At 42.5% G+C, this 56,529-nt stretch carries 57 protein-coding genes, 1 tRNA gene, 1 pseudogene and 1 riboswitch; of the genes and pseudogenes, 38 read left to right on the forward strand and 21 right to left on the reverse strand.

The annotated features are described in order from the left end of the window. Positions 1–304: 304 nt before the first annotated feature. From tkt to ACGTNI_RS15795, 3 genes are all read left to right on the forward strand, one after another. Positions 305–2,308 (forward strand): transketolase, encoded by a 2,004-nt coding sequence (gene tkt, locus ACGTNI_RS15785; protein WP_394463692.1) that lies wholly within the window; start codon positions 305–307, stop codon positions 2,306–2,308. Positions 2,309–2,494: 186 nt separating this feature from the next. Then, the gene (sirA, locus tag ACGTNI_RS15790; protein WP_085508479.1) at positions 2,495–2,920 is read left to right on the forward strand and encodes a sporulation inhibitor of replication protein SirA; all 426 of its coding nucleotides are present in this window, start codon (positions 2,495–2,497) and stop codon (positions 2,918–2,920) included. Between the two features lie 130 nt (positions 2,921–3,050). Then, a complete protein-coding gene (locus ACGTNI_RS15795; protein ID WP_062446004.1) occupies positions 3,051–3,278 on the forward strand; it encodes a YneF family protein in 228 nt (75 codons plus the stop codon). Between the two features lie 47 nt (positions 3,279–3,325). Here ACGTNI_RS15795 and ACGTNI_RS15800 read toward each other — a convergent pair whose 3' ends face one another. Beyond that, positions 3,326–3,508 (reverse strand): hypothetical protein, encoded by a 183-nt coding sequence (locus tag ACGTNI_RS15800; RefSeq protein WP_394463693.1) that lies wholly within the window; start codon positions 3,506–3,508, stop codon positions 3,326–3,328. A gap of 328 nt (positions 3,509–3,836) precedes the next feature. Between ACGTNI_RS15800 and ACGTNI_RS15805 the strand changes: the two genes are divergently transcribed. Further along, positions 3,837–4,277, forward strand: a complete 441-nt coding sequence (locus tag ACGTNI_RS15805) for a Na(+)/H(+) antiporter subunit B (RefSeq protein WP_394463729.1) — start codon at positions 3,837–3,839, stop codon at positions 4,275–4,277. Between the two features lie 61 nt (positions 4,278–4,338). After that, entirely contained in the window at positions 4,339–4,821 is a 483-nt protein-coding gene (locus tag ACGTNI_RS15810) for a CcdC family protein (protein ID WP_394463730.1), read from the forward strand. Positions 4,822–4,933: 112 nt separating this feature from the next. Here ACGTNI_RS15810 and ACGTNI_RS15815 read toward each other — a convergent pair whose 3' ends face one another. Together ACGTNI_RS15815 and ACGTNI_RS15820 are read right to left on the reverse strand one after the other, a co-directional pair. Next, positions 4,934–5,362 carry a DUF2621 domain-containing protein gene (locus tag ACGTNI_RS15815; RefSeq protein WP_394463694.1) on the reverse strand — a complete coding sequence of 143 codons (429 nt, stop codon included), beginning with the start codon at positions 5,360–5,362 and terminating at the stop codon, positions 4,934–4,936. 119 nt (positions 5,363–5,481) lie between these two features. Next, positions 5,482–5,578, reverse strand: a tRNA-Sec gene (locus tag ACGTNI_RS15820). Positions 5,579–5,757: 179 nt separating this feature from the next. Between ACGTNI_RS15820 and ACGTNI_RS15825 the strand changes: the two genes are divergently transcribed. Continuing rightward, positions 5,758–6,855 (forward strand): ATP-binding protein, encoded by a 1,098-nt coding sequence (locus ACGTNI_RS15825; RefSeq protein WP_394463695.1) that lies wholly within the window; start codon positions 5,758–5,760, stop codon positions 6,853–6,855. 59 nt (positions 6,856–6,914) lie between these two features. Then, on the forward strand, positions 6,915–8,843 hold the full coding sequence (gene selB / locus ACGTNI_RS15830; protein WP_394463696.1) for a selenocysteine-specific translation elongation factor: 1,929 nt from the start codon (positions 6,915–6,917) through the stop codon (positions 8,841–8,843). Between the two features lie 32 nt (positions 8,844–8,875). Here selB and selD read toward each other — a convergent pair whose 3' ends face one another. After that, positions 8,876–9,931: a selenide, water dikinase SelD gene (gene selD, locus ACGTNI_RS15835; protein WP_394463697.1), complete on the reverse strand. Its 1,056-nt coding sequence runs from the start codon at positions 9,929–9,931 to the stop codon at positions 8,876–8,878. Between the two features lie 128 nt (positions 9,932–10,059). On the opposite strand from selD, the gene selA reads away from it, so the two are divergent. After that, a complete protein-coding gene (gene selA / locus ACGTNI_RS15840; RefSeq protein WP_394463698.1) occupies positions 10,060–11,457 on the forward strand; it encodes an L-seryl-tRNA(Sec) selenium transferase in 1,398 nt (465 codons plus the stop codon). Here the strand turns inward: selA and ACGTNI_RS15845 are convergent. Then, positions 11,445–11,555, reverse strand: coding sequence for a small acid-soluble spore protein P (locus tag ACGTNI_RS15845; RefSeq protein WP_062446012.1), 111 nt, complete (start codon positions 11,553–11,555; stop codon positions 11,445–11,447). The genes selA and ACGTNI_RS15845 overlap by 13 nt on opposite strands. Before the next feature lie 142 nt (positions 11,556–11,697). Here ACGTNI_RS15845 and ACGTNI_RS15850 point away from each other — a divergent pair, with 142 nt between their 5' ends. After that, positions 11,698–11,955 (forward strand): hypothetical protein, encoded by a 258-nt coding sequence (locus tag ACGTNI_RS15850; RefSeq protein WP_085508498.1) that lies wholly within the window; start codon positions 11,698–11,700, stop codon positions 11,953–11,955. Between the two features lie 40 nt (positions 11,956–11,995). Here the strand turns inward: ACGTNI_RS15850 and sspO are convergent, their stop codons facing one another. Beyond that, positions 11,996–12,145: a small acid-soluble spore protein SspO gene (gene sspO, locus ACGTNI_RS15855; RefSeq protein WP_062446014.1), complete on the reverse strand. Its 150-nt coding sequence runs from the start codon at positions 12,143–12,145 to the stop codon at positions 11,996–11,998. 197 nt (positions 12,146–12,342) lie between these two features. On the opposite strand from sspO, the gene acnA reads away from it, so the two are divergent. From acnA to ACGTNI_RS15895, 8 genes are all read left to right on the forward strand, one after another. Continuing rightward, positions 12,343–15,051 carry an aconitate hydratase AcnA gene (acnA, locus tag ACGTNI_RS15860; protein ID WP_394463699.1) on the forward strand — a complete coding sequence of 903 codons (2,709 nt, stop codon included), beginning with the start codon at positions 12,343–12,345 and terminating at the stop codon, positions 15,049–15,051. 201 nt (positions 15,052–15,252) lie between these two features. Further along, positions 15,253–15,849 (forward strand): redoxin domain-containing protein, encoded by a 597-nt coding sequence (locus ACGTNI_RS15865; protein ID WP_394463700.1) that lies wholly within the window; start codon positions 15,253–15,255, stop codon positions 15,847–15,849. 52 nt (positions 15,850–15,901) lie between these two features. Beyond that, the gene (locus ACGTNI_RS15870; RefSeq protein WP_139823835.1) at positions 15,902–16,039 is read left to right on the forward strand and encodes an FbpB family small basic protein; all 138 of its coding nucleotides are present in this window, start codon (positions 15,902–15,904) and stop codon (positions 16,037–16,039) included. 113 nt (positions 16,040–16,152) lie between these two features. Further along, positions 16,153–16,299, forward strand: a complete 147-nt coding sequence (locus ACGTNI_RS15875) for an acid-soluble spore protein N (RefSeq protein WP_062446020.1) — start codon at positions 16,153–16,155, stop codon at positions 16,297–16,299. A 13-nt stretch (positions 16,300–16,312) separates the two neighbouring features. Further along, positions 16,313–16,543, forward strand: a complete 231-nt coding sequence (gene tlp / locus ACGTNI_RS15880) for a small acid-soluble spore protein Tlp (protein ID WP_394463701.1) — start codon at positions 16,313–16,315, stop codon at positions 16,541–16,543. Positions 16,544–16,651: 108 nt separating this feature from the next. Beyond that, positions 16,652–18,928: an AAA family ATPase gene (locus ACGTNI_RS15885; RefSeq protein WP_394463702.1), complete on the forward strand. Its 2,277-nt coding sequence runs from the start codon at positions 16,652–16,654 to the stop codon at positions 18,926–18,928. 1 nt (position 18,929) lies between these two features. Beyond that, a complete protein-coding gene (locus ACGTNI_RS15890; protein ID WP_394463703.1) occupies positions 18,930–19,349 on the forward strand; it encodes an acyl-CoA thioesterase in 420 nt (139 codons plus the stop codon). A gap of 2 nt (positions 19,350–19,351) precedes the next feature. Beyond that, positions 19,352–19,654, forward strand: a complete 303-nt coding sequence (locus ACGTNI_RS15895) for a hypothetical protein (RefSeq protein WP_394463704.1) — start codon at positions 19,352–19,354, stop codon at positions 19,652–19,654. A 173-nt stretch (positions 19,655–19,827) separates the two neighbouring features. Here the strand turns inward: ACGTNI_RS15895 and ACGTNI_RS15900 are convergent, their stop codons facing one another. The 3 genes from ACGTNI_RS15900 to folE2 form a co-directional block, all read right to left on the reverse strand. After that, positions 19,828–20,115 carry a HesB/YadR/YfhF family protein gene (locus ACGTNI_RS15900; protein WP_394463705.1) on the reverse strand — a complete coding sequence of 96 codons (288 nt, stop codon included), beginning with the start codon at positions 20,113–20,115 and terminating at the stop codon, positions 19,828–19,830. 88 nt (positions 20,116–20,203) lie between these two features. Beyond that, positions 20,204–20,428 carry a membrane protein insertion efficiency factor YidD gene (gene yidD, locus ACGTNI_RS15905; RefSeq protein WP_394463706.1) on the reverse strand — a complete coding sequence of 75 codons (225 nt, stop codon included), beginning with the start codon at positions 20,426–20,428 and terminating at the stop codon, positions 20,204–20,206. Between the two features lie 11 nt (positions 20,429–20,439). Beyond that, positions 20,440–21,372, reverse strand: a complete 933-nt coding sequence (folE2, locus tag ACGTNI_RS15910; protein WP_394463707.1) for a GTP cyclohydrolase FolE2 — start codon at positions 21,370–21,372, stop codon at positions 20,440–20,442. 302 nt (positions 21,373–21,674) lie between these two features. Between folE2 and ACGTNI_RS15915 the strand changes: the two genes are divergently transcribed. Beyond that, positions 21,675–21,848, forward strand: a complete 174-nt coding sequence (locus ACGTNI_RS15915; RefSeq protein ID WP_394463708.1) for a hypothetical protein — start codon at positions 21,675–21,677, stop codon at positions 21,846–21,848. 42 nt (positions 21,849–21,890) lie between these two features. On the opposite strand, the gene plsY is transcribed toward ACGTNI_RS15915, so the two are convergent. Continuing rightward, a complete protein-coding gene (gene plsY / locus ACGTNI_RS15920; RefSeq protein ID WP_085508522.1) occupies positions 21,891–22,472 on the reverse strand; it encodes a glycerol-3-phosphate 1-O-acyltransferase PlsY in 582 nt (193 codons plus the stop codon). Between the two features lie 369 nt (positions 22,473–22,841). Here plsY and ACGTNI_RS15925 point away from each other — a divergent pair, with 369 nt between their 5' ends. From ACGTNI_RS15925 to ACGTNI_RS15985, 13 genes are all read left to right on the forward strand, one after another. Further along, a complete protein-coding gene (locus ACGTNI_RS15925) occupies positions 22,842–23,909 on the forward strand; it encodes an ABC transporter ATP-binding protein (protein WP_394463709.1) in 1,068 nt (355 codons plus the stop codon). Beyond that, the gene (locus tag ACGTNI_RS15930; RefSeq protein WP_394463710.1) at positions 23,906–25,426 is read left to right on the forward strand and encodes an ABC transporter permease/substrate-binding protein; all 1,521 of its coding nucleotides are present in this window, start codon (positions 23,906–23,908) and stop codon (positions 25,424–25,426) included. Before ACGTNI_RS15925 ends, ACGTNI_RS15930 begins: the two co-directional genes overlap by 4 nt. Before the next feature lie 13 nt (positions 25,427–25,439). Beyond that, positions 25,440–25,856: a CoA-binding protein gene (locus ACGTNI_RS15935; protein ID WP_394463711.1), complete on the forward strand. Its 417-nt coding sequence runs from the start codon at positions 25,440–25,442 to the stop codon at positions 25,854–25,856. 188 nt (positions 25,857–26,044) lie between these two features. Further along, on the forward strand, positions 26,045–27,997 hold the full coding sequence (parE, locus tag ACGTNI_RS15940; RefSeq protein ID WP_394463712.1) for a DNA topoisomerase IV subunit B: 1,953 nt from the start codon (positions 26,045–26,047) through the stop codon (positions 27,995–27,997). Between the two features lie 14 nt (positions 27,998–28,011). Next, on the forward strand, positions 28,012–30,468 hold the full coding sequence (gene parC / locus ACGTNI_RS15945; protein WP_394463713.1) for a DNA topoisomerase IV subunit A: 2,457 nt from the start codon (positions 28,012–28,014) through the stop codon (positions 30,466–30,468). Between the two features lie 117 nt (positions 30,469–30,585). After that, on the forward strand, positions 30,586–31,224 hold the full coding sequence (locus ACGTNI_RS15950; RefSeq protein ID WP_085508533.1) for a TetR/AcrR family transcriptional regulator: 639 nt from the start codon (positions 30,586–30,588) through the stop codon (positions 31,222–31,224). Positions 31,225–31,298: 74 nt separating this feature from the next. Beyond that, complete coding sequence (locus tag ACGTNI_RS15955; RefSeq protein WP_085508535.1) at positions 31,299–32,441, forward strand: acyl-CoA dehydrogenase; 1,143 nt, start codon at positions 31,299–31,301, stop codon at positions 32,439–32,441. A 21-nt stretch (positions 32,442–32,462) separates the two neighbouring features. Further along, entirely contained in the window at positions 32,463–34,103 is a 1,641-nt protein-coding gene (locus tag ACGTNI_RS15960) for an AMP-binding protein (RefSeq protein ID WP_394463714.1), read from the forward strand. Between the two features lie 17 nt (positions 34,104–34,120). Beyond that, positions 34,121–35,476: an acetyl-CoA carboxylase biotin carboxylase subunit gene (locus ACGTNI_RS15965; RefSeq protein WP_394463715.1), complete on the forward strand. Its 1,356-nt coding sequence runs from the start codon at positions 34,121–34,123 to the stop codon at positions 35,474–35,476. 13 nt (positions 35,477–35,489) lie between these two features. Then, entirely contained in the window at positions 35,490–35,702 is a 213-nt protein-coding gene (locus ACGTNI_RS15970; protein WP_062446054.1) for an acetyl-CoA carboxylase biotin carboxyl carrier protein subunit, read from the forward strand. A 15-nt stretch (positions 35,703–35,717) separates the two neighbouring features. After that, positions 35,718–36,623: a hydroxymethylglutaryl-CoA lyase gene (locus tag ACGTNI_RS15975; protein WP_394463716.1), complete on the forward strand. Its 906-nt coding sequence runs from the start codon at positions 35,718–35,720 to the stop codon at positions 36,621–36,623. A 12-nt stretch (positions 36,624–36,635) separates the two neighbouring features. After that, positions 36,636–37,418 (forward strand): enoyl-CoA hydratase, encoded by a 783-nt coding sequence (locus tag ACGTNI_RS15980; protein ID WP_394463717.1) that lies wholly within the window; start codon positions 36,636–36,638, stop codon positions 37,416–37,418. 18 nt (positions 37,419–37,436) lie between these two features. Next, positions 37,437–38,966, forward strand: coding sequence for an acyl-CoA carboxylase subunit beta (locus ACGTNI_RS15985; protein ID WP_394463718.1), 1,530 nt, complete (start codon positions 37,437–37,439; stop codon positions 38,964–38,966). A 55-nt stretch (positions 38,967–39,021) separates the two neighbouring features. Here ACGTNI_RS15985 and ACGTNI_RS15990 read toward each other — a convergent pair whose 3' ends face one another. From ACGTNI_RS15990 to ACGTNI_RS16000, 3 genes are read right to left on the reverse strand one after another with little or no spacing between them, the layout of a single operon-like run. Continuing rightward, on the reverse strand, positions 39,022–39,327 hold the full coding sequence (locus ACGTNI_RS15990; protein WP_394463719.1) for a hypothetical protein: 306 nt from the start codon (positions 39,325–39,327) through the stop codon (positions 39,022–39,024). Continuing rightward, complete coding sequence (locus tag ACGTNI_RS15995; protein WP_085508549.1) at positions 39,324–39,773, reverse strand: DUF948 domain-containing protein; 450 nt, start codon at positions 39,771–39,773, stop codon at positions 39,324–39,326. Before ACGTNI_RS15995 ends, ACGTNI_RS15990 begins: the two co-directional genes overlap by 4 nt. A gap of 17 nt (positions 39,774–39,790) precedes the next feature. Then, a complete protein-coding gene (locus ACGTNI_RS16000; RefSeq protein ID WP_085508551.1) occupies positions 39,791–40,225 on the reverse strand; it encodes a DUF948 domain-containing protein in 435 nt (144 codons plus the stop codon). A gap of 163 nt (positions 40,226–40,388) precedes the next feature. On the opposite strand from ACGTNI_RS16000, the gene ACGTNI_RS16005 reads away from it, so the two are divergent. After that, positions 40,389–41,231: a YihY/virulence factor BrkB family protein gene (locus ACGTNI_RS16005; RefSeq protein ID WP_394463720.1), complete on the forward strand. Its 843-nt coding sequence runs from the start codon at positions 40,389–40,391 to the stop codon at positions 41,229–41,231. A 48-nt stretch (positions 41,232–41,279) separates the two neighbouring features. On the opposite strand, the gene queE is transcribed toward ACGTNI_RS16005, so the two are convergent. From queE to queC, 3 genes are read right to left on the reverse strand one after another with little or no spacing between them, the layout of a single operon-like run. After that, positions 41,280–42,008, reverse strand: a complete 729-nt coding sequence (queE, locus tag ACGTNI_RS16010) for a 7-carboxy-7-deazaguanine synthase QueE (protein ID WP_394463721.1) — start codon at positions 42,006–42,008, stop codon at positions 41,280–41,282. Continuing rightward, entirely contained in the window at positions 42,001–42,480 is a 480-nt protein-coding gene (gene queD / locus ACGTNI_RS16015) for a 6-carboxytetrahydropterin synthase QueD (RefSeq protein WP_085508557.1), read from the reverse strand. Before queD ends, queE begins: the two co-directional genes overlap by 8 nt. Further along, complete coding sequence (queC, locus tag ACGTNI_RS16020) at positions 42,480–43,145, reverse strand: 7-cyano-7-deazaguanine synthase QueC (protein WP_394463722.1); 666 nt, start codon at positions 43,143–43,145, stop codon at positions 42,480–42,482. The genes queD and queC overlap by 1 nt, the downstream gene beginning before the upstream one ends. Positions 43,146–43,240: 95 nt before the next feature. Beyond that, a riboswitch (PreQ1 riboswitch) is annotated at positions 43,241–43,285 on the reverse strand. 174 nt (positions 43,286–43,459) lie between these two features. Here queC and ACGTNI_RS16025 point away from each other — a divergent pair. Further along, on the forward strand, positions 43,460–44,023 hold the full coding sequence (locus ACGTNI_RS16025; protein ID WP_085508561.1) for a hypothetical protein: 564 nt from the start codon (positions 43,460–43,462) through the stop codon (positions 44,021–44,023). 47 nt (positions 44,024–44,070) lie between these two features. Here ACGTNI_RS16025 and ACGTNI_RS16030 read toward each other — a convergent pair whose 3' ends face one another. Continuing rightward, on the reverse strand, positions 44,071–46,029 hold the full coding sequence (locus tag ACGTNI_RS16030; protein WP_394463723.1) for an AMP-binding protein: 1,959 nt from the start codon (positions 46,027–46,029) through the stop codon (positions 44,071–44,073). Between the two features lie 283 nt (positions 46,030–46,312). Between ACGTNI_RS16030 and ACGTNI_RS16035 the strand changes: the two genes are divergently transcribed. Both ACGTNI_RS16035 and ACGTNI_RS16040 read left to right on the forward strand, forming a co-directional pair. After that, positions 46,313–47,461 (forward strand): NAD-dependent epimerase/dehydratase family protein, encoded by a 1,149-nt coding sequence (locus ACGTNI_RS16035; protein WP_394463724.1) that lies wholly within the window; start codon positions 46,313–46,315, stop codon positions 47,459–47,461. Positions 47,462–47,473: 12 nt separating this feature from the next. Beyond that, positions 47,474–48,637: a glycosyltransferase family 4 protein gene (locus ACGTNI_RS16040; protein ID WP_394463725.1), complete on the forward strand. Its 1,164-nt coding sequence runs from the start codon at positions 47,474–47,476 to the stop codon at positions 48,635–48,637. Positions 48,638–49,524: 887 nt separating this feature from the next. On the opposite strand, the gene ACGTNI_RS16045 is transcribed toward ACGTNI_RS16040, so the two are convergent. Continuing rightward, positions 49,525–51,258, reverse strand: a complete 1,734-nt coding sequence (locus ACGTNI_RS16045; RefSeq protein ID WP_085508568.1) for a glycosyltransferase family 4 protein — start codon at positions 51,256–51,258, stop codon at positions 49,525–49,527. Further along, positions 51,255–51,614: a protein kinase family protein gene (locus tag ACGTNI_RS16050; protein WP_085508570.1), complete on the reverse strand. Its 360-nt coding sequence runs from the start codon at positions 51,612–51,614 to the stop codon at positions 51,255–51,257. The genes ACGTNI_RS16045 and ACGTNI_RS16050 overlap by 4 nt, the downstream gene beginning before the upstream one ends. 13 nt (positions 51,615–51,627) lie before the next feature. Between ACGTNI_RS16050 and ACGTNI_RS16055 the strand changes: the two are divergent. Further along, a pseudogene (locus ACGTNI_RS16055) lies at positions 51,628–52,639 on the forward strand (sugar phosphate nucleotidyltransferase). A 71-nt stretch (positions 52,640–52,710) separates the two neighbouring features. After that, positions 52,711–53,715 carry an NAD-dependent epimerase gene (locus ACGTNI_RS16060; RefSeq protein WP_394463726.1) on the forward strand — a complete coding sequence of 335 codons (1,005 nt, stop codon included), beginning with the start codon at positions 52,711–52,713 and terminating at the stop codon, positions 53,713–53,715. 77 nt (positions 53,716–53,792) lie between these two features. Here the strand turns inward: ACGTNI_RS16060 and cbpA are convergent, their stop codons facing one another. Next, positions 53,793–54,476, reverse strand: coding sequence for a cyclic di-AMP binding protein CbpA (cbpA, locus tag ACGTNI_RS16065; RefSeq protein ID WP_394463727.1), 684 nt, complete (start codon positions 54,474–54,476; stop codon positions 53,793–53,795). Between the two features lie 185 nt (positions 54,477–54,661). On the opposite strand from cbpA, the gene ACGTNI_RS16070 reads away from it, so the two are divergent. Beyond that, entirely contained in the window at positions 54,662–55,144 is a 483-nt protein-coding gene (locus tag ACGTNI_RS16070; protein ID WP_369668781.1) for a DUF421 domain-containing protein, read from the forward strand. 37 nt (positions 55,145–55,181) lie between these two features. Here ACGTNI_RS16070 and rlmN read toward each other — a convergent pair whose 3' ends face one another. After that, entirely contained in the window at positions 55,182–56,261 is a 1,080-nt protein-coding gene (rlmN, locus tag ACGTNI_RS16075) for a dual-specificity RNA methyltransferase RlmN (protein ID WP_394463728.1), read from the reverse strand. Positions 56,262–56,529: the final 268 nt, after the last annotated feature.

Here is a 56,529-nt window from a genome sequence, read left to right on the forward strand (position 1 = left end):
CCAGGAACGGAAGCCATCCAACCAGGCATGGGATAAATTCAACCAAAAAGGGTTCCGATCATCAAAATTCGATGATCGGAACCCTTTTTTACTATTTTCGACTAGTTATGTCCCAGCCTCTTTTTTATGGTTTACATCTATATAAAACCCTACTAAAACAAGCATTGTTTCTGTTTAATATTCCTTTCTCTGGGAAAACTTCAAAAGTAAATCTTAAAATCAGGTGACAACGCTTGTCTATATGCCATTTTCATTATAGGATTATAGATGGTACATAATGCAGAGTGAGAAAGGGGATTATTCCATGTCAAACACAATTGAACAGACATCTATCAACACGATACGGACATTGACCATTGATGCCGTAGAAAAAGCCAACTCCGGCCACCCTGGTATGCCTATGGGGGCAGCGCCAATGGCTTATACACTTTGGACTGAATATATGAACCATAATCCTAAAAATTCCAATTGGTTCAACCGCGACCGTTTCGTTTTATCCGCAGGTCACGGCTCCATGCTGCTTTACAGCTTGCTTCATCTCTCTGGTTACAATGTAACCATCGATGATTTGAAGAATTTCCGTCAATGGGACTCCAAAACACCAGGACATCCTGAATTTGGCCATACCGACGGTGTTGAAGCGACTACCGGGCCGTTAGGGCAGGGTATTTCTATGTCTACTGGAATGGCGATGGCTGAAGCGCATCTTGCCGCCAAGTATAATACGGACGACCATAAAGTTGTCGATCATTATACGTATTGTATCTGCAGTGATGGTGACTTGATGGAAGGAGTTTCCCAGGAATCTGCTTCACTTGCAGGCCACCTCGGACTTGGCAAGCTTGTCGTTTTATATGATTCCAACGACATCTCCCTTGACGGTGACTTGAACCGTGCTTTCTCTGAAAGCGTAGAAGAGCGCTATAAAGCATACGGATGGCAAGTGATCCGTGTCGAGGACGGTAATGATACGAAAGCAATCAGTGAAGCGATTAAAGAAGCAAAAGCTAATACGGATCAACCGACAATGATCGAAGTGAGGACTGTCATTGGCTATGGTTCTCCAAACAAGTCTGGTAAAGCGGATTCCCATGGTGCTCCATTAGGGGAAGAAGAAGCTAACGCAGCGAAAGAACATTATAAGTGGAGCCATGATGAAGCCTTCCATGTACCGGAAGAAGTTTATCAGGATTTCCGGGAAAAGATCCAAAAGAATGGGGAAAAGAAACAATCTGAATGGAACGATCTGCTCGAAGAGTATAAAAAAGCCAACCCTGAATTGGGTGCAGAATTCGAAAAAGCAGTAAATGGTGACCTTCCAGAAGGTTGGGACAAATCTCTTCCAACTTATACAGAAGAAGATAAATTGGCAACCCGTGCTTCATCAGGGGAGGCTATCAATGCTTTATCGGAAGCAATTCCATATTTCTTCGGCGGTAGTGCAGACCTTGCCGGTTCCAATAAAACTGCTGTCAAAGGGGAAGATGACTTCTCTAAAAACAATTATGCCGGCCGTAATGTCTGGTTCGGGGTACGGGAATTCGCTATGGCAGCTGCGCTTAACGGTATGGCGCTGCATGGCGGCTTAAAAGTATACGCAGGTACTTTCTTCGTCTTCAGCGACTACATGCGTCCAGCAATCCGTCTGTCTGCACTTATGAACTTGCCGGTGAACTATGTGTTCACCCATGATTCCATTGCTGTAGGGGAAGATGGACCAACGCACGAACCAATCGAACAGTTACCATCCCTTAGAGCTATGCCGAACCTTTCTGTGATTCGCCCGGCTGATGGGAATGAGTCCAGTGCAGCATGGAGAGTGGCTTTGGAATCCAAAACAACTCCAACAGCACTCGTCTTGACGCGCCAGGGACTACCAACCTTGCCTGGTACTGCTGATCATGCCTATGAAGGGGTTAAGAAAGGTGCTTATGTAATAAGCCCATCTGAAAAAGAAACACCTGATGCGCTGTTATTAGCGACAGGTTCTGAAGTGCAGCTTGCTGTACAGGCACAAACAGAATTGAAGGAAAAAGGCTACGATGTAAGTGTTGTAAGTATGCCTTCGTTCGATCGGTTCCGGGCACAGTCTGATGAATATAAAGAAAGTGTCCTGCCAAAAGCTGTCACCAAACGGGTTGCGATTGAAATGGCTGCTTCCTTCGGATGGGAACGCTATGTAGGCCTGGAAGGTACCGTGATCGGCATCGATACCTTTGGTGCTTCCGCGCCCGGGGAAACCGTGATGAAAAAATATGGTTTCACCGTTGATAACGTAGTGAAAGAAACAGAAAAACTGTTCAAGTAAACGGATGAATCAAGCGAGAAGTTGACATGCAAAAAAAGGCTGTCTCTCCGGTTAGAGACAGCCTTTTTTATTCTTGCATGCAACTAATAATACATTCGACAAAACTCGATGGTTTCTTTTTCAGCATTTGACAGATTTATCGTGGTACAACCGCTATAATATCCCTCAAACAGGAGGGGTTAGTGGATGCACCTTTACTATGTCTATGCAGTAAAAGAGGAAATCTCAAAAGAATATTATTATAAAACAGAGTTATTGTTCCGCTTTTTTCAAGAGTATCACAATAATTCTCATATAGATTTATATAGAATGCAGTTTCAATTCATTACGAAGTCATTTCCAGATAGTACATTGATACATTTACTGAAAGAAGATGCAGGTTTCGATCCAAAAGAGTTTCTGGAAGAGGAAAAAATGACAAAATGGGTTGAAACCCATGGTATAATAGAGATAACAAATGAAATGTGTCTTATACAGTGTGATAGTTTGATGGATGCTGAACAACTGCTTTTTCACAAGCTGCGAATGATTGATCACTGTTTTTTTATTGCAGAGTATGCCAATCGGCAGTATGGATGGATTTCCCCACAAAGGAAAGAAATGCTATTATAAGCAGGGAGAACTGAAAAAAGAACTATGAGAAAATAGCAGTTTTTCTAAAAGACGTGCTATTGTATTCTCATGCCCATTTTACTATACTGTTATACTGTATAAGAGACAACATGAAGGAGGAAGACGGAGAATGAGCTTGGGTATTGTATGGGTCATCGTCATTGCCATCCTGGCTTTGATCGGCGGTGTAGCCCTCGGGTTTTTCATTGCAAGAAAATATATGATGAACTATTTAAAGAAGAACCCTCCTATCAATGAGCAAATGCTGCGTACGTTGATGATGCAAATGGGACAAAAACCATCCCAGAAAAAAATCAACCAGATGATGCGTGCGATGAACAATCAGCAGACAAAATAACCAAAATTAAAAAACCTTCTTTCATATAAGGAAAGAAGGTTTTTTTACTAGTTATCTACTGGATAATCGGAATTTTCATAACGGCCATTGATCCAGTATTTAATATTTGTCAAAATGGAAAAGCTCAAAAAGAAATTGACTGCTAAGACTGAGGCAAGCAGGGAATAGTTGTCAAAATGAATCATCTCATAACCTTTGACAGCCATGACAATCATGGACTGGACAATCAAAAAATCACGCTCATTACAAGAGAAAATGCTGTCCTTACCATAGCGCACCCCCGTTGATATTAATAACGTATCTTTGTCTTATTACTTTAACTATAGAATATTTTCACACAAATTTCAATTTTTTAACATGAAATTTTCAAAAGTACACCTTGACAATATAAAATCACCACAATGATGCAACTTACGATAAAAGAAAGAATTAGAAAGGGGGAAGGAAAGTTCGCTTTATGTTATGATGACTATCGGAGCGATAAACCTTAACTATGGATTTTACAAATATTCTATATTAAAATTGACACTATCCACGTCATAAAGGAGTTACTACATGATGATTAAAACAAATGACTTGATACTTAGAACAACCACCACGTTGATTGCCTTCATCTTGTTCGGCTTCTCTGTCTATCTGTTTTTTGCCGGTCATAATAAGCCTGGAGGCGGCTTTATCGGAGGATTGATGACATCTGCGGCTATTATATTGATGTACATGGCCTACGGAATGGAATCCGTTGCGAAAATCATTCCGATCAACTTTCGAGTTGTCATTCCCATCGGCCTGTTGATTGCTGTTGGAACAGGTGTCGGGTCCTTTATTTTCGGGCAGCCATTCTTGAGTCAGACCTTCGCGTATTTCCAACTGCCAGTCCTGGGAAAAACAGAACTTGCGACTGCCTTATTGTTTGATTTAGGTGTTTACTTGACTGTTATAGGAGTTACAATGACCATTATCTTGACGATTGCACAGGATCAAAAGGATGAAACCGCATAAGGAGCCTTTCAGCAATAGACATGCTGAAGAGATCGAAGCAAGGAAATGAGTGGATGAAGATATGTTCTGGTTGATTGCAAGTACCATTGTGGCAGCATTCATGGCTAGTTTAATGATTCTTATCCGTTTGAGAGCTGCCCGGCGACCTGCCAGTGTAAAGAAAATCATTTTACCGCCGTTATTTATGAGCACGGGAGCTTTCATGTTTATGTTCCCGGTCTTCCGGGTTGGATGGCTGCAGGTAGTGGAAGCAATCAGTGTCGGTGCCTTATTCTCTATATTTCTGATTATCACTTCCAAATTCGAAATTAGAGACGGGGACATCTACCTGAAGCAGTCAAAGGCATTTGCCTTCATATTGATAGGTTTATTAGTAGTTCGTATCATCTTGAAATTAATGGTCGGTCAAACGATTTCGTTTGGGGAAACAAGCGGAATGTTCTTTCTATTAGCATTTGGCATGATTGTGACATGGAGACTAGCCATGTTGTATCGCTTTCTGCAGCTTGAAAAGTCACTAACCAAAAATGAGATAGTCTATTAAGAGAAGGCTTTCGCCGCGTATTCAAGGTGAAAACCTCCTTTATATGTAGGTGATTTTCCTCTAATGCATAACAAAGCCTGTCCCGAATAAGCGCGTAGGATAGGCTTTCGTTTTATTCTTGCAATAGATACCGGTAGGGCGTAAGATCAATATTTTTTTCTTCCAGTGTCTTGATCAAAAATTTATGGTCTCTTTTTGGTGTTGCTATGATGTAACCTTCGACGATGACATCTTCTGTAATTCTGCTTTTGTTCTTCTTCAAAGCAGTTTCGCCAATTTTACTGGCAATTTTTTGCCGGGCGATGTCACGGAAAAGTTCTGGCACTGGTGCGACCAGTTCTTCCAGCAGCTGTCTTTCCTGTTCGCCCCACATATGTTTTGTTTCTTCTAAATAGTATTCTTCCCAATCCATATCCGATTTTCCATCTTCCTTAGGAAGACGTTTCAAAAATTTCCGGAACATGAAGAATCCGCCGATAGCCAGCAATACAATCATGATGACTGCCCAGCCTACGATAAATAATGCAAATCCTCCTGACATAAAACCACCTATTTCATCATATATTCAAAACAAAGCCATATTCATTTCTTTCAATCATGACATAATAGGTCAAAAGTTTTACCTGTTTGTCAGATTATAGTATGATAAGTATAACTTATTGGCGGGACTGTGTGGGAATCGAACCCACCTGAGACGGCACGCGCCTCACAAGCAGTTTTGAAGACTGTGGCCTGCACCAGCATAGCAACCAGCCCCAGGGAATTTCAAAAGGTAACATAAGCAATTATAAAATCTGGCACGTGAAAAGACAACCTTTACATTTTCACTTACTGTCGTTTTATTATAAAGATTAGATGAAAAAGGTTCCTTCAACTTGAAGTAGCTTTTCCATGTAAGATACTATATATTTAGATAGAAAGGAAGGAGCGGGTAGAATGGGTAACCATGACCTTGATTCATCTGAACAGCAAGGAAATCTTACTCCTTATACATATTATGATTTTTCCTCTCTACCCGATTGTTTTCAGTCGTGGATTGAACAAAACGGTAATGATCTTGTGACGATTTTTGATTTGGAAGGCACTATTAAATTCATTTCCAAATCAGTAACCCAGTGGCTCGGTTTTAATGTCGATGAAGTCGTAGATTCTAAAGCGGGGGAGTATATCCATATCAAAGATCATCATAAGATCCGGAGCCTGTTGGGTCAAAAACCTGATCAGCCCCATACGACAAACATACTGGTAAGGGAAAAAAGCGGACGGTATATGTTGATGAAGACCCTCATCTCCAAAAAACTCAACCCTGCAGATGGTAAAACTTATATTTTAACCATCTCCCAGCATATTTCAGATCAAAATATGATGGAAGAGCAGATCATGCATGCGGAAAAAATGACAGTCGCCGGACAGTTGGCAGCTAGTGTTGCGCATGAAATCAGAAACCCGCTCACTTCACTGAAAGGATTTCTTCAGCTGCTCCAGGCGGGAATCCGAAAAGAGGAAGAGTATTATAAAATTATGCTCGAAGAAATTGAGAAAATGGAGTCAGTAACGTCCGAATTACTGTTTGTTTCCAAACCAATGACAGACGAACGGACCAGTGAGTCATTGAAAGATATGCTCGGCGATGTCATTACATTAATGGATACCCAGGCCAAAATGCAGAGTATTACGATCCGTACGGAGATCCCTGAAGGAATTTTTATATTTTGTGATCGGTCTCAAATCAAACAAGTGTTCATCAATATCATTAAAAATGCGATTGAAGCCATGCAGGAAGGCGGACTGCTGGAAATAAAAGTATCCCGGAAGGATAACCGTGTTCATATTGACATTGTTGACGAGGGGCCGGGGATACCTGAGGATGTCAGACAAAAAATTACTGAGCCCTTTTTTACGACGAAAAAGAACGGAACCGGGCTGGGTCTGATGATCAGCAGTCAAATCTTAGACAAGCACAACGGTTTTTTCGAAATTCATCCGAATGAAACGATTGGAACAACTTTTCGGCTTGTATTACCAGCTGAATGACACGTTTGCCATGCAAGCGTGTTTTTCTTATTGTTCTCCAGAGGAAAAGGGGGATTTTTTTGCATAAACGTTTTTATACCATAGGCATGGCCGGTCATATTGATCATGGTAAAACAGCTTTAACGAAAGCATTGACAGAAGTGGATACCGACCGGTTGAAAGAAGAAAAAGAACGGAATATTTCCATTGAACCCGGTTTTGCTCCTTTAAAATTACAGAATCACGATTGGAATGTATCGATTATTGATGTACCAGGGCACGAAAAATTTATCAGGCAGATGATCGCAGGTGTTGCTGGCATAGACCTGGTCATCATCGTCATTGCCGGCGATGAAGGTATTATGCCACAAACAAGGGAGCACATGGACATTCTGTCTCTCCTTGGTGTGGAAGAAGCGATTCTCGTTGTCACCAAAGCTGATCTGATCGATGAAGAAATGGAAGAACTAGTTGAAGAGGATATCCGTTCTTACGTGAAAGGGAAAAGTTATGAACGTGCGGAATTATTATTCGTCGATAGTCTTTCCGGAAGAGGTATCTATGAGCTTGAACAGTTAATCGGAGAAAAACTTTCTGTCCAGCCTACGCGCGACGCATCAGGCGCTTTTCGCATGCCAGTGGATCAATCGTTTACGATAAAAGGACAGGGTACCATCGTTAGAGGGACCATTTTTGAAGGGAACCTGCGTACAGAAGATCGTGTTTTATTTCTGCCCCAAAATCAACAAGCCAGAATCCGTCAGCTTCAGGTTCATCATACGCCCGTTACTCAGGCTTTTGCCGGCCAGCGTGCTGCAGTCAATATCACAGGCCTTGGAAAAGAAGATGTTAAGCGAGGGGACGTCATGGTGAAAAGTGATGCTTTTATTACTACCCGCACCCTTGATGTACGCCTCACACTGGTCGATCATCTCCTTTCACCCATAAAACAGCGTGCTCCTGTAAATGTTTATATTGGGACTGCTCAGGCTTCCGGTAAGATCGTATTCTTCGATCGGAATGAGATGACAGAAAGCAGCGAGGAAATATTTTGCCAGCTTCGCCTGAACGAACCTGTTGTTGCCAAAAGAAGTGACCGTTTCATTCTTCGCCGTCCGACCCCTGTAGAAACGATAGGAGGTGGAGTGGTGATTGAAGCGGGTGCTGAAAAGCATCGGTTTGGTGTTAATACCGTTGAAATGCTCAAAGAGAAGAGTAAAACGACGCCGGAAGAACGATTAATCCATTTGTTAAACGAAACGAAATGGATGGATGAACAAGGATTATGGAAAGATACCGCAATGGATCCGAAGCAATTACAAGATGTGCTGCAAACCAATATTGCTGAAGATCGAATAATCGCACTCAGCAACGGCTATATGCTGAGAGAGGAAGTAGACAGGCTATTAGGTGACACAGCTGGCAGTTTAAAAGAATACCACGACCAATACCCCCTTCGCGCTGGCAAAAATAAGGCGGAACTGATTGCTCAGCTTCCATTAAATAAATCGATTGGAAAACGTCTGATGGACTACTGGTTGAAGAAAGGTGAACTAGAAGCTTCCGGGCAATTCTTTGCTCTTCCTTCCTTCACACCCTGTTTTCCAAAGGAATGGGCAGAGCGCTTTCATGCATTAGAGAAACAATGGAGGCAGGACGGCCTGGAGGTGAAAAACTGGCACGCGTACGGGGAGGAGATGGATGTACCGGATAGTTGGATCCAGGAATTAAAGCTATTTTACTTGCAGCAAGATCTGGCCTGGGAACTCGATGGGAAACATTTGGTACACATCAAACCGGTACGGGAGAGTTTTGAACAACTCTACCATGAGACAGAAGAAGCCTTTTCTTTGAAGGAAGCAAAGGATGTGTTCCAAGTCTCTCGTAAATACCTTGTACCTTTGCTTGAGAATGCTGACGAGAGAGGTATGACCTTACGCATAGAAAATCGGAGAAAATGGCTGAAACAACCGTCCGAAATATTATCGAATAAAAAAGAGGCTGACTAGGAAAAAGTTATTTCCTTAGCTCAGCCTCTTTTTTATGGATGAACTACGATGCGTTTATCTTCTGACTTTTTCACTTCACCTATGATGGATGCTTTCGTATCCCCTATAAGATTGAAAGCTTCTACATACGATTCAGCATCTTCCTTTGGCATGGATATTAATAACCCTCCAGAAGTGATGGCATCACATAAGATGAGCTGTTGGACTTCTGTTAGTTCCTGGTGATATTGCACCTGCCCGTCAAGCCAGGCATGATTAGCTTTAGAGCCTCCAGGAATCACACCTTTTTCGGCCAGCTCTATGGTCCTTTTCAACTGAGGAACCTGATGATAAGAAAGATGGATGCTGAAGCCGCTTCCGGCAGCCATCTCATAGCTATGACCTAATAATCCAAAGCCAGTTACATCAGTGACGGCATGTATACGATAACCCGTTAAAAGTTCGGAAGCTGCTTTATTTAATGCGGCCATCGTTTTTGTAACCCGTTCTTTTTCGGCATCTTCGAGAAGGTCTCGTTTGATAGCCGTGGTGTGGATTCCGACCCCGATAGGCTTCGTCAATACGACGGCGTCGCCTGGCTGTGCCGTGGAGTTTTGATATATTTTCTCCGGATGGGCAATACCTGTAACTGCCATGCCGAATTTTGGTTCCTGATCATCAATCGAATGGCCGCCAATGATATCGCCACCGGCCTCAGTCATTTTATCCTGGGCCCCTTGAAGGATTTGGGCGAGAAGTTCCGCCCCCAGCTTCTTAATCGGGTATCCGACGATATTGAGCCCTGTTTTGATTTCGCCTCCCATAGCATAAATGTCGCTTAAGGCATTAGCGGCGGCTATTTGCCCAAAATCATATGGGTCGTCTACAATCGGAGTGAAATAATCGACCGATTGAATCATCGCTATTTCATTTGTCAGTTTATATACACCTGCATCATCATTAGTTCCAGAGCCAACCAGAACATCAGCATTAGGTTGAGGAGCATTGATTTGCCGCAGCACGTGCGACAGGTCTTCCGGACCGATTTTGCATCCTCAGCCGGCTTTTGTCGACAATGCGGTCAGTCGTATGATTTCTTCTTTGCTCATGATCCCACCTCCTGTTAACTTAGTATAATAGAAAGAAACAGAAAGAGAAAATGTTGCCACTCTGTCTGTCATTTTAATTTTATCAGGAATATGGCTATACTGATAAGGGATAAGAGAGGAGGAGAGGTATGAAGGATTTGTTAAGACAAATACCTCCTGTACACGAACTGCAACAACTGAATGACTTTATTGCCATTCGCAGGGAGCATCAAGCGACAAAGCGGCTATGGACCAGCTGGATTCAGAAAGCAGTGGAATCCCTGCGTCAGGATATACTTCAAAGCGAGCATCCCAACCCGGCCGATTTTCAAGAGATCATCATAAAAAAGACGCGCCATTACGCGAAACAGTGGGAACTCCCAGCTTTACATAAAGTAATTAATGGTACCGGCACAGTCCTGCATACCAATCTCGGCAGAGCGAGGTTGAGTGAACAGGCGGTCGCTCGTGTAGGGGAAGTGGCTGGTAACTACTCTAACCTGGAATATGATATCGAAAAAGGAAAACGTGGATCTCGTCATGATATACTGGAACGCCGTTTGAAAGAAATCACAGGTGCTGAAGCAGCGATGGTAGTCAATAATAATGCTGCCGCTGTCTATTTAGTATTAAGGGCGTTAGCGAAGGGGAGAAAAGTCATTGTTTCCCGAGGGGAACTGGTTGAAATCGGAGGAAGCTTCCGGGTTTCAAAAGTAATGGAAGAAAGTGATACACAGCTGGTCGAAGTAGGTACAACGAATAAAACACATTTATATGATTACGAAGAAGCCATCGATGAAGAGACAGCCATGATTATGAAAGTCCATACGAGTAATTTTTATATGGAAGGATTCACAGAATCACAGTCGACAGCAAACCTAGTGCCCCTTACGAAAGAAAAAGATCTGATTTTCTATGAAGACCTCGGAAGCGGGTCCATTGTCGATTATCAAGCACAAATGATCGGGAAGGAACCGGTGGTTGGCGATATAATAGCCCAGGGAGCTGACATCGTCTCCTTCAGTGGGGATAAACTGTTAGGTGGTCCGCAAGCAGGGATCATCGCCGGAAGAAAACAATATATCGATATTCTGAAAGAACATCAACTGGCCAGGGTATTAAGGGTGGATAAAATGACGCTGGCTGCCCTTGAAAGTACGCTGCAGGAATATGGCCGGGATAATATTGGACAAGGAAACGATGTCTACCGGGCTATTACAAAACAATCGGATGAAATGAAAAAGAATGCTGAAAACTTCATCGAGGAGATGAAGGGCCTTAATCGCCTGACATTACAAGTGAAAGCATGCACGTCCAGAGTCGGAGGAGGCACCATGCCAGAGGTGGAACTGCCAAGCTTCGGGGTTGAGATTACTTCAAAGAATATGAGTCAGGAAGCAATAGAAAAATTTATGCGTATAAATCCTCCCTATATCATTGGAAGGTTTCTTGAGGAAAGTTATTTTCTCGATTTCCGGACGATCACACTACCGGAAATCGAGCAAGTGAAACAAGCGTTGAATAAGCTTAATGCTTACATGTCATGAGAAGCGTTCTTTTTTTGTCGGGAATGATTACGGTTTTTTACTTTTTTCGAACCTTTCAGGGGCTGATTAGGCTGTTTATCTTTTCTGGAATGTGTCATGAGTATCGCTCCTTTCCCGTTTAGGATTTGAGTTTTTCATGGAGTTATGTATGGAAAACATTTGTCTGGTGCATGCTATTGATTAGAAAAACTTGGCTTGCCGCCAAGTACTTTTTAAAGTACACAAAAAAGAGGTGTCTTTGTGAGTTATCATCAGAATAAACAGGAAGCTTTCCAGCATGCATCCAATAAAGTACACGAAGCGGAACGTACAGCGGATGACGTCTTAATGTCGATCCATGAAGCCGATTACGGCACAGAATTGGCACATTTAAAAGAAGAAGTGAACCAGGCTTATCAGCAGGTCGAAAAGGCACTGACAGTTGCCAGTGAACATCAGGAAGAGCAATTGCAATCCTACAAACAGCAACTGGACAAAATCAGAAATCAATTGTTATAAAAAAACAGACGCTCATGACCTGGGCGTCTGTTTTACGGTTTTATTGATTTTTCTTACGCTTTTTATTAAACATTCTTTCTTCCGCAGTCAACGGTTCCCGGGGTGTTTCCTCCTGGTACCCAGCACCACCGCCCTGGGCTTTTGCCGCATTCATTCCCGGGCGTACATGATTGGCTTTTCTTGTTGTCATTTTACGTCACCTCCTCCTGTATACATAGTGTGACAAAAATTGACCAATTTAATTTACTTCTAAATCGTTTTCATTTACAATGGTAGATGCATATTTGTGAACTTTTTCTGAAAAAAGTAACAAATCGAATTTAAAGAATAGTGTAATCGAACTTGAGTTGCATTATTCAATTTCAACTGAGGGGGTAAGAGGAAAATATGGCAAGCAATAATGCTTACAATGCAAAAAAGCAATTTGAACTCAACGGTAAGACTTACAACTACTACCAACTGAAAGCATTAGAAGATGCTGGGCTGGGCAAAGTTTCACGATTGCCTTTCTCCATCCGTATCCTGCTGGAATCCCTGCTTCGACAACATGATGGCCGTGTCATCAAAGACGAGCATGTGGAAAGTCTGGCTAAATGGGGAACCAAGGATGCACAAGGGGAAGATGTGCCTTTCAAACCATCTCGTGTTATCCTTCAGGACTTTACAGGTGTACCTGCTGTAGTCGACCTTGCTTCACTGAGAAAAGCGATGGTTGATATGGGAGGAAGCCCGGATAAAATCAACCCTGAAGTTCCAGTCGATCTTGTTATTGACCACTCTGTTCAGGTAGATGCATACGGAACAGAAAAAGCGTTACAAGTGAATATGGAATTAGAGTTTGAACGTAATGCGGAACGTTACGAGTTCCTTCACTGGGCTCAAAAAGCATTTGATAACTACCGTGCCGTTCCACCAGCAACTGGTATCGTCCACCAGGTTAACTTAGAGTACTTAGCTAACGTAGTTCATGCTGTAGAGAACGACAATGGAGAAACTGATACTTATCCTGATACACTAGTCGGTACCGACTCACATACTACAATGATCAATGGTCTGGGTATCCTGGGCTGGGGTGTTGGGGGTATCGAAGCGGAAGCAGGAATGCTGGGACAACCATCTTACTTCCCTGCACCGGAAGTTGTGGGTGTCAAGCTTAATGGCAGCTTCCCTAATGGTACTACAGCAACTGACCTGGCACTAAAAGTAACCCAGGTCCTTCGTGAGAAGAAAGTTGTTGGTAAATTCGTCGAATTCTTCGGGCCAGGCCTGCAGGAAATGCCGCTTGCTGACCGTGCAACCATTTCAAATATGGCTCCTGAGTACGGTGCAACTTGTGGTTTCTTCCCTGTTGACAAGGAGTCTCTCGACTACCTGCGCCTTACTGGACGCAGCGAGGAACACATTGAACTCGTCGAAAAGTATTGCAAAGAAAACGATCTATGGTATTCTCCAGAATTGCCTGATCCAGAGTTCACACAGCTTGTCGAAATCGACCTTTCCGAGCTGGAACCGAACCTTTCCGGTCCTAAGCGTCCACAGGACTTGATTCCACTTTCTAAAATGAAGGAATCCTTCAATAAAGCGTTGACTGCACCTACCGGGCCACAAGGTTTCGGTTTGGATAAAGACGAAATTGAAAAGGAAGTCACTTTCGACCTGGATAATGGTAAGACTACAACAATGAAGACAGGTGCACTGGCGATCGCAGCCATCACATCCTGTACGAATACTTCCAACCCGCATGTTATGCTGGGTGCCGGTTTGCTTGCTAAGAAAGCAGTTGAAAAAGGCTTGGAAGTTCCTGATTATGTTAAAACATCCCTGGCTCCAGGTTCAAAAGTAGTTACACGTTACCTGGAAGATTCCAATTTGATGGAACCTTTGAACCAGCTTGGCTTCAACCTGGTTGGTTATGGCTGTACAACATGTATCGGTAACTCCGGTCCATTGAAGCCGGAAATCGAAGAAGCTATTGCAAGCAGTGACTTGACCGTATCTTCTGTACTTTCCGGCAACCGTAACTTTGAAGGACGTATCCATCCACTTGTAAAAGCGAACTACCTTGCTTCTCCACCATTGGTTGTCGCTTATGCATTAGCTGGTACAGTGGATATCGACCTGAGAAACGAACCGCTCGGGAAAGACAAGGATGGGAACGACGTCTTCTTTGATGATATCTGGCCATCCCAGGAAGAAGTCAAAAAAGAAGTTGCAAGTGTTGTAACTCCTGAAATCTTCCGTAAGGAATACGAAAATGTCTTTAACTCCAACGAAAAATGGAATGAAATCGATACAACTGATGAGCCGTTGTACGATTGGGACAGCGAGTCAACTTACATCCAGAACCCGCCATTCTTCGAAGGACTTTCTGCCGATCCTGACACCGTCAAGCCGTTGAATAACTTGAGAGCGATCGGTAAATTCGGTGATTCCGTAACGACGGACCACATTTCACCAGCGGGTGCGATTCCGAAAGACATGCCAGCAGGTGAATATTTGCAGGACAAAGGTGTTTCTCCTCGTAACTTCAACTCTTATGGTTCCCGTCGTGGTAACCATGAAGTGATGATGCGTGGTACGTTTGCCAATATCCGTATCCGTAACGAGCTTGCTCCAGGCACAGAAGGTGGATTCACTACTTACTGGCCGACAGAAGAAGTAATGCCGATCTACACAGCTGCCATGAAGTATCAGCAGGATGGTACAGGCTTACTCGTCATTGCTGGTAAGGATTATGGTATGGGAAGCTCCCGTGACTGGGCTGCCAAAGGTACAGACCTACTAGGCATCAAGACAGTCATTGCGGAAAGCTTTGAACGAATCCATCGTTCCAACCTTGTAATGATGGGTGTGCTGCCATTGCAATTCCAGGATGGCGATACCATTGATTCCCTTGGTCTTACTGGCCGTGAAACATTCAATGTGGAAATCGGTGAAAACGTCAAGCCGCATGACCTTGTCGATGTAACGGCAGTAAACGAAGAAGGCAATAAGAAAGAATTCAAAGTGGTTGCACGTTTCGATAGTGAAGTAGAAATCGACTACTATCGTCATGGCGGCATTCTGCAAATGGTACTTCGTAACAAGCTAGCTTAACTTAAATTAGCATCGATCCGCATAGCCGGTAACGGTTATGCGGATTTTTATTTAGGAGGAGATTGCTGATCATAAGTACAGATCCAATTACGCTTCCACTTATAAACAGGGAGCTTTACTTTTGATAAGCCTATATTTATCATCGTTAATGAAGAGTAAATTCCTCTACAATACATAGTTTGGAAAAGGAAGTGTTCCACCATGATCAAGCGAATTGTGGTTAGTGCTTTATTCCTGATATTGATTGGTTACGCTGTCTATAGCTTTGCGGATAATGGTAAGGATGAAGCGAACGGCCCGAATGAATATGATGTTTCTGGTGACACCTCGCAGGAAGGAACAGGGATGATGCCGCCTAATACTCCAAAAGGAATACAAGAAGGGGAACAGGCACCTGATTTCGAATTAGAAACTACCGACGGTGAAACCATTCGCTTATCCGATTTGAAGGGGAAGAAAGTATTCCTTAATTTCTGGGCGACATGGTGTCCGCCTTGTAAAGAAGAAATGCCTGAAATGCAAAAGTTCCATGAAGAGTTTGACGAAGAAGTAGAAATAATTGCCGTTAATGTAACTACGACCGAAACAAGTGTAGATGATGTACAAAAATACTTAGAGGAGGAAGGCTATACATTTCAGGTACCATTAGATAAAAGAAACCAGGTAAGTTCGGAATATCAGGCGATCACTATTCCGACCACCTATTTCATTGGTACTGATGGAACTGTCCAGCAACCGCGCCAGGTTGGTCCCATGACCTATGATTTCATGGTAAAGATGAAAGATAGCTTGAATTAAGGTATATTTTTGCTGAATGAGGGAATCCTTGCTAATAAAAGGAGAGATTCCCATGGCAAAGAGGCGTAAACCCAGTTTCCAGGATCTTGTTAAAGAAAACCGGAAGCAAATACTTTCCGATCACGATCTGATTACTAAAATTGAAACGAAAATTGATGAACGTCATCATCAGAAATTACGTTCATCCTAATGGGAAAGAAGCAAACCATCCCTTGAGGAATGGCTTGCTTTTTTTATTTCAGGCATAAAAAGAGCTTCATTTGCAAATATTATTGCTGAATGGTACTAAAGGAGGAATAAGTAATGAGCAATCCAAAAAAACATGCTCAGGCTTTTACCCCGAGTCATTTGGGTACCCAGCCGAGGGAATCCGAAGTTAACAATGGTAAGAAAATGGAAGTTAAGACAGATAAAGAACCGAAAGTTATTCAAACCAAAGGGAAGAAATAGGAGGTTTTTTACCATGGAAAACAATCAACGCCATCCCAATCCTGATGATCGTAGTGATAATGTAGAAAAATTACAGCACATGGTACAGGACACAATTGAAAATATCGAAGATTCCCATGATGCGTATCCAATGGCTAATGAACAAGAGAAACAGGCAATTGAAGAAAAGAATAAACGCCGCGAAGAATCCATTAATGCGATGCGAGATGAAATTAAAGACGAAGCCCGTCATAACCAAAAATAAAGCCAAACGTCCTTTCACACGAAAGGACGTTTTGTTATGGGCGTGAGCGTCTACATAGTCCTGCCAGGTATGATAAAATAAACCAATGAAACAAAAGGAGGGGCGCTCATGGACACAGAAACAATTTTAGCTGGATTGCAGCAATGGAACTCAATCGACCAACAACCTCCAATTACGGAAACTGAGGCTTTAAAATTACTGGACGAAACACAAGAAGATAAAACAGATATGCAAGCGTATCTTTATGTTGCTCTTGCCTATCATCGGATTAAACGTCACCCAGGGGAAGATCGTCTGGCTGATTTTTTTATTGAACGAGCCAAAGAGATGAAACAAAACCATCCCTTAGTATCCCAATTGAATGAAGCGAAAAAAGTGTTAAAGGTCTATCACAGTCTGCGTGAAGTGCCTTTTGATGACTGGACAATACACGAAACAGATCATCAGTCAGCAAAAGTAAAAAAGGCGGACAGGATCCATGAACAGGTCATTAACCTTTTGAAGTCCTGGGACCAGTCTCTGGTAGAAAAAGATATTGTCGATGCTGCGAGCGGGCGCCTTAAACTATATCAGGAAATTCACTTTCATCTGACCGAATTGAAGGAAATATTAGAGGAAGCCATCGAGTCGATAGAAAACCGGCGTATCCGCTTATCGGCCAGTACGATCAATGAAAAAACAAGAAGAATCAGTAATTATAGAGAAGAACTGTTCAAAAGGCTTCCCGAATTTTTAACCCGTTCCGAAAAGCAGGATCCCCTAGAAGCCTTGGACAATATGATTGGTCTACAGGATGTCAAAATTTATATTCACCGCTATTATCATTATTTAAAATATCAACAGCAGCGGAAGAGCCTTGGGTTCACGATGGTAGATGAGCCCGGTCTGCATATGATCATGACGGGAAATCCAGGCACCGGAAAAACTACCTTGGCCAGGCTCCTGGCAAATATCTATTATGAGCTGGGGCTGCTTGAGACTAGAGAGGTCGTAGAGGTAAACCGGTCACACCTTGTCGGAGCCTATATAGGCCAAAGTGAAGAAAATACAATGAACTACGTCAAACAGGCAACCGGAGGAGTTTTGTTCATTGATGAAGCTTACAGTTTGAGCAGAGAAGGACAAACAGGCAATGATTATGGACAGGCTGTCATTGATACCCTGGTTTCCGCTATGACCAGCAAAGAATATGGAGGTAAATTTGCAGTCATCCTTGCTGGATATCCAGAAGAGATGCGTCAATTTCTATGGTCAAACCCTGGACTGCGGAGCCGTTTCCCTGAACAGAACCATATTGAACTGCCTGACTACGGAATGAGCGAGTTATTGGAAATTGCTGAAATCAGTGCGATCGAAAATGATTATTACTTTACCGATGGGGCACTGAAACAGTTAGAAACGTTAATTGACAAGCATCGTGTCGATGAATCCTTCGGTAACGCGCGAACGGTTAAAAACCTTGTACTGAAAATCATTTTTAACAAAAGTGCGTTTCAGTCAGAAGTCGATCAGCAGGGATGGCTTGATCATATGCGGCTTACTAAGCAGGACATCGAGATAGAGGATGAATCAGACAGGGAAAAAGAAGCGCCTATCGAGAGGCTGGAAGAACTGATCGGTCTTAGTAATGTAAAGGATGAAGTAAAAAAACTCTCTGCTTTTGTAAGGGTTCAGCAGGAACGGAAAGATAAAAACCTGCCGCATGTACCAATCCAGCTTCATTCTGTTTTCACTGGAAATCCTGGCACAGGGAAAACCACGGTTGCTGCTATTTATTCAGATATCTTAAAGCAGTGTGGACTGCTGAAGCGTGGTCATATGGTTGTCGTCTCCCGGAGCGATTTAGTAGCTGGTTATGTTGGACAGACCGCAATCAAAACGAAGAAAAAAGTCAGGGAAGCGCTTGGAGGGGTTTTATTCATCGATGAAGCTTATTCCCTTTACAACGGCGGGAGAGATGATTTTGGAAAAGAGGCAATTGAAACCCTCGTCGATGAAATGACCCGACATAACGAAAATCTCGTGGTTATTCTTGCAGGGTACCAAAATGAGATGCGTCAGTTGGTAAACAGTAACCCCGGATTGACGAGCCGTTTTAAAAAATACTTTCATTTCCCTGATTACAATCCGGCAGAATTGCTTGCTATGACAAAATTCCAGGCTGCGTCTTATCAATACAGGCTGGATGACACCGTAGAGCAATTTCTTGCCGATCGTTATCAGCAGGAAGATGTGAAAGGGAACGGACGATTCGTCAATAACTTAATTAATGAAGCCATCCAATACCAGGCACTCCGGATTGAAGGCGAAGAGGATCCTGCCATGGATCTATTGAACAAAAGTGATATGGAACAAGCATGGAAAACAGTACAGGGGGACTTTTAACATGACAAAAACAGAGACACCGATACGAGTAAGGTACCAGGAAACAGATCAGATGGGTGTTGTTTATCATGCTAATTATTTAGTCTGGTTTGAACTGGGTCGGACTGATTTTATAGAGGCATTAGGTTTCAAGTACCATGAAATTGAAAACCAGGGGGTAGTGTCACCTGTGGTAGACGCTAATATTCAATTCAAAAAACCGATCCGCTATGGGGAAGATGCCTTTGTGGAAACGTGGCTGGACGATTACGATGGGCTCCGGATCACCTATGGATACCGTATTTTCAATAAAAGCCAGGAACTTGCCGTTTCCGGTACTACGAAGCATGTGATTGTGAAAGAAGGAAGCTTCCGTCCCGTATCCATTCGACGTTCCTTCCCGGAGTGGCATGAAGCGTATATGAAAGCATTGGAGCGGTAACTATGGCGTTTGGGGTAGACAGAGAAGAATTGACGCAGTGGAAAGAACGAGTAAGTAAAGGACAAATTGCTTTTTTGACCCATTATTGGCTGGACGATCGTTTTCCGGGTTGCGACACGGTGACTAAAGTTGGCTGCCGGGATGTCGAAAAACTGAAACGATGGGGAGCAAAACACGGCCTCCAGCCGAACTGGATACACCAGGATGATCAATATCCACACTATGATTTATTTGGTGATGTTCAGGCAAGAATCCTATCTGCCGAAGGCATTCATTCTCAAATAAAAAGATTCAACATTAGATGAAATCGTTTTTTCGATATTTCATTATATAAAAATAGGGCGGGTCCAAAGCACCAAAACCGATAATCTGCTAACTGCTAATACTTAAATCACATAAAGTTTATGATAGTAAAAGAGCACTTTTCCTAAGCGAAAGTGCTCTTTCTTGTATGCGGCAGCATATTTGCCACTTAAAGTTAAATATAATTAAATTCTGGTTCTTCCCATTTGGAGTTATAATCAACCTTCAATGATTTATCATCAAAATACCAGGCATCTGAAGCTTCTACAAAAAAGGTGATGCCCTGGACTTGAGTAGAAGCGGCTGGTTCCTCTGGTTCGTCCATTTGGATTGCTAGTGAAAAGCCAGGCTGCAGCCCGCCGGAACCGCCATAGCGGACAAGAAAACGGATAGCTGCTCTACTACTGATTTCCAGTTCTTCTTCATACCATTTTGCTGCCTGTTCGGTTACTTCGATTTCCATTCGCTCCACTCCTTTTGTCGATGTATGGCATCTTCTGAAAAGGTGCCGGTTAAAAGAAATAAAGCAGGCTATCATCATTCAGCCTGCTTTATTTCTTTTTCCTCTCCGGTACAGGGTCAAAACCACCTGGATGGAATGGCTGACATTTAACGATCCTTACTATTGTCAAATACAACCCTTTTAAAAAGCCAAACCGTTGGAATGCTTCTAATCCGTATTGTGAACAGGTGGGATAGAAGCGGCAAGTTGGCGGCTTAAGGGGACTGATCACTTTTTGATAAAAGCGGATCAGCCCGATGAAGATATATTTCATATTTACCCGCCTTAGTTTCTTTCCTCGTTTTTATCATAGTGCAGGCTGGCAATCGCATCATGCAAGTGGATGGATTCTTCGTTTCTGCACGTCACTTTAAAGCTTTCCACAAACTCATATTCATATAAGTCAGCTGCCACCAGCCGTACGACATCTTCTACAAAGCGAGGATTTTCGTACGCCTGTTCTGTCACCATTTTTTCATCCGGACGTTTCAAAACCGGGTGAATTCGGGCGCTGGCATTACTTTCTGCCGCTTCCAACAATGCAGTTTTCCAATCATTTTCCTGTTCATTGAAATCTTCCGTCAACCGGACAGACATAGACACATAGCCTCGCTGGTTATGGGCGCTGTATTCACTGATTTCTTTAGAACATGGACAAAGGGTGGTAATAGCGGCAGTCAGGCCAACTTCGATATCATACCCTGTTTGTTTGTGGTATTTAACCTTCATTTCAGCGTCAGCATGGTTCATCCCGGCGAAGTCGGAAGCCGGTCCTTTTCGTTCAAAGAACCAAGGAAAGGAAACTTCTACTTCCGCATCCTCTTGCTTCAACCTGTCCGCCATTTCTTTCGTGAATTTTTTCAGGGTGGTCAGATCGATGGCGAAACCATCCTGATGGTATTCGTCCAGCTGCTGGGTAAAGCGGCTCATATTTGTCCCTTTGCTGTCCTGGGTAATAGATGAGCCAAATGTAAACGTGCCGATGGTTGTCTGGATTTCCGGTGTCAATTTACTCGGGATTCGAATGGGATGCTTAACATTGGAAATTCCCACGGTATCGATTTTGAACAGGAAGTCCTGTTTTGAATTTTGTAAGTCTACCATTTGTTCTTTTTCTACCGGCTTTGTTCTTGGCCCCGGCTCACTTGAACCGAATAATTTATGTCGTTCCTTTTTTGAAGGTAATTGTTTTTTATTCCTGATTTCTGTTTGAGACATAACTTTGACTCCTTTCAAGCCATAGCAGTGTTTCTATAGTTCAAAGTATACATGAACTGAAAAATATTATACAATTACATGCTTATTATGAGCTAAGTTGAGAAACTGCATGTTCACTTAAAGATTTTATCTTATTCCTTTTCAATAATATCATATTTTTGGCTGCTAAAATATGTTTCCTGACTTTTCAGCTTTGCAATAGGGGATTTAAATTTGTATATTATGTGAAAACATTCACATATTTATATTTTTTCTAACCCGTTAATATTATAATAGAGACAAACAATAAAGGAGGGCTTACCATGAGAGGGACAGCCGTTATATTAGAAAACAATAAATACATTGTGTTAGAAGAGGTAGAACGTACATGGATCGAAGGAATGGCAAAAACACATATATCGGAAAAAGAGTGCATCAATTATCCTTCCCTGGTCGGTTTTAAAGAAGAAGAAATTGACTGGGAATATGGCTATTGATAAAAAAGAAGCAGTTCAGCCAAAGGTCTGAACTGCTTCTTTTTACATCCATGTAATTTTAGGTTCTGTCTTATTCCTGATCCGTTTAATATTTTCCCGATGACGATAGATCACAAACAATGTAAGCAGAGTGATAACAATGAATAATCCAATGTCACCTAAGAAAAAAGAAACCGCCATGGATACGATCCCTGTGATCATAGAGGATAAGGATACATATTTAGTCAAGTAAAGCATTAAGAAAAATGTAGCAATCATGATAGCAAATACCAGTGGATTCACCCCAAGAATAACTCCTCCGGAAGTGGCCACTGCTTTTCCACCTCGAAAGCCCGCAAATACTGGATACATATGACCGATTACCGCTATAATACCGAAAATCAGAGGATTGATGTCTGGAACAAACAGAACAGCAAGTACGGTTGCAAGCGTACCTTTCAAAATATCTGCTATAGTGACAAATAGCCCGGCTTTCTTGCCAAGAACCCGAAAAGTATTGGTGCCCCCTAGGTTACCACTGCCATGTTCCCTAATATCAATACCGTAGCCAAGCTTCCCTACTAACAGACCTGAAGGAATAGATCCTAAAATATACGCTATGATTGCTAAAATAATGTATTCCATACTAAAACCCCTTTTTGTTGCCTATTCCTTACTTATTTTACCACGCAATTTGTCTGGTCAGTATAATCAAATCATGCTCTTGTTTCCCTTCGGCAGTTTTGTTCGCTAGAATGGTAGAAGGGGAAGAGTCCTGAGAGATGAAAATATTTCATTTACCTGATAATACTTGTCCTATGCATGGCAGGTGCTCTTATATTATATCTTATGCTTTCTGACAATCAAATAGAATTCAATCAGGTCGAGAGACAAATCCCCTCTTTATTATAAAAGACAAGAAGTTTCAGATTAAGCAGGCAGGAGATGAAGATGTTTTCCTTTTAAGTAAAATGGGTATAACTAAGTCAACATGTGTCTGGTGGAGGATTAAAGATGATAGAGTTTAAAAATGTAACCAAAACGTATCCCGATGGCACGACTGCATTAAGAGGTGTAACATTCTCCGTGAAAGAAGGAGAACTGTTGACGGTAGTCGGACCAAGCGGTTGTGGTAAAACGACAACAATGAAGATGATAAACAGGCTGATCAAGCCGACAGAAGGATCGATCTTCATACATAACAAAAATATCAAGGAATTCAATATCCATGAACTACGCTGGAATATTGGCTATGTCCTGCAACAGATTGCCTTATTTCCGCATATGACCATTGAAGAAAATATCGCAATCGTTCCGGAAATGAAAAAGTGGAAAAAGAAAGATATTTCTTCTCGTATTGATGAATTGATGAACATGGTCGGACTGGAACCGGAGACTTACCGGAAAAGAAAGCCGGATGAATTATCAGGTGGACAGCAGCAGCGGGTAGGAGTCATACGCGCTCTCGCCGCTGACCCTGATATCATATTGATGGATGAGCCGTTCAGTGCGCTCGACCCGATCAGCCGCGAAAAGCTTCAACAGGACATCCGGGAGTTGCAAAGGAAAATCAAAAAGACGATTGTGTTCGTCACTCATGATATGGACGAAGCTTTGGCTCTTGGTGATCGTGTATGTTTGATGAAAGAAGGGGAAATCGTACAGATAGATACGCCCCAGAACATGGTACTTGAACCTAAGAATGATTTTGTTAAAGAATTCATCGGAAATCGCAAATCGCCATGGCAGTCTGCTGTTGATGTCATCGCCGACAGAAGCGGCAGCAAGGTGCTCACCGAAACAGAATTCGACCAGAGAAAATTTGATTCCTATGGCGTCTATATCATGGAAGATGCTTCAGGGAATTATGTGAGTGGTGTCAAACAAGCGGAAAAAGTAGACTTACCTGTCCTTGAGAATGACCTTCCTCTAAAGAAAGCCGCTGATATTTTTGAACAGCATGGAGAAGAGTTGCTGCCAGTAGTTAAAGGCCAGCGGTTAATTGGCACCCTCTCCTATCGGGAAATCGTTCTTCACCTCAAGCAACACGTTTCCACAGAGAATGGGGTGATACGGTCATGAAGGAATTCTTAGATGTATTAGAGCGCCGTCAGGACGTGTTATGGCCGACGATTTGGGAGCACCTTCAAATTTCCATTGTCGCCCTGGTCATCGCAACGTTAATTTCGCTTCCTTTAGGTTTAATTTTAACTAGAAACCAGCGGATAGCAGAACCAATTATCGGGCTTACAGCCATTTTGCAGACAATTCCTAGTCTGGCGGTCTTAGCATTCCTGATACCTTTCTTCGGTATCGGCCAGACACCAGCAATTATTGCGTTGACAGCATATGGACTGCTCCCAATATTAAGAAACACCTATACCGGGATAAAAGAAGTCGATCCCGCCCTAAAAGAGGCCGCGACCGGAATGGGAATGAGTTCGTTCCGGCGCTTATCACGTGTAGAACTGCCGCTGGCAATGCCTGTCATCATGGCCGGGATTCGTACATCGATGGTTCTTATTGTTGGTACTACTACGATTGCTGCTTTAATCGGAGCTGGCGGACTTGGGGACATTATCCTGCTTGGTTTAGACCGAGGAGGAGATTTGAACCTTATCCTACTAGGGGCTATTCCTGCCGCTTTATTAGCGATCATACTGGATTTAATCCTGCGGATGTTTGAACGGACTTCCGCCAAATCAGGTTTCCGTTCACTCGTCAGTCTCCTTGTGATAGCTGCATTGATTGCAGTCGGACCACTCGCTTTTGGCGGTGGTGCCAAATCGGATATTAAAATCGGGGCAAAACTGGGGGCAGAACCTTCTATCCTGATCAATATGTACAAGCTGATGATTGAAGAAGAGACAGATCTATCCGTTGAGCTTGTACCAAATCTCGGAAAGACAGATGTCGTATTCAGCGCGCTTCAAGAAGGCAGCATTGATCTTTACCCTGAATTTACAGGTACCGCGTTAGTGAGCTTATTAAATCAGGAAGCGGAAAGCACAGACGAACGGGAAGTCTATCAATCAGCTGCAGAAGGATTAGCACAGGAGTATAGCCTTGCTTACCTTGAACCAATGCAATATAACAACACTTATGCCATAGCTACTACGCAGGAGTTCGCTGATCAATACGACTTAGAGACGATAGCAGACCTTAAACCGATTGAAGACCAGGTAACAGCAGGTTTTACACTTGAATTCAATGATAGAGAAGATGGTTATCAGGGAATTAAACAACTTTATAATTTAGAATTTGGCGAAGTCAGGACGATGGATGCCGGTTTAAGGGAAGGTGCCATCGAAAAAGGAGAAGTGGACATCATTGATGCCTACTCGACAGACAGTTATGTGGAAGGATTGAACTTAAAAGTACTGGAAGATAATGAAAACCTCTTCCCTCCATACCAGGGTGCACCGCTGCTTCGTCAGGAAACGCTTGATAAATATCCTGAACTGGAAGAAATCTTAAACCGGCTGGGTGGCAAGATTACTGGCGATCAAATGCGGGAAATGAATTATAAAGTAGAAGAAGAGGATGTAGATCCTGAGGAAGTAGCCAGAGAATTTCTGGAAGCAGAAGGATTATTGTAAAGGAGGCTGTATAATGGCATATCAACACCCCGATAATGAGACGATCATTCAAGCTTTAAAAGATACGAAAACAATCGCTGTTGTCGGTCTTTCTGATAAGGAATACCGCACCTCTTATCAGATTGCCAAAGAAATGCAGGATGCAGGCTACCGGATCATTCCTGTAAATCCGATGGTGGATCAGGTGCTTGGGGAACAAGCATATGACTCCTTACTTGACGTGAAAGAATCATTTGAAATGATCAATGTTTTTCGTCGGTCAGAGCATCTTACTTCCCTGGCAAAGGAAGCGCTCCAGACTGATGCAAAGATTTTTTGGGCCCAGCAGGGAGTCCAGGATGATGACGCTTATGAATACTTGAAAAAACATGATTTTACCGTCATGATGGATATGTGTTTAAAAGTAGCCCATGCTGTTCTTATGAAATGAAGCCGATAAATGACCAGTAAAAATCCCTGTACTTACAGGGATTTTTTACTGAGTATGGAAAACGTTACTTGCGTCTTTTGTCAAAAAGGCTAAAATAGAACAAGCAGATATGTATTGTCATTTACACGTTCGAACGTTTGTTCTATTATAGAAATAGATAGGTAAGTCAGAAGGGAGACGTAGGCATTTTGGTTAAACAATCACAGCAATATTCAGATGACTCCATACAAGTATTGGAAGGATTGGAAGCTGTCAGGAAACGTCCAGGTATGTATATCGGAAGCACCGACCATCGGGGACTGCATCATTTGGTTTATGAAATCGTCGATAATGCTGTCGATGAGGCGCTAGCCGGTTTCGGTAACCGAATTACCGTCACTTTGAATAAAGATGGCAGTGTGTCAGTCGAGGATGAAGGACGAGGGATGCCAACAGGCATGCATAAAATGGGGAAACCTACCCCGGAAGTAATCTTGACTGTTCTTCACGCCGGCGGAAAATTCGGCCAGGGGGGCTACAAGACAAGTGGTGGCTTGCACGGTGTCGGGGCTTCGGTGGTCAATGCCCTGTCAGAATGGCTGGAAGTTACCATCCACCGGGATGGGCAGACCTATGTCCAGCGTTTTGAAAACGGAGGGGTTCCGGTCACATCGCTTGATAAAACGAAGAAAACGAGAAAAAGCGGGACGATTATTACCTTCAAGCCTGACCCTACTATTTTTTCCACTACCACCTACAATTTTGAAACTTTATCGGAACGCTTAAGAGAGGCAGCATTTTTACTTAAGGGTGTGGAAATTAAACTGATTGATGCGCGTAAAGACATCGAAGAAAGCTACCAGTATGAAGAAGGTTTGAAAGCCTTTGTCAGTTACTTGAATGAAGAAAAGGATACCCTGCATCCGGTAGTGGCTTTCGAAGGGGAGCAAAATGGCATTGAAATTGATTTTGCTTTTCAATTTAATGATGGCTTCGCAGAAAGTATGCTGTCTTTTGTCAACAACGTACGGACAAAGGACGGAGGAACGCATGAGTCCGGCGCAAAAACGGCTATAACGAGGATTTTCAATGACCATGCGCGAAAGACCAACCTGTTAAAAGAAAAAGATAAAAACCTGGAAGGTAATGATATTCGCGAAGGTTTTACAGCGATCGTCTCGGCACGAATTCCGGAGGAGCTATTACAGTTCGAGGGACAGACGAAAAGTAAACTCGGTACCTCAGAAGCAAGATCGGCTGTCGATGCTATCGTTTCGAGTAAGTTGTCGTACTTTCTGGAAGAAAATCCAGATATCGCATCTTTACTGATCAAGAAGGCAATCAGAGCGAAGGAAGCTCGTGAAGCAGCAAGAAAGGCCAGGGAAGATGCAAGGTCAGGCAAGAAAAAGAAACGGAAAGAAACCATGCTCAGTGGGAAACTGACACCTGCTCAATCAAGGAATCCGAAGAAAAATGAACTTTACCTCGTCGAAGGTGATTCAGCAGGCGGCTCTGCTAAACAAGGACGTGACCGAAAATTCCAGGCCATCCTCCCCCTAAGGGGAAAGGTAATCAATACAGAAAAGGCGAAAATAGCCGATATATTTAAAAACGAAGAGATTTCAACAATCATCCATACGATCGGAGCTGGGGTCGGCGGTGATTTTGATCTCGAAGACTGTAATTACGATAAAATCGTCATCATGACGGACGCAGATACTGATGGAGCTCATATCCAGGTATTGCTCCTGACTTTCTTTTACCGGTATATGCGGCCGCTTGTAGAAGCCGGCAAAGTGTTCATTGCCCTGCCGCCTCTTTATAAGGTTTCCAAAGGGAAAGGGAAAAAAGAACAAATAGAATATGCCTGGGATGAAGATGGCATGGAAGCAGCAGTCAGAAAATTTAAGAGCGGCTATATTATTCAGCGTTACAAAGGTCTCGGTGAAATGAATGCCGATCAGCTATGGGAGACGACGATGGATCCGGCTACACGTACACTGATCAGGGTGACGATTGACGATCTCGCCCGTGCCGAACGACGGGTAACGACATTAATGGGAGATAAAGTCGAGCCACGGAGGAAATGGATTGAGTCCCATGTCGCATTTGGGTTGGAAGACGAAGCAAACATCCTGGAAAATGACAAAATTCAGAACTAGAGGAGGATATTCTTTTGGCGGAAGTGGAAAATTACTTAGATTTACCTTTAGAAGAGGTCATTGGCGACCGGTTCGGAAGGTATAGTAAATACATCATACAGGAACGGGCGCTGCCGGATGCCCGCGATGGGTTGAAACCTGTGCAGCGGAGGATTCTGTATGCGATGCATCAGGAAAAGAATACACATGATAAAGCTTTCCGGAAATCTGCGAAAACAGTAGGAACAGTAATCGGTAATTATCACCCCCATGGAGATACCTCTGTCTATGATGCGATGGTACGGCTGAGTCAGGAATGGAAAGTGCGGAAACACTTAGTAGAAATGCATGGAAATAACGGAAGCGTCGACGGAGACCCTCCTGCTGCCATGCGTTATACAGAAGCCCGTTTATCCAGCATTTCTTCTGAGCTTTTACGGGATATCGAAAAGGAAACAGTAGATTTCATTCCTAACTTTGATGACACCATCTATGAACCTGTCGTTTTGCCTGCAAAATTTCCAAACCTTTTGGTCAACGGTTCAACTGGTATATCGGCAGGTTATGCTACAGATATTCCTCCCCATAACCTCGGTGAAGTGATCGATGCTGTCATCATGAAAATTGAAAAGCAGAATGTGACGACTAGCGAACTGATGACTAAACTGAAAGGGCCGGATTTCCCGACAGGAGGAATCATCCAGGGGGAAGAAGGCATTAGAAAAGCGTATGAAACCGGTAAAGGTAAGGTCATTTTACGCGGGAGAGCAAATATTGAAAGCATCAAAGGAAATAAGGAACAAATCGTTATTGATGAAATCCCTTATGAAGTTAATAAAGCTAACCTAGTCAAACGTATGGACGAACTGCGTATCGACCGTAAAGTGGAAGGGATTGCAGAGGTGCGGGATGAAACAGACCGTACAGGACTCCGTATCGTAATAGAACTGAAAAAAGAAGCAAATAGTGAAGGCGTTTTGAATTATCTCTATAAAAATACTGATTTGCAGATTACCTATCATTTCAATATGGTAGCAATTAAGGATCGCACGCCAACGCTGCTTAATTTACAGCAGATCCTTGAATCGTATATCGCCCATCAAAAAGAAGTGGTGACTCGGCAGTCCAACTACGATTTAAAGAAGGCGAAGGCACGCGCCCACATCGTAGAAGGTCTGATTAAAGCTATTTCGATTCTGGATGAGGTGATTGCAACGATCCGTGCTTCCAAGGACAAGCAGGATGCCAAAAAACGATTGATTCAAGCTTACGATTTCACAGAAGAACAGGCAGAAGCAATCGTCAATCTTCAGTTATACCGTCTTACAAATACTGATATCACAGCACTTGAAAAGGAAGCGGCTGAACTAAGAGAACGCATCGCATACTTAGAAGAAATACTGGCAGATGAACGGAAATTATTAAAAGTCGTCAAATCCGACCTGAAGAAGTTAAAGAAGCAGTATAATGATGAACGCAGAACTAAAATAGAGGCCGAAATCGAAGAGTTGAAGATTAACTTAGAAGTCATGGTGGCCAGTGAAGATATCATCGTCTCGGTAACCAGGGATGGCTACGTGAAACGGACAAGCCTTCGTTCCTATGCTGCATCAAATGGGGAAGATTTTGCGATTAAAGACGGTGATCATCTGCTGCGGCTGATCGAAATCAATACAACGGATAAGCTTCTTTTGTTCACTAACAAAGGAAATTATCTCTATTTACCTGTCCATGAAATTCCGGATATCCGCTGGAAGGATCTCGGTCAGCATATCGCAAATCTCGTTCCCATCAACAAAGATGAGAAGATTGTCGCTGCTTATCCGGTAAGAGATTTCAAGGAAGATAAGTGTTTATTATTCTTTACAAAGAACGGAATGGTCAAAAAGAGTGAACTGGCGCTGTATGAAGCACAGCGTTATTCGAAACCGCTTGTGGCGATCAATTTAAAAGTTGAGGACGAGGTGACGGATGTCCACGTAACCGATGGCCATTCGGATATATTCATCGCTTCCGATAAAGGCTATGCCCTCTGGTATCATGAAAGCGAAGTGAAAACAGTAGGACAGCGGGCTGCAGGCGTCAAAGCGATTACTTTGAAAGAAGGCGAACAAGTCGTTTCAGGACAGGTTTTCGATGATTTGTCCGATCCGTCCATCGTCATTATCACCCATAGAGGTGCATTGAAGCGTATGCGCTTAAAAGAATTCGAGCAAAGCTCCCGCGCCAAACGGGGCGTTGTCATGCTTCGTGAGCTGAAAAAGAATCCACACCGTCTCGTCAACATGCATCTGATTGAATCAGGCCAGGAGCTGCAAGTGAAAAGTGAAAACGGAGAAGTTTTAACCATCAACCCGATGCAATACAAAGCAAATGACCGCTACAGCAACGGTTCCTATATTGTCGATACCGATCAAAGCGGGGAAGTCATCGACTCCTGGGTTAAAAATGAATACGAAAAGCCATTCGAAACGGAAGAACAAAATTCCTGACTGACATCCAGGCGTGCAGCCTGGATGTTTTTGTATATTATTCGCCAAAAAGTCTTTGTGTTTTCTGAAAAATGTGATAAAATTGTGACAAATGTCTAGTGGGAAAGGGGATGATGTATGGCAGGGTTAAGGGAGTCAATCCTTAGAACCTCGCTTGAGTTGTTTGAGCAAAAAGGGTTTCATGGAGTGACCGTCAACCAAATTGTAGCAGCCTCTAACACTTCGAAAGGTGGATTCTATCATCATTTCCAATCGAAAGATGAGCTGTTGTTCGTCATTCACGACACATTCATTACATATGTATTGAAAGAAGCGAATGCAGCAAATGAAATCCACAAATCTCCCATCAAGAAGATTCAATCAATCATCAAAGCATTTGTAAAAGTTTTCGACTTATACAAACCACACATCTCCGTATTCTACCAGGAAAGCAATTATTTAAAACCTGAATATGAAGAGCAAATCAAACGTAAGCGCGATGCATTCAAGCAGATGGTCTTTCAAGTGATTGAAGAAGGCCAGGAAACCGGCGACTTCCGCAAAGAATTGCCAATGGAGATCACCGGCATGGCAATCCTCGGAATGGTCAACTGGATTTATAAATGGTATACACCAGAAGGGAAATATACCATTGATGAAATCGCAGATGTCTATGTGGATATTATCCTTCATGCTATATTGACTACCAATGTAGTTTCCGAGGAAAATTTCCAGTCCCACATGCTTGAGCGCCCTTTTTTTACCGAAAAAAAGTAACCGCTTACATTAATTTTTGAGCATTACAGACCAACCAGTCGGTCTCTAAAGAATGGATAATAAGGGGGAGCATTATGAACTTTGAATTGACAAAAGAACAGGAAATGACCCGTAAAATGGTACGGGATTTTGCGGAGAATGTCATTCAGCCACGAGCGATTGATCTGGATGTGAAAGCAGAATTTCCGGAAGATATTTTTAAAGAGATGGGGAAACTCGGGTTGCTTGGCATCCCTTTCCCGGAAGAATACGGAGGGGTCGGAGGCGATACAGTAACTTACGCCTTAGCAGTAGAAGAAATCGGCCGTGTCTGCGGGGGTACCGGCCTTAGTTATGCAGCAGCCGTGTCACTCGGTTCAAGCCCAATCTATTATTTTGGCACAGAAGAGCAAAAGCAAGAATATTTGGTTCCTCTTGCTAAAGGTGAAGGACTCGCTTCCTTTGGACTTACCGAACCGAATGCCGGTTCTGATGCGGGTGGTACGCAAACACGTGCTAAGCTAGAGGGCGATGAATATGTCATCAACGGGGAAAAAAGCTGGATTACCAATGCCGGCTATGCGCGCTCCATTACCGTTACCGCTGTTTCCGGAAAGAGAGAGGACGGCAAAAATGTCATTTCGGCATTTATTGTACCAGCAGATACCCCAGGACTTACGATTAACAGTAACTATGACAAAATGGGGGTACGTGCTTCCAATACTTGTGAAATCATTTTGGAGGATGTCAGGGTTCCAAAGGAGAATATATTAGGTGACCCTGAAAAAGGCTTCGGTCAGTTTTTATATACCCTCGATGGCGGCAGAATTTCTATAGCTGCCTTGGCCGTGGGTATCGCTCAGGCATCGCTTGATCGTGCACTCGCTTATGCCAAAGAACGTAAACAGTTTGGAAAAACAATCTCCAATTTCCAGGCCATCCAGTTCAAACTTGCTGATATGGCGATGGAAGTGGAGCTTGCCAGGAATATGGTAATGAAGGCCGCATGGTTGAAAGATCAGGGCAAACCGTTCACGAAGGAATCAGCCTATGCAAAGCTGTTCGCTTCTGAAACCGCTTTCCGATCAGCGAACCAGGCTATTCAAATCCATGGTGGCTATGGATATATGCGTGAATACGAAGTAGAGCGTTACCTGCGTGATGCGAAGTTGTTAGAAATCGGGGAAGGCACTTCAGAAATCCAGCGTCTGGTCATTGCCCGTCAGCTGGGTTGCTAAAAAATTACGAGGAGGAACCGTATGACTTTATTGAAACAAACTGTCGGTGAAATTTTAGAAGAAAAGGCGCAGGCTCATCCGGATCATGAGGCTTTTGTCTATCCAGAATTGAATCTTCGTAAAACATATAAAGAATTAGATGAAATGACTGATAAAGCAGCTAAAGGATTTATGGCTATGGGCATCGAAAAGGGCGAACACGTAGCTATTTGGGCTGACAACAAACCGGAATGGCTGATCTCCCAATTTGCTACTGGAAAGATGGGGGCTGTATTAGTAACAGTCAATACCAATTACCGCGCCCAGGAGCTGGAATATCTGCTAAAACAGTCAGATACGACGACATTAATCCTGACTGAATCCTTCCGCGGGGCATCCTATATCGATATTCTGAAAGAAGTCTGCCCTGAGCTTGAAGTCTCCGAGAAAGGAGATATTCAATGTGCGAAACTGCCGAATTTAAAGCGGGTCATTGTCCTGAGCGATAAAGAGTATAAGGGCTGCTATAAATGGCAGGAGCTAATGGATATGGGGGAAGACGTAGCTGATGAAGCATTGAAACAGAGAAAATCAATGCTGACGTATGATGAAGTCATCAACATGCAGTATACCTCTGGAACTACCGGTTTTCCGAAGGGAGTTATGCTCACCCATTACAATATCGTCAATAATGGAAAACAAGTGGCTGAGGCAATGAAAATGACAAAAGATGACCGGCTTTGCATTCCGGTACCTTTCTTTCATTGTTTCGGCTGTGTGATGAGTACGATTGCCTGTGTAACCCAGGGAGCGACGATGGTTATTTTAGAGCAATTCGACCCTGAAAAAGTACTGAATGCAGTAGAGAGTGAACAATGTACGGCATTACATGGGGTACCAACGATGTTCATTGCTGAATTGAACCACCCTCGTTTTGAAAGCTTTAACACAGATTCGCTTCGAACTGGTATTATGGCGGGATCCTCCTGCCCAATGGAAGTCATGAAGGACGTCATCAATAAAATGGGAGCAGAAGAGATAACCATCGCTTATGGGCAGACGGAGTCTTCCCCGGTTATTACGCAGACGCGTACAGATGACACGATCGAACGGCGTGTCAGTACGGTAGGAAAAGCTCACCCGAATGTGGAAGTGAAAATCGTCGATCCAAGTATGAACCAGGAAGTGGAACGAGGGGTACCAGGTGAACTCTGTACACGCGGCTATCTCGTCATGGAAGGCTATTATAAAAATGAAGAAGCAACCCAGATGGCAATAGATACAGAAGGCTGGCTTCACACTGGTGATATTGGTGTCATGGATGAGGATGGCTATGTTGAAATTACCGGCCGAATCAAAGACATGATCATCCGTGGCGGTGAAAACGTCTACCCACGTGAAATAGAAGAGTTTTTGTATCAGCATCCCGATGTGCTGGATGTTCAGGTAGTAGGTATCCCGGACAGTAAGTATGGGGAGGAAATCATGGCCTGGATAATCCCGAAAGAAGGGAAGACGCTGACGGAACGTAATATCAGGGAATTCTGTGAAGGGAAAATATCCAAACATAAAATTCCTCGTTATATCGAATTCACTGACGAGTATCCAATGACAGCAAGTGGGAAAATCCAGAAGTTTAAGCTGAGAGAAACGGCATTGGAAAAATTACAGTCAAAATCTTAACTGAAGGAGGAGAGTCCGTGTTTAAAAAAGTACTAATTGCCAATCGTGGTGAAATAGCTGCTCGCATTATCCGTACATGTAAGAAAATGAATATAGCAACCGTCGCTGTATACTCAGAAGCGGACGAGCAAGCTCCTTATGTAAAAGAAGCAGATGAAAGTTTTTTAATTGGAAAACCGCGTGTGAATGAATCATACCTGAACATTGATAATATACTTCATGCTGCCAAAGAATCAGGTGCAGAAGCTATTCATCCGGGATATGGACTGTTGAGCGAAAATGCCGGGTTTGCCAAAAGATGCAGGGAAGCCGGGTTTACTTTTATAGGCCCGTCGGAAGATGTGATGGCGACCATGGGGGATAAAGTAGCTGCAAGACAAGCGATGAAAGAAGCAGGCGTCCCGATCGTCCCGGGTACCGATCAGGCAGTGACAGATGTCGAGGAAGCGAAAGCGTACGCCAATGAATTCGGTTACCCGGTCATGCTGAAAGCAGCTGCAGGGGGAGGCGGCATCGGCATGCAGGCGGTCAATGACGATGACGAATTGGAAAAAGCATTTGAGGGAAACTCCAAGCGTGCGGAATCATTCTTCGGAAATGGCACCATGTTCTTAGAAAAGCAGATTTTGAATCCGCGGCATATAGAAATCCAGGTGCTGGCGGACAGCCATGGAAATGCTGTTCATTTATTCGAGCGGGAATGCTCGATCCAGCGGAGGCACCAAAAGGTAGTGGAAGAAGCTCCGTCACCTTTTTTATCCGAGTCAACCCGGAACGACATGGGAGAGACAGCGATTCAGGCGGTTCAGGCATTGCACTATAAGAATGCTGGAACGATTGAATTTTTGGTAGATAGAGAGGAAAACTTCTACTTTTTAGAAATGAATACCAGGCTGCAGGTCGAACATCCGGTAACCGAAGAAATCACAGGAATTGATCTTGTAGAACAACAGCTCAGAGTAGCCTATGGAGAAGAGTTAGCTTTCCGGCAGGATGACCTGAAACGGAATGGTCATGCAATTGAAGTAAGGATCTATGCAGAAGATCCTGTCAGGTTCTTTCCTTCGCCGGGACAATTGACGAAATTTGAGGTTCCAAAAGGGGAAGGTATCCGTCACGAACTCGCCGTGGCAGGAAATTCGATGGTTACACCTTTCTATGATCCGATGATAGCTAAGCTGATTGCTTATGGAGAAGACCGCGACCAGGCGATTTTCCGCATGAAAGAAGCATTGGAAAACTATCAGGTCGAAGGGATAAAGACAAATATTCCTATGCTGAAGGATGTAATCGCACATGATAATTTCAAACAAGGAGAGACAGAGACATCTTTCGTCGAGAAATACTATTTACCAGCAGTAACGAATAACTGAGGAGGAAGCAGATATGACAGAAATCAAAGCATCAATGGCAGGAAGTGTATGGAAAGTAGTAGCAGGGCAAGGAGATACCATCAACAATGGTCAGGATATTGTCATCCTGGAATCTATGAAAATGGAAATACCGGTCCCTGCAGAAGCAGACGGTACCATCAAGGAATTGAAAGTAAGCGAAGGGGACTTCGTCAATGAGGGCGATGTCATCGCAATCATCGAATAAATAGGGGCTGTTTGCATGTTACAACTACCGGAAAGTGTCACCATCAAGGAGGTCGGTCCAAGGGACGGCCTCCAAAATGAAACTAATAAAATAGCAACCGAAGATAAAGTAGCCTGGATAGATCAACTGTCTGAGACAGGGCTGCCCTATATCGAAATATCGTCCTTTGTACATCCGAAATGGATTCCGCAGCTGGCTGATGCAAAAGAGGTCGCACAGGCCATCAAACGGAATGCTGGGATTACCTATGCTGCATTAGTACCGAACATTAAAGGACTGGAGCGGGCGATCGAAACGGAAATTGATGAGGTTTCCATTTTCATGTCCAGCAGTGAAACTCACAACAAAAAGAATATCAATAAAACGATTGAGGAAACATATCCCGTCCTGCAAGAAGTCGTAGATGGAGCCAAACAAGCCGGAAAAACTGTTCGTGGCTATGTATCTACTGTTTTCGGGTGTCCATACGATGGACACGTACCTGTCGAGCAGGTGCTCCGCGTATGTGACCGGTTATTTGAAATGGGGATTGATGAACTTTCGTTAGGAGATACCATCGGAGTTGCTGACCCGAAACATGTAGATCTTGTTTTAAAAGAAGTGAAGCAGCACTTTTCATTTGATCAGATAGCGATGCACTTTCATAACACCCGAGGGATGGCGTTAGCGAATGTGCTGGTTTCCCTGCAGCATGGCATAACCACGTTTGACGGTGCTTTAGGCGGTCTTGGCGGCTGTCCGTATGCGAAAGGAGCATCCGGTAATCTTGCGACAGATGACCTTGTCCATATGCTGCATCAAATGGGAGTAGAAACCGGGATCCAGCAGGACAAACTACACGAGTCAGCTGCTTTCATCCAAAGGAAATTAGGAAAAGAATTGCCGAGTCATCAAATGCAGGTGATGAACCGTTCATCATAAGGAGGCTAAGCGATGTGGGAATTAGTGAAGCTGGAAGAGCCGGCTGATCATGTCAAAAGATTAACATTAAACCGGCCAGATGCAGCCAATGCTTTATCCAAGCAATTGCTGTATGAAATTAATGAGGCGCTGGCAGAAGTGGAAAAGCATAAAAACACACGCTGTCTACTGATTACGGCAAGCGGCGGTAAAGCTTTTTGTGCCGGTGCGGATCTGAAAGAGCGTGCCGGTATGACAGAGCAGGAAGTGGTTGATACGGTCACCCTGATCGGTGACACCATCCATCGGGTGGAACGACTGGATATACCAACGATTGCGGTCATCAATGGAGTAGCTTTTGGGGGAGGTTTAGAGCTTGCGCTTGCCTGCGATCTCCGGCTTAGTTCAAACAGTGCAAAGATGGGATTGACGGAAACATCGCTCGGGATTATTCCGGGAGCAGGTGGAACACAAAGACTTTCCAGGCTTATTGGACTAGGAAAGGCGAAGGAACTGATTTTTACTGCCAAACCGATTACATGTGAAACGGCACGGGCCATCGGCCTTGTAGAATATGCTTATGACCCATCGATATTGCAGGGGGAAGCGTTAGCCATGGCTGAGCGGATCGCCAATAATGCACCAATCGCACTTAGACAGGCAAAAAAGGCTATCCACGAGGGATTCCAGACAGATATCGAAACGGGACTGCAAATTGAAAAGAAGTGCTACCAGACCACGATACCTACGAAGGATCGTCTGGAAGGGTTACAAGCTTTCAAAGAAAAGAGAAAGCCTATCTACCGTGGTGAATAGAACAGGAGGGACAGCTTCATGTCATTAAATAAAACATTGCAAGAGCGTGTAGAAAAGATTTCCCAGGGGGGAGCGGACAAGTACCATCAAAAAAACAGTGAAAAAGGAAAAATGTTTGTCCGGGAACGGCTATCCCTATTATTTGATGAAGGAATGGATATTGAAGATGCATTCTTTGCCAACTGCATGGACGATTCCTTACCATCAGATGGCGTGGTCACCGGAATAGGGAAAATCAATGGCCAGAAAGTATGCGTCATGGCAAATGATTCGACAGTAAAAGCCGGGTCATGGGGAGCAAGGACTGTGGAGAAGATTATTCGTATTCAGGAAACGGCATTGAAATTGCAAATCCCGATGCTTTATCTTGTCGACTCTGCAGGTGCCCGGATAACTGATCAAGTAGAAATGTTCCCGGGCAGAAGAGGAGCGGGAAGAATTTTTCATAATCAGATCAAACTATCCGGTCGTGTACCGCAAGTTTGTCTGTTGTTTGGCCCATCTGCTGCCGGAGGAGCTTACATACCTGCATTTTGTGATATCGTCGTCATGGTCGATGGTAATGCGTCGATGTACCTTGGCTCTCCACGAATGGCAGAAAAAGTAATTGGAGAGAAGGTCACGCTGGAGGAAATGGGTGGCGCACGTATGCATTGTTCTGTTTCCGGCTGCGGGGATGTGCTGGCAAAATCGGAAGAAGAAGCGATTGCTTATGCCAGGGATTATATGAGCTATTTCCCAGCTAATTATACATCCAACCCGCCATCCGCAGAATCTAAGGAACCCACAGAAAACGATAAGTCTATTCATGATTTAATTCCAGAGAACCAGAATGCTCCGTTTGATATGTATCAGTTTATCGACCGGCTGATTGATGAAGGTTCTTTTTGTGAAATCAAGAAAATGTTTGCTCCTGAATTAGTTACTGGTCTGGCAAGAATCGACGGGAGACCAGTAGGGATCATCGCTAACCAGCCGAGAGCAAAGGGCGGGGTGCTGTTTCCTGACTCTGCCGACAAAGCGGCAAAATTCATACAGCTGTGTGATGCTTTCAATATACCATTACTTTTCCTGGCTGACATTCCTGGCTTCATGATCGGCACACGAGTCGAACGGGCAGGAATAATCAGACACGGGGCTAAAATGTTGTCTGCCATGAGTGAAGCGACTGTACCAAAAATCTCTGTCATCGTAAGGAAAGCCTATGGCGCAGGTCTTTACGCTATGGCTGGTCCTGCCTTTGAACCAGACTGTTGTCTTGCACTGCCGAGTGCACAAATAGCTGTCATGGGGCCTGAAGCGGCGGTCAATGCTGTTTATGCAAATAAAATTGCAGAGCTGCCTGAAGAGGAGCGCCCGGCTTTCATCAAAGCTAAACACGAGGAATACAAAGAGAATATTGATATATACCGGTTGGCATCAGAAATGGTAGTTGATGCAATCGTCCAGCCCGACGAGTTGAGAAAAGAATTAATCAACCGTTATGATACCTACGTTACAAAAGATGTCCAATTTACCGAACGAAAGCATGGTGTATATCCTGTTTAAACAAAACAGTTATTAAACAGTATAAAACCGATGTCCTGCATGGACATCGGTTTTTTTAGCCGGTATGTTCATTTTTATAAAGCGTAGATTCTTTAATCGCTTTTTGGCGTGCTTCACTTTGTAATCTGTTTTTATCTCGGCTGATTTTTTCGTCACGTTTTAAGCCGGCGAGATACAACTCATCTCTTTTCATTTGATATTTTTGTTTTGTTTTCGAAAAGATTTTTGGATAACGGCTGGTATCTTTGGAGTGGGAACCAGCCACTCTTTTTTTACCGGCAAATAAGTTACCGACGAAGAATCCTGCAACAACAGAGCCGATGATACCAGCAGTATTTGAGTTCTTGTCTTTTTCCGTCATGCTGATATTTCTTCCTTGTCAATTTCTTTTAATGCTTTTCGTTTTTCTTTGAAATAATATCCTAATGCCAGGGCTCCATACAAGCCGCCTAAATCTTGTCTTCTTGTCATATCTTTTCCTTCATTTGTATCCTTTTTCATTGCCATTGTGACATCGACAAGGGAAGAGGACAGCTTTCTGGAAGACTCACCGATATCTCCTAAGATATAGAAAAGCGGGCTTAACGCTGCGATTTTTTTATTGACGTCTGCTAAGGTGTCATTACTATGATTTAGCAACTGTCCTGTTTCTTTCATCACATCATCCAATTGGTCCGGAAGCCGCTCTACCGTCTTATCCACACCGGATAATACTTTCGATAGATTATTCAGGGTGCGTGCGAGAAAGATTGATCCTACTAAAAAGGCAATTCCCATTAGTAATACTCCGATTCCTGTTAAACTCAAAGTTCATCCCTCATTTCTTAATTATTATAATGTTGTTGAGTCCTATTGCTGGTACGTTTCCATTTTGCAAAAAGGTTTGTCAGTGCTTCTCCCCATCTTACCGCTTTGACAATGGAGTCATTCTGATTTTTGGTATGATAGGTGAAGTTTGCTGAAGCCTTGTTCAAGCCATGGTTCAGATTGTCAACCGAATCACCGACATTCTGAAGCGAATCAAATAATGCATTAGTAGAATCCACTTTATGGTGAATATCCTCTGCTAAGTAATTAGATTTGTTGATCAGGTGTTCTGATTCTTTAGTAATACCCCTCATTTGTGTCTCCAGACTTCCTACCGTACCGTCAAGATTCTTCATTGTCTTATTGACACTAATCAATGTTTTAACAATGAATGCTACGACAAGGGCAAAAGACAAGGCCATGATAAATACTCCTATATATACTAAATCCATCGGCTCTCTTCACCTCCTAAATTACCACTTCCCTGTACCTGCCACCGTAAAACGCTTTTCGACAGTAAAAATCAAATATTTTGCAGAGTTAGTAGAAAATGATTAAAGATAAGTGAAAATGGGGTAGAGAAATAGAAGGTGCAACTAATGGAGGTGGAAAACTGTGAAAAAAATGATGAATTATATGAAATCAGTAATCAAAGAATTTCAAAATGACGATGTACCTGTATTAGCAGCCGCCCAGGCATACTATTACTTACTATCCATCGTACCTATGCTGATCCTGCTTTTCTCTATCATTCCTTACTTAGGCATTCAACCAAACGAGGCAGTTAACTTTATGAAAAATGTATTGCCAGCGGAAACAGCTTCAGCTTTGGAAGAAAATATTATCTCGATTGTTTCCGAACCTAATGGTGGATTGTTGTCCGTTGGTATTATCGGTACAATCTGGTCAGCATCAAATGGACTCAACGCTTTTATAAAATCTTCCAATATAGCGTATAACGTGGAAGAGTCGCGCTCATTCATTAAAGTGCGTTTACTCTCGATCGGATTGACGCTTGGGATGATCGTTGCCATTGTGGTAGCACTAGTTCTTCCGGTCTTTGGAAGAGTAATTTTCGATTTTATCCAAAGAGTTTTGTTCATACCAGATCAGCTGATGATTATCCTGGAAATTGCCCGCTGGGTCGTCAGTATTCTGGTGATGAGTCTGATATTAATGCTGTTATATCGATTTGCTCCTAACAGGTATATACCATTCAAAGAGATCATTCCTGGAGCTATCATCACGTCGGTATTGTGGATGTTAATTTCTTTAGGATTTTCTTTCTATGTAAGTAATTTCGGAAGTTATTCTGCCACATATGGAAGTTTAGGAGGGCTGATCATTTTAATGATCTGGTTCTTCCTGACTGGTCTAATATTGGTTGTCGGTGCAGAAATAAATGTAGTCTATCATCGGAAGAAGCACGGATTAAAAAGAAGACAAGATTCATGGTAAAAATTAAAAACAGCGACAGCAGATTTTACCGCTGTCGCTGTTTTTACGTTAGACCCCTCGTTTGTTTCCCCATAGCAAGGCATGAAGCTGGGGAAGGACGCGTACTTTATTCAGACCCGGAGACTCCATGACTTGATCTACCAGCCATTCATACTTGTTTAATAGTTTCATAGCAATAGCTTGATCATTTGTTTCTTCCAGATCATCGTTTCCTACCTGAACGTAGAAAGATATCCCAGGATAACGTCTATGAACGTATTCTGCATATGATAAATCCTCCTCATTAAAAATAACTACTTTCAAACTCGTGTGGAGGAGCCTGTCATTATCTTTCAGTTGGCTGATAATGTAGTCCAACTTCTCCCAATCCGTTTTCATATGGGAACTTGGTGGTTTTGGGGATATAGTAAGGTCATCAATAGCAAGAAACCAATCCTGCCAGCGGCTTCCTTGTGTTTCCAAGGCGACTTCTATACCTCGTTCTTTTAATAGACCAATCAATTGATCCAGATAAGGGAAGAGGGCAGGGTTACCTCCGGATATAGTTACATGGTCGAATTTATTGCCACCGGCTTGATCCAATACCTTTATTATTTCTTCCGCATCCATGCGCTTGATTTCCTCTTTGGCGCTTCCATCCCAGGTAAAGGCTGAATCACACCAGGAACAACTGTAATCACATCCGGCTGTCCGGACGAACATCGTTTTCCTGCCTATGACCATCCCTTCTCCCTGGATCGTTGGTCCAAAAATCTCCAAGACAGGGAGTTTAGTCATTTTCCATCCACTCCCGTCTTACTTCAGCAAAACTAGTCGGCGTTTCATATAGCTTGATGAACTCAACACGAGAGCCATCATTTTCTTTTGTGAGTGCATGGTCCATTTGCTCATATATCCAGACAACCATGTTTTCAGCTGTTGTGTTCATAGGAGGGAGCGTGTCATTCAGGTATCGATGATCCAAATGGATTTCAATTTGTTCTTTCCATATTTTCTTTATATCGCCAAAGTCTATCACTATACCGATATCATCCACATAACCGCTGATACCGAAGACAACTTTATACGTGTGCCCGTGGAGGTTTTTACACTTTCCTTCATAACAATGAAGGTGATGGGCAGCATCAAAGGTGAATTCCTTGCTGACCATGACCCGTTTGTTATGATACTTCAGCTCGTGGCGTTTGATATCCTCATCGATTTTCTGAAGTTTTTCTACGATCGTAAAACCATAATTGGAGAGTGTCATCAAACATCCGCTCCTTCACGCTGTTGTAGATACTTTTCAAGTCCCTGATTGCGTAGCTTGCAGGCCGGGCATTCTCCGCATCCGCTGCCAATTACGCCATTATAACAAGTCAACGTGTGATGGCGAACGAAGTCAAAAGCTTCGAGTTCATCTGCGAGCTGCCATGTTTCAGCTTTATCCAGCCACATTAGCGGTGTATGGATTACAAAAGAATCATCCATGGACAAGTTCAGCGTCACATTCAAGGATTTGATGAACACATCCCGACAGTCCGGATAGCCGCTGAAATCTGTTTCACATACCCCAGTGATAATATGTTTGGCCCCAATTTGCCGCGCAACAATTCCTGCGAATGATAAGAACAGCAGGTTACGGCCAGGAACGAAAGTAGAAGGGAGGGAGTCACCTTTGCCATCTTCCACTTCGATTTCTTTGTGGGTCAGTGCATTAGGAGAAAGCTGGCTTAATAAAGACATATCCAGGATTCTATGCTTTACATTAAGTTTTTCTGTAATTGCTTTTGCAACTTCCACTTCTTCTTCGTGGCGTTGATTATAATGAAAGGTGACAGCTTCTACTTCATCGAATTTCTCCAATGCCCAGAACAAGCATGTAGTGCTGTCCTGGCCACCGCTGAATATGACCACCGCTTTTTCTTTTTTCATAAAAAAATTCTCCTTTCCGTGAAAAAGAGAATTCTACTCACCCGTTACAAGCATAAAATAAACTAAAAAACCATACCTAAGGGATAGGTATAGTTCCATCCTTAGTTTTTTATAGAGGGTGTAGCTAGAACCTCTCCTGCGATAAAAACGCAGACTTTTATTAGATTTTTAACGTAAACAGTATAACAGAAGAAATGGTTCCTGTCATGATAAAAAATGCCAGGCCACTATTGGAATTCAGCTCGATTTCTTATATACTATAGGGGGTTAGCCGCCAGGGGAATACAATAGAGAAAGAGGCTTAAAAGAGAGAGATGAGCAAACGGCTAGAAAAGAAAAAGATTAAAGCTTTAGTTGCAGAGACATTGCGGAATATTCACATTCCACTCGATTTTCATCTTGAAAAGACAAATGTAAACATGATATATGATTTCATTCAAAACAAGCTGATAATTGATGTGGAACGGCTAAGAAAAGCCCGTAAAGAAATGAGAAAGCCGGTTACACTTGAAGCATACGTGCAGGCATTAGTACTGCATGAGACTGGACATTATTTAGATCAGGAGGCATTATGGGAGTCCGTTCAAAGAACAATTGAAATACATAAAAAGAAAAGGGAAGTCCCATATTTTGAACGGGCCAAAGACCTGGAGTTATTTCAATTGGATATCGAAGAACATGAGATGGACTACACATTTGAAGAAACCGCCTGGCGCAATGCTGCAAAATTGAACGAAAAATATGGTATTGTCGATGAAGAAAGCTTTGAGAACGTTAAATTCGAAAGTTTATTAAGCTATACAGCTGTCTATAACCGTGACTTATTGATTTATCAAAGTTTATTAAAAGAAGACTCTGGCAAACACCTGGCTGTCTAATAAAATCCCCCTGAACCATTCATAAGGTTCAGGGGGATTGTTCATGTTCAGGAGAGGGATGCAGACTTGCCAAGTTCACGGATTTCGTCTACTGCCTGCGGATTCTCCAGGGCACTTAAATCACCGGATGCTTCGTTGAGGTATGCAGATTTGATCGCTCTTCGCATCACTTTAGCATTCCTCGTTTTAGGGAGGTCAGAGACAACATGGACGACGTTTGGCGCCAATGCTTTCCCCAATTTATCATTCAGGTGATTTGAAATATCCTTAAGCAATGCATCGCTTTTTTCATAATCTGGTCGTAATACAACAAATCCCACGGCTTCCTGGCCTTTCACTTCATGGGGAACGCCGATTACACCAGCTTCCACCACTGCCTCATGTTCTACCAGGACTGATTCCACCTCAGAAGGACCAAGTCGTTTCCCGGCCACGTTCAATACATCATCCGAGCGGCCTGTAATCGTATAGAAGCCATCCTCGTCATGAATAACCCAGTCCCCATGCACCCAGGTATCTTTGAAGCGGCTCCAATAGGCTTTTTCGTAGCGGTCATTTTCTTTATAAAAGCCGTTTGTCATCCCCACCCAGGGCTGGCGGAGAACTAGCTCGCCGACATCATTTTTCACTGATTTCCCTTTTTCATCAAAAACACCAACGTCCATGCCAGGCAAAGCGGCGTTGAATGACACAGGATTGATCGGTTTAACCAGCACATTCCCGAAAATACCTCCGGAGATTTCCGTACCACCGGAATAATTAAAAATTGGAACCTTCGATTTTCCTGCATGTTCAAACAACCAGCGCCAAGGCTCCGGATTCCATGGTTCCCCTGTAGAGCCAATCATTTTTAATGACGAGAGATTATGTTTATTGATCCACTGCTCCCCATGTTTCATCAGGGAACGTACAAGCGTAGGGGAGATTCCCAGATGGGTCACCGTATACCGGTCGACGAGCTCCCAAAGCCTGTATGGTTCAGGGTAGTCAGGCGTTCCTTCAAACATGACGATCGACGCACCATTAACTAATCCTCCGTACACTAAGAAGGGCCCCATCATCCAGCCCATATCGGTATACCAGAAAAGCGTATCCTTGTCGGTCACATCCATACATATTCCTGCATCGAAGGCAGCCTTAATAGGAAATCCACCGTGTGTATGAAGGGCACCTTTTGGTTTTCCGGTTGTCCCGGAAGTATAAATGATCATATAAGGATCATGGGCATACGTCACTTTTGTTTTGTAATCGTTTTCATTTCTGAGCAGACGATTCCAGTCCACATGAAGATTGTCATCCCAGTCGACAGCACGGTCTGCCCGATTGACCACCACCACATGCTGCAGGCTTGGAGATTCAGCGGCTGCACGATCAGCTTCCTCTTTCATAGCAACCACTTTACCACGGCGGTAAAATCCATCAGCTGTTATGATCGCTTTTGCTTCGGAGGCATTAACCCTGGTTGCAATTGCTTCTGCTTTATAACCGGAGAAAGCGGGGGAGAAGATGGCACCAACTTTAGAGACAGCAAGCATGGCAATCAATGTTTCCGGAAGCATCGGCATATAGATGGTAACAACATCTTTTTCCTGTATCCCCAATCGTTCCAGACCATGGGCACAGGCATTTACTTTAGCATATAAGTCAGCAAAGGTGTATGTTTCGGTATCTCCATTGTCACCTTCCCAATATAAAGCAACTTTATTTTCAGTTGCTGGATTTAACGCCCATTTATCAAGCGCGTTATGAACGACATTCATTTTTCCACCAACAAACCAATCAGGATATTTAATTCCATTGGCAAGGTTAAGCGTCTCTTTATAGGGCTCATACCACTCCATATTCAATTCGTTTACCGCCTCATCCCAAAACCAGGCGATGTCTTCGATTGATTTTTGGTAAAAGTCATCATAAGAGTTGTATCCATGTTTTTGCATCCACTGATAAAGCCGTGTCGATTTTTTAAAGTCTTCTGCAGGTGTCCAGGCAGGTTGTTGTGTTTTCACAGTGATTCCTCCTTAAACCAAGAAAATTCAGAAAGTTCTACTTTTAATTATAACGGATTGTGTAATAATAAGAAACTTTCGTGTGGTAATTCCTGTTAAACAGGTAATATTAATAGTTGTGAGGTTTAATGATATTAAATGCCGGGGTATAGGGATAAGCGTGAAAGAAGCAAGTAATGTTTCTTTTACAAAAGTTTAACTAAGATATCATTACCAATTTTTCAGAAAACAATGTTATTCTATTATGGAGTAATGATTAGGACAAGGTAGTAGGAGGGAAATTATGCGAATTGTAGTAGCAGGGGGAGACGGTTTTTGTGGTTGGCCGACCGCATTGCACCTATCAAATCAAGGCCATGAAGTATCAATCGTTGATAACCTATCACGCAGAAAATGGGACGATGAACTTCATTCTAATTCAGTAACACCAATTGCTTCCTTAGAAGACAGAGTAGAAAAATGGAAGGAACTTACCGGCAAAGAAATTAAAACCTTCATTGGGGATCTTAATCATTATGATTTCCTCCGTGAAGTTTTCAGGCAGACAGAACCAGAGGCATTTGTTCATTTTGCCGAGCAGCGTTCTGCTCCTTATTCCATGATTGACCGTGAACATGCTGTATTCACACAACAGAATAATGTAATCGGTAATTTGAATGTACTGTACGCGATTAAAGAATTAGCCCCTGAGTGTCATTTAATTAAACTAGGGACAATGGGGGAATATGGAGCACCTAACATTGACATTGAAGAAGGATATATAGAAATAGAACATAACGGACGTAAAGATGTCCTGCCATATCCAAAACAGCCTGGTTCTTTCTATCATCTATCAAAGGTACATGACAGCCACAATATTATGTTTGCCTGTAAAATATGGGGAATCCGTGCGACTGACTTAAACCAGGGGATCGTTTATGGTCTACATACAAACGAAACCAAAATGGATCCGATGCTGGTCAATCGCGTGGATTATGATGGTGTGTTTGGTACTGCCTTGAACCGTTTTCTGATCCAGGCAGCTACCGGTCATGACTTGACGGTGTATGGTTCAGGAAAGCAGACAAGGTCATTCCTTAACATCGAGGATACAGTGCGTTGTGTACAAATTGCAGCAGAAAATCCTGCTGATAAAGGGGAGTTCCGGGTATTCAACCAATTCACCGAATACTTCTCGGTTAAAGAACTGGCTGATAAAGTTCAAAAAATAGCGAAAGAAAAAGGCTTGAAGACAGAAATTGCTTATCTGGAAAACCCACGCATTGAACCGGAAGACCATTACTATCACGCTGTAAACACGAGACTTCGCGAACTGGGGCTGGAGCCGCATTTATTGACGGACGAGGTACTGCATGATATTTTACAGACAGTAATTGAGCATAAAGATCGAGTAATCAAAGAGAACGTACTACCATCCATTACCTGGAAGTAAGGAGCAGCCGTTTTGAAAATCGCAATCATAACTGAAACATTCCTGCCCTCCACAGATGGAGTGGTGACTAGACTGAAAGAAGCAATCAAACACTTACAAAAAGAAAATAATGAAGTCATAGTTATCGCCCCTGACCTTGGCGTCACGGAATATGAAGGTGCGATTGTGGAAGGAGTCAAAACGACCAGGATGCCTTTTTACAGGTCACGGGAGTTTTCGATGCCACAAAGAAAGGTGAAGGATCTTTTAATGAAACACGAGCCGGACCTGGTTCATGTGGTGAACCCTGCTCTGGTTGGTGTATCTGGTGTGTATTATGCCAGTAAATTAGGTTATCCATTGTTAGCTTCCTATCATACTCATGTGCCGAAATATCTTGATTACTATCGACTATATCCGTTCAAACCATTAGTATGGTGGTATTTCAAAAAACTCCATAGTTATGCTGATTTGAATTTATGCACCTCTAAAGCAATCCAGCAAGAACTGATGGAGAAAAAGATTCCAAATGTCCATGTATGGGACAGAGGAGTTGCAATTGACAAATACCATCCCGACTATCAGGATACTGATATGCGCGAACGTCTTTCAGGAGGCAAACCGGAAAATACACTATTAGTATTTGTCGGTAGATTAGCTCCTGAAAAGGAAATCCACAAGCTTAAGCCGTTGTTGGATAAACGAAATGACATATCTTTAGCAATTGTTGGTGATGGTCCAGTACGGGATCAGCTGGAGAAAACTTTCAAAGGTACCTATACGACGTTCGCCGGTTTCCTTCATGGGGAAGAATTATCCCAGGCATTTGCATCAGGAGATGCTTTTATCTTTCCATCGGTTACAGAAACATTAGGATTAGTCATTTTAGAAGCGATGGCATCAGGACTACCGGTTATTGCGGCTAAGAGCGGGCCGACGATGGAGCAGGTAGAGGATGGACGCACTGGTCTGCTTTTTGAGAATGAGAACACGGAAAGCCTGATAACAGCCATCGAGAAAATCGAAGATCCCGAATTGCATAAGCGATTGAGTGAAAATGCAAAAAAAGAAGCTGAAAAATTCAGTTGGCAGAAGCCTTCGGAGCAGATTTTAGAATTCTATTATCAAACAGTTAGAGAGCATCAGAAAAGCCAGGTAAATGCTCCAAAAAAGAGCAAACTTAACGTATCTGAATAAAACAAATGTTTATTCCGCTGGCCGGATATACCAATTCCGGTCAGCTTTTATTTGGTGAAGTTTTGTCGAAATATGTCTGTAGTTACGCAAAGTAGAAATAGGAGGGAGGAGCCGATCATCCATAGAAAGCTATAAGGCTATTCTGTACATAAATGTAGTTTTAGCAGCGAAAAAAAACAAAAAACATAAACCGACGAGCAATAACCAGGGATAAAATCATAGAACATTCTCACTTCCAACTTAGTAGCAACTCCGAAACATAAATTCAAAACATTATCTTTAACGCAAGTAAAAATCCTTGACAGGAAACTTAAAAAAGAAGCTGGAAAAAAAGAAAAACCTCACAGCAAAAACTAGCATACTAAAAAGGATCTGGTTGTGCAAACATATCTTAGATCCAGCCAAAGGAAAAACGGTGAGAGTGTAATTAGAGATGCTAAAAATTTAATCTCAAGTGAATTAAATAAATTGATTCAGAAAATAAATAGTATTGATAAAAGAAGAAAAAAATGCCGTAAAATAATATGGAATTAAGTATTTAATTTCATTTTCTATCTCAATATCTTAAGTATACTTGGTGATTGAGACATAAAATGTTATTTTGATATAACTTCCGATAATAAGTATTATGTAAACTAAGAAAATGAAAAAGTATCCATAGTTACTATCCCCTGGTTTCTATATAACTTTCAGTAAAAATATCCTCCTCTATAATCCCAATCATTTTATGGATAATAACTTCGTATAAAATACCACCGGAACTATATTTATGATCTAGGTTATTTCTGATAAGGTCATCATTCCCTTAATAAATTCTCTGTATAAATAATAAGGACGAATGCCTATGCAATTTCGTCCTTATATGATTATTTTACTCGCGTATTTACTTATAGAGATTTTCTCTTTCTCTTAATCCGTATTCTTTCTGCTTCCCGTCTCTTGCTTATAGGATTGAAACGTTCTTTAAACCTTTCTATATCCGTTTGATAATTATTTGTGTGAGACCCTGTCATTGTGCTGCATGTGCAAGATTTATTCCTATTCACACGGCTTCCCCTCGACTCATGGTGAGGTCTCTGAGTGGCTTTTTTCTTGTTAGCATTAATCATTGGACTGGAATTGATTTCTTTGACAACCCTGTCTAAGAGGCTATTGGATTGCCGAGTATTTTGTTTCTTTTTTGCAAAATTTGATGGAAAAGCTTTTCTTCCTGCTTGAGAATTTACCTGTTCATTCTTTTGATCAGGAGTTACTTCATTTGTTGTATTTCTTTCCGAAGTACTGGAACTGCTATCTGGCGTCTCCGAACTGTGTTCTTCAACTTCAAAATTAGCATCCACATTAATTTTAGGAAACGGCCGGTATACCTTTTCAGTTTCCGTATTTTCTAAATCCTTTTTGGCAGTGATGGTTTTATCAGGTTCTTTACTTGGAAGGTTATAATCGATCATCTCATATTCTCCAAATGGCATGTTCTTTACTTCATCCCAAACAGTTGAAATATTACTGACTACCCGATCCCAGGTGTAATGTTTTTCAGCGAGGGAACGGCCATACCTTCCCATTTCTTTCCCCTTATCTGGATTGTTCAGCAGGTAAGACAGGTGTTCAACAAACTCCCCTGAATCTTCCGGATTTTCGACTACAATACCATTCTGATAAGGTTCGATTACTTCTGTATTCCCTCCCCGGTCAGTTGTGACAATCGGCAAAGCTGCAGCCATCGCCTCATAATGCACACGGGCAAGTGGCTCCTGCCATTGCGAAGTACAAACAAAGATATCCGAGGCAACAAACCATTCCTGAATTTTGTCTGGAGAGACGAAACCTGTTTGGATCACCGGAATCGGCAGTCTTTCTGCAAGGGCGCGAACGTAAGCAATATAATCCGTCACCGAGTTATCACTGAACCATTTACTCCCCATAACAACTAAAGCTATATCCTCATGGTTTTCGGCTAAATCAGGAATTGCGCGGATCAGTACGTCGATTCCCTTATTAGGTGAGAGCCGTCCGGCGTACAAAATAACTTTTTTGGAAGTGAGATTATGCTCATTACGAATTCTAGTTCTTAATTCTTGCGCCTCGGATGAGTAGGATGGAACAAAGCGATCCAGGTCCACTCCGGAATATATGGTTTGAAGTTTTGATTCAGCTTCAGGAAAGAAATGGGCAATTGTTCGGCCGATGTAATTACTTATCGTAATTATTTTATCTACATTCTTGACAACAATGGTCCCTTCTTCCGGATCGAGTTTTTCTGGTTTGAACATATCATTATGCATACTTAAAATGATTTTGGAATCCGGAGCTAATGCACGGACAGCATTTACGAGTCGGGGGCGATTAAAAATGTGGATCAAATCGTATTGTTCAGCGGATGCCTTCAGGAATTCGACTACATTATCACGATAAATATCTAACTGACCCCCTTCTATCCTGCAATAGCGGATGTCATCCTGTATTTCATCGTCTGGAAGTGAATCATCACTTCTTCCCAGTACGGTAATTTGATGGTTCTTCTTCAAGTCAGGTAATGCCCCAGCAATATACGTCTGAATCGCTCCTCCTTTGATCGGGGGAACTGGCAATTTTTCGGTACAAATAATTAAAACTTTCATTTAAGTGATAAGCCTCCTTTCCTGTCTTTCGCTAATTCATCCAATACTGGCCATTTTGTTTTTTCCAATTCATTAATAAACTGTAGTTGCTGATTGAATTCTTCTGTCATAAAAGTAGTCGGAGAGTATACGATTGGCTTGAGCTCTTTATAAAAAGAGTTCGGCAGCGATAAGTCGATGAGCAGCATTTCATATTCTTCATCAGAAATTGGATTTGCTGTGTTGTAGGATTGTATCATCTCCCGAATATAATCAGCATCCCACTTTCCTATAGCATCCATTCGGTCGATAATCAGCTTCCTTAAGTCGCGAATAGCAATATCAAAAGATACACCATCAAGGTCAATTACCCACATTAATGGAACCAGACTGCGCCCCTTATCTTATACCAAACCAAAACCATTACTTCCCGTTTCTAATCGTCCAGTCATCAGCTATGGCCTGGAACAACTGGCTAAAATGGGCATTAAAGATATCGGTCTCGTTATCCAGCCACAGCAAGAAGAAATCTTCCATGAACATTTATATGCTTATGCAGAAAAAAAGAACCTGAGACTTCACTATATTCCTCAACATCGCCCATGCAGTGGCACAAGCAGAAGATTTCCTGGGGTCTGACTCGTTTGTACTATTATTGGGCGATAACTTGATTGATGATTCATTACAAAAATTAAAAGACTCCTTCCAACAAACATCTGCACACGGCACAGTATTAGTGACAAAAGTCAGTAAACCACAAGACTACGGTATAGCAGATATCAAAGACAATATGATTGTCCGGGTAGAAGAAAAACCGGTAAAGCCAAAATCAAATCTCGCTGTCATAGGAGCCTATATTTTCAAGTCTTCTATTTTCAATGCAATCCACTCGATAACCCCTTCTGCAAGAGGAGAGTATGAAATCACGGATGCCATTCAATGGATGATCGACCATCAATACGATATCAATTATGTAAAAACTACTAAACCAACGTTTGACGTCGGAACAATTGATCGCTGGCTCAAAGCAAACCAGTGGATGCTCAAACAGCATGGGATTTCAACAGACGCTGAGTTTCTTGATGAAAAACCTAATAATAATGTAATTATACCGCCGGTAGTAATCGGAGATAACTGCACCATCGAAGATTCAGTAATCGGTCCCTATGTATCGATTGAAGCCAATACGATCATTAAAAAAAGCATAGTTAGAAACAGTATCATTTTAAAAGGTTGTCATATCGAAAACATGCCCTATGAAATCACAGACAGTATATTAGGCGAAAGAACCAAACTGTTCGGCAAGTATATGAATGATAATACCATCCAAGTGGTCTTTGGAGATGAATCTAAATTCTTCCTTTCCAGCGATAAGGAATCAAAAGATAAGGGGTCTGAGTGAGATTGATTTCGTGTAACTCCCACTCCCGGACATTCCAGGGACGTCACTACCTTGAGAAGTGAGGTGAAACTATGATACTGGTTACTGGAGCGGCTGGATTTATTGGTTTTCATCTATCTAAACAGCTGCTGAGCAATGGCCAAACAGTCATTGGTATTGATAATATGAACGATTACTACAGTGTGGAATTGAAAAAAGATCGCCTGAGATTATTAAACCATAGTAACTTTAAGTTTGAACAAATCGACCGCGAAGATAGAAACGCTATCACGCAGCTTTTTGAAAAATACAAACCTTCCATCGTCATTGACCTGGCTGCCCAAGCCGGGGTACGTTACAGCCTGGAGAACCCATATGCTTATATCAATTCTAATATCGTCGGATTCATCAACATACTAGAAGCATGCCGCCATCATCAGGTCGAGCACCTGATTTACGCTTCCTCGAGCTCTGTGTACGGGGCAAACAAAAAAATGCCCTTTTCTGTAGAAGATAATGTTGATCATCCCGTCAGTTTATATGCTGCCACAAAAAAAGCAAACGAATTAATGGCGCATACCTACAGTCATCTCTATGGTTTGCCAACAACTGGTCTTCGTTTCTTCACGGTATACGGGCCATGGGGACGACCTGATATGGCACTCTTCCGCTTTACTAAAGCTATTCTAGAAGGAAAACCAATAGAAGTATATAATAACGGGAATATGCAGCGAGACTTCACTTACATTGATGATATTGTCGAAGGAATCATCCGGCTGCTCGATAAAACACCTAGTCCTGACCCGGAATGGGAGGATAAAACTCCCGCTCCAGGAAGGAGCCACGCTCCCTATAAGATTTACAATATTGGTAACAATCAACCCGTCAGGCTCCTGGATTTTATCACAGCGATAGAAAACAAACTTGGCATAAAAGCCCACAAAAATTTTCTTCCCATGCAGCCCGGAGATGTACCCGCCACATACGCCGATGTAGAGGATTTAATGAGAGACGTTGGATATAAACCAAACACGTCCATTGCAGAGGGTGTCGGCAAGTTCATCGATTGGTATAAATCTTATTACGGGAACGCTTAGAATATTGAACCAAGAGAAAGCTTTTTCAGCTTTCTCTTCGTTTCTATAACAGTATTTTAGTAGTCGACAGCACCCAATTAATCTTCCACTATAGCGCGTGGAATAACATCGCTCTTTTCGATACGTTCTGTTTGTAATATCCGATATCCTTTCCTCTCTAGTTTATCGAACAGTTCATTTAACAGACCTTCATTGACATTAGAAACAGCTATACATAGACGCCTGACAACTTTACTTCCGTCATCATCCATAGTCATTAATCCCTCGATATTAATACCACGTTTATTCAACGATTTCGTTAACTCTGCTACTGCACCTTGTTTTTCCGGTGATACGATGGTAATGATATACTCACCTGATTGAAGCCCGAACGATTGTTCTAACACATCAAACACTTTGTTGTGCGTAAGAATTCCGACAAAGTTCTTCCACTCATCCAGTACAGCGATAAAAGGAAGAGCCTTAACCTGTAGCATTGCCTGCGGAAATGAGGTTTCTTCAAATACAAAAGTATCCATATTATCTAGAAATTTTGTGATTTTCCTGTTGTCATTTGGTGTTTTTCGACTTCTGAAACACTCATTCTCATGACTTTCAATTCTTGAACGAAATAGCATGCCCTGATATTTTCCCCTATCATCGATTACAGGGATGCATCGATAGCCACTTTCATCGAGCTTCTGTTTAGCTTCCTTGATTGTTGCTTCTGCATGGATGGTTACGACATGATGTTTCGGTATAATATTATTTTTAACTAACATCTCATCCCTCCTCCCCTCCATTTTATTCCGAAGTTTATTTTTCATAACCTCTCATGCTTTAATACTGGAACGGATAAAGTTTTCATTAAAAATAGTTCGGGAACACTATAGTAGATAATCGTGTAAGGTGGAGGTTCAACATGTTATTTTTTAAAAGTTGGTCCAGCGTTTTTGACATAATCATAATGGCTGTTATTTTATATCCCTCACTGATTTTGTTGTTGCGTATCTCTGGTAAGCGAACACTGTCAAAAATGAACATGTTTGATCTTGTCATTACAGTTGCTTTAGGTTCAACGGTAGCTACGATACTGCTATCATCTACTGTAACCTTCGTTGATGGAATTACCGCACTAGCCATGTTGATATTGCTTCAGTTCATCGTAACTTGGCTAGGTGTCCGTTCAAGAGCATTCCATTCATTAATTAAAGGGGAACCTCAATTACTCTATTACAATGGCAACTATATAGAATCTGCGTTAAAGAAAGAACGTATCAACCGTGATGAAATAAAACAGGCACTTAGAGCACAAGGCATTGCTTCCTTTAGTCATGTTGAAGCCATCGTGTTAGAAACAGATGGCTCACTTTCCGTAGTAAAGAAAAACAATCAAACTCATGAATTTCATTCTTTATCGGATGTGGAAGGAATACATCATGAAAATTAACCACAAAAAAAGTACACCCGATTAGGTGTACTTTTTGTTATTTTGCTTCTGCTGCTTTTTTCTTACGTTCTTTTTTCACTTGTTTGCTGCGTAATTGGCCACATGCTGCATCAATGTCCGTTCCATTTTCATGACGAATCACACAGTTGATGCCGTTTTTCTTCAACGTATCATAAAAACCTAAAATCGCTTCTTTTTCACTGCGCTGATAGGAATGGTCATCAACTGGATTGTACGGTATCAAGTTGACATAAGATAAATGCCGTTTATCTTTCAACAGTTCAGCCAGCTCTTTCGCTTCTTTCTGATGATCATTGACATCTCGAAGCATGATATATTCAAAAGTGATTCTGCGATTGGTCTTCTCCAAGTAGTAATCAATGGCAGGCATTAATTTATCCAGTGGATAAGCTTTGTTTACCTTCATGATACGTGTACGCAGCTCGTCATTGGGTGCGTGCAGAGAAAGAGCAAGGTTTACTTGTGTATCTTCATCAGCGAATTGATAAATTTTATCTGCTAAACCGCTGGTAGAAACGGTGATTTTTCTAGCACCGATTGCAAGCCCCTTTTGGGAGTTGACGGTACGGATGAAATCCATCGTGTGATCGTAGTTATCGAACGGTTCACCGATACCCATAACAACAATATGACTGACTCGGTCCCCTTGCCCCTTATCATCCAGGGCATGCTGTACATTCATGATTTGTTCGACGATTTCACCACTGGTAAGATCGCGGCTTTTCTTCAAAAGACCACTTGCACAGAAGGAACAGCCGATATTACAGCCAACCTGAGTCGTTACACACACAGATAAGCCATAATGAAAACGCATCAGGACAGTTTCGATCACATTACCATCCTGCAGCTTGAATAGGAACTTGATTGTTCCGTCAGACGATTCCTGCTTCACTTCTTCGCGCAAAGTCTGACTCACAAAATTTTCTTCCAATAGCTGAATGCAATCCTTGTTGACATTGTGCATTTCAGAAAAGCTTTTTACTCGTTTGTTATATAGCCAGTCCCAAACCTGTGATGCACGAAACTTTTTATGTCCGTGTTCCATCAGCCAGTCAGTCAACTGATCAAATGTCATACCATATATAGACTGTTTCATTTATAACCCTCATTTCAATTTTAACCATTCATTCCTACAATACTAGAAGTGTTACCATTTAGCAACAGTTTAATCAGCTTATCCCTTTTATCAGAAGAATTATTAATCTGTTTGGCGACATATTATCTTTTTAAATTAAAAGAGGCTGGGACAAAACCCAGTAATTTAAACAGAAAGTGGTCCGCATCATTTTGATGCGGACCACTCTTTTTATGGTTTTCTTTTATTTTAATAAGAATATAAGGACAACCTCTGATAAAATTAAAGT

Source organism: Thalassobacillus sp. B23F22_16 (assembly GCF_043496955.1).
GTDB classification, from domain to species: domain Bacteria; phylum Bacillota; class Bacilli; order Bacillales; family Halobacillaceae; genus Thalassobacillus; species Thalassobacillus devorans_A.

Excerpts from the sequence above, each read along its gene's own strand:
- rlmN (WP_394463728.1), bottom strand. The coding sequence starts at position 56,261 with ATGAAACAGTCTATATATGGTATGACATTTGATCAGTTGACTGACTGG.
- ACGTNI_RS15815 (WP_394463694.1), bottom strand. The coding sequence starts at position 5,362 with ATGTCAGGAGGATTTGCATTATTTATCGTAGGCTGGGCAGTCATCATG.
- ACGTNI_RS15865 (WP_394463700.1), top strand. The coding sequence starts at position 15,253 with ATGATCAAGCGAATTGTGGTTAGTGCTTTATTCCTGATATTGATTGGT.
- acnA (WP_394463699.1), top strand. The coding sequence starts at position 12,343 with ATGGCAAGCAATAATGCTTACAATGCAAAAAAGCAATTTGAACTCAAC.
- tkt (WP_394463692.1), top strand. The coding sequence starts at position 305 with ATGTCAAACACAATTGAACAGACATCTATCAACACGATACGGACATTG.
- ACGTNI_RS16050 (WP_085508570.1), bottom strand. The coding sequence starts at position 51,614 with ATGTGGGTAATTGACCTTGATGGTGTATCTTTTGATATTGCTATTCGC.
- ACGTNI_RS15915 (WP_394463708.1), top strand. The coding sequence starts at position 21,675 with ATGAGAGGGACAGCCGTTATATTAGAAAACAATAAATACATTGTGTTA.
- folE2 (WP_394463707.1), bottom strand. The coding sequence starts at position 21,372 with ATGTCTCAAACAGAAATCAGGAATAAAAAACAATTACCTTCAAAAAAG.
- sspO (WP_062446014.1), bottom strand. The coding sequence starts at position 12,145 with ATGACAACAAGAAAAGCCAATCATGTACGCCCGGGAATGAATGCGGCA.
- ACGTNI_RS15955 (WP_085508535.1), top strand. The coding sequence starts at position 31,299 with ATGAACTTTGAATTGACAAAAGAACAGGAAATGACCCGTAAAATGGTA.
- ACGTNI_RS15980 (WP_394463717.1), top strand. The coding sequence starts at position 36,636 with ATGTGGGAATTAGTGAAGCTGGAAGAGCCGGCTGATCATGTCAAAAGA.
- ACGTNI_RS16045 (WP_085508568.1), bottom strand. The coding sequence starts at position 51,258 with ATGAAAGTTTTAATTATTTGTACCGAAAAATTGCCAGTTCCCCCGATC.
- ACGTNI_RS15885 (WP_394463702.1), top strand. The coding sequence starts at position 16,652 with ATGGACACAGAAACAATTTTAGCTGGATTGCAGCAATGGAACTCAATC.
- ACGTNI_RS16000 (WP_085508551.1), bottom strand. The coding sequence starts at position 40,225 with ATGGATTTAGTATATATAGGAGTATTTATCATGGCCTTGTCTTTTGCC.
- ACGTNI_RS15975 (WP_394463716.1), top strand. The coding sequence starts at position 35,718 with ATGTTACAACTACCGGAAAGTGTCACCATCAAGGAGGTCGGTCCAAGG.
- ACGTNI_RS15960 (WP_394463714.1), top strand. The coding sequence starts at position 32,463 with ATGACTTTATTGAAACAAACTGTCGGTGAAATTTTAGAAGAAAAGGCG.
- ACGTNI_RS15795 (WP_062446004.1), top strand. The coding sequence starts at position 3,051 with ATGAGCTTGGGTATTGTATGGGTCATCGTCATTGCCATCCTGGCTTTG.
- ACGTNI_RS15985 (WP_394463718.1), top strand. The coding sequence starts at position 37,437 with ATGTCATTAAATAAAACATTGCAAGAGCGTGTAGAAAAGATTTCCCAG.
- queE (WP_394463721.1), bottom strand. The coding sequence starts at position 42,008 with ATGACTAAACTCCCTGTCTTGGAGATTTTTGGACCAACGATCCAGGGA.
- ACGTNI_RS16070 (WP_369668781.1), top strand. The coding sequence starts at position 54,662 with ATGGCTGTTATTTTATATCCCTCACTGATTTTGTTGTTGCGTATCTCT.
- ACGTNI_RS15810 (WP_394463730.1), top strand. The coding sequence starts at position 4,339 with ATGTTCTGGTTGATTGCAAGTACCATTGTGGCAGCATTCATGGCTAGT.
- sirA (WP_085508479.1), top strand. The coding sequence starts at position 2,495 with ATGCACCTTTACTATGTCTATGCAGTAAAAGAGGAAATCTCAAAAGAA.
- tlp (WP_394463701.1), top strand. The coding sequence starts at position 16,313 with ATGGAAAACAATCAACGCCATCCCAATCCTGATGATCGTAGTGATAAT.
- ACGTNI_RS15930 (WP_394463710.1), top strand. The coding sequence starts at position 23,906 with ATGAAGGAATTCTTAGATGTATTAGAGCGCCGTCAGGACGTGTTATGG.
- ACGTNI_RS15825 (WP_394463695.1), top strand. The coding sequence starts at position 5,758 with ATGGGTAACCATGACCTTGATTCATCTGAACAGCAAGGAAATCTTACT.
- ACGTNI_RS15805 (WP_394463729.1), top strand. The coding sequence starts at position 3,837 with ATGATTAAAACAAATGACTTGATACTTAGAACAACCACCACGTTGATT.
- ACGTNI_RS15870 (WP_139823835.1), top strand. The coding sequence starts at position 15,902 with ATGGCAAAGAGGCGTAAACCCAGTTTCCAGGATCTTGTTAAAGAAAAC.
- ACGTNI_RS16025 (WP_085508561.1), top strand. The coding sequence starts at position 43,460 with ATGAGCAAACGGCTAGAAAAGAAAAAGATTAAAGCTTTAGTTGCAGAG.
- ACGTNI_RS15845 (WP_062446012.1), bottom strand. The coding sequence starts at position 11,555 with ATGACACATTCCAGAAAAGATAAACAGCCTAATCAGCCCCTGAAAGGT.
- ACGTNI_RS15990 (WP_394463719.1), bottom strand. The coding sequence starts at position 39,327 with ATGACGGAAAAAGACAAGAACTCAAATACTGCTGGTATCATCGGCTCT.
- queC (WP_394463722.1), bottom strand. The coding sequence starts at position 43,145 with ATGAAAAAAGAAAAAGCGGTGGTCATATTCAGCGGTGGCCAGGACAGC.
- ACGTNI_RS15950 (WP_085508533.1), top strand. The coding sequence starts at position 30,586 with ATGGCAGGGTTAAGGGAGTCAATCCTTAGAACCTCGCTTGAGTTGTTT.
- selA (WP_394463698.1), top strand. The coding sequence starts at position 10,060 with ATGAAGGATTTGTTAAGACAAATACCTCCTGTACACGAACTGCAACAA.
- ACGTNI_RS16035 (WP_394463724.1), top strand. The coding sequence starts at position 46,313 with ATGCGAATTGTAGTAGCAGGGGGAGACGGTTTTTGTGGTTGGCCGACC.
- queD (WP_085508557.1), bottom strand. The coding sequence starts at position 42,480 with ATGACACTCTCCAATTATGGTTTTACGATCGTAGAAAAACTTCAGAAA.
- plsY (WP_085508522.1), bottom strand. The coding sequence starts at position 22,472 with ATGGAATACATTATTTTAGCAATCATAGCGTATATTTTAGGATCTATT.
- ACGTNI_RS15970 (WP_062446054.1), top strand. The coding sequence starts at position 35,490 with ATGACAGAAATCAAAGCATCAATGGCAGGAAGTGTATGGAAAGTAGTA.
- cbpA (WP_394463727.1), bottom strand. The coding sequence starts at position 54,476 with ATGTTAGTTAAAAATAATATTATACCGAAACATCATGTCGTAACCATC.
- ACGTNI_RS15875 (WP_062446020.1), top strand. The coding sequence starts at position 16,153 with ATGAGCAATCCAAAAAAACATGCTCAGGCTTTTACCCCGAGTCATTTG.
- ACGTNI_RS15925 (WP_394463709.1), top strand. The coding sequence starts at position 22,842 with ATGATAGAGTTTAAAAATGTAACCAAAACGTATCCCGATGGCACGACT.
- ACGTNI_RS15895 (WP_394463704.1), top strand. The coding sequence starts at position 19,352 with ATGGCGTTTGGGGTAGACAGAGAAGAATTGACGCAGTGGAAAGAACGA.
- ACGTNI_RS15900 (WP_394463705.1), bottom strand. The coding sequence starts at position 20,115 with ATGGAAATCGAAGTAACCGAACAGGCAGCAAAATGGTATGAAGAAGAA.
- ACGTNI_RS15935 (WP_394463711.1), top strand. The coding sequence starts at position 25,440 with ATGGCATATCAACACCCCGATAATGAGACGATCATTCAAGCTTTAAAA.
- ACGTNI_RS16060 (WP_394463726.1), top strand. The coding sequence starts at position 52,711 with ATGATACTGGTTACTGGAGCGGCTGGATTTATTGGTTTTCATCTATCT.
- yidD (WP_394463706.1), bottom strand. The coding sequence starts at position 20,428 with ATGAAATATATCTTCATCGGGCTGATCCGCTTTTATCAAAAAGTGATC.
- ACGTNI_RS15890 (WP_394463703.1), top strand. The coding sequence starts at position 18,930 with ATGACAAAAACAGAGACACCGATACGAGTAAGGTACCAGGAAACAGAT.